At 60.4% G+C, this 48,302-nt stretch carries 47 protein-coding genes; 32 read left to right on the plus strand and 15 right to left on the minus strand.

The window, feature by feature from the left end; genetic code table 11:
• The 4 genes from DC522_RS36150 to DC522_RS34975 form a co-directional block, all read right to left on the minus strand.
• A partial coding sequence (locus tag DC522_RS36150; RefSeq protein ID WP_371680222.1) for a flavodoxin domain-containing protein occupies positions 1-110 on the minus strand: 110 nt, incomplete at its 3' end.
• Positions 111-122: 12 nt separating this feature from the next.
• The gene (locus DC522_RS21955; protein WP_116530757.1) at positions 123-1,502 is read right to left on the minus strand and encodes an FAD-containing oxidoreductase; all 1,380 of its coding nucleotides are present in this window, start codon (positions 1,500-1,502) and stop codon (positions 123-125) included.
• Positions 1,503-1,612: 110 nt separating this feature from the next.
• A complete protein-coding gene (locus DC522_RS21960) occupies positions 1,613-2,299 on the minus strand; it encodes a VOC family protein (RefSeq protein WP_116530758.1) in 687 nt (228 codons plus the stop codon).
• 39 nt (positions 2,300-2,338) lie between these two features.
• Complete coding sequence (locus DC522_RS34975) at positions 2,339-2,572, minus strand: hypothetical protein (protein ID WP_165820245.1); 234 nt, start codon at positions 2,570-2,572, stop codon at positions 2,339-2,341.
• Between the two features lie 392 nt (positions 2,573-2,964).
• On the opposite strand from DC522_RS34975, the gene DC522_RS21970 reads away from it, so the two are divergent.
• From DC522_RS21970 to DC522_RS21980, 3 genes are all read left to right on the plus strand, one after another.
• Positions 2,965-3,861 carry a helix-turn-helix domain-containing protein gene (locus DC522_RS21970; RefSeq protein WP_116530759.1) on the plus strand — a complete coding sequence of 299 codons (897 nt, stop codon included), beginning with the start codon at positions 2,965-2,967 and terminating at the stop codon, positions 3,859-3,861.
• 281 nt (positions 3,862-4,142) lie between these two features.
• A complete protein-coding gene (locus DC522_RS21975) occupies positions 4,143-5,834 on the plus strand; it encodes an FAD-dependent oxidoreductase (protein WP_116530760.1) in 1,692 nt (563 codons plus the stop codon).
• Between the two features lie 130 nt (positions 5,835-5,964).
• On the plus strand, positions 5,965-7,272 hold the full coding sequence (locus tag DC522_RS21980) for a family 1 glycosylhydrolase (protein WP_116530761.1): 1,308 nt from the start codon (positions 5,965-5,967) through the stop codon (positions 7,270-7,272).
• 57 nt (positions 7,273-7,329) lie between these two features.
• On the opposite strand, the gene DC522_RS21985 is transcribed toward DC522_RS21980, so the two are convergent.
• From DC522_RS21985 to DC522_RS22000, 4 genes are read right to left on the minus strand one after another with little or no spacing between them, the layout of a single operon-like run.
• Complete coding sequence (locus DC522_RS21985) at positions 7,330-8,298, minus strand: CoA transferase subunit A (protein ID WP_116530762.1); 969 nt, start codon at positions 8,296-8,298, stop codon at positions 7,330-7,332.
• Positions 8,273-9,040, minus strand: a complete 768-nt coding sequence (locus tag DC522_RS21990) for a CoA-transferase subunit beta (protein ID WP_116530763.1) — start codon at positions 9,038-9,040, stop codon at positions 8,273-8,275. The genes DC522_RS21985 and DC522_RS21990 overlap by 26 nt, the downstream gene beginning before the upstream one ends.
• A complete protein-coding gene (locus tag DC522_RS21995; RefSeq protein ID WP_116530764.1) occupies positions 9,033-9,965 on the minus strand; it encodes a CoA transferase subunit A in 933 nt (310 codons plus the stop codon). Before DC522_RS21995 ends, DC522_RS21990 begins: the two co-directional genes overlap by 8 nt.
• Positions 9,966-9,992: 27 nt before the next feature.
• Positions 9,993-10,757 (minus strand): ATP-binding cassette domain-containing protein, encoded by a 765-nt coding sequence (locus tag DC522_RS22000; RefSeq protein WP_116530765.1) that lies wholly within the window; start codon positions 10,755-10,757, stop codon positions 9,993-9,995.
• Positions 10,758-10,844: 87 nt separating this feature from the next.
• Between DC522_RS22000 and DC522_RS34980 the strand changes: the two genes are divergently transcribed.
• The 8 genes from DC522_RS34980 (at position 10,845) to DC522_RS22035 (ending at position 19,355) form a co-directional block, all read left to right on the plus strand.
• Positions 10,845-11,018 (plus strand): hypothetical protein, encoded by a 174-nt coding sequence (locus DC522_RS34980; RefSeq protein ID WP_165820247.1) that lies wholly within the window; start codon positions 10,845-10,847, stop codon positions 11,016-11,018.
• A gap of 46 nt (positions 11,019-11,064) precedes the next feature.
• A complete protein-coding gene (locus tag DC522_RS22005) occupies positions 11,065-12,165 on the plus strand; it encodes a LacI family DNA-binding transcriptional regulator (RefSeq protein ID WP_116530766.1) in 1,101 nt (366 codons plus the stop codon).
• Between the two features lie 223 nt (positions 12,166-12,388).
• A complete protein-coding gene (locus DC522_RS22010; protein WP_165820248.1) occupies positions 12,389-13,345 on the plus strand; it encodes a sugar ABC transporter substrate-binding protein in 957 nt (318 codons plus the stop codon).
• An 85-nt stretch (positions 13,346-13,430) separates the two neighbouring features.
• The gene (locus tag DC522_RS22015) at positions 13,431-14,420 is read left to right on the plus strand and encodes an ABC transporter permease (RefSeq protein ID WP_165820249.1); all 990 of its coding nucleotides are present in this window, start codon (positions 13,431-13,433) and stop codon (positions 14,418-14,420) included.
• Positions 14,421-14,581: 161 nt separating this feature from the next.
• Positions 14,582-15,484 (plus strand): CoA transferase subunit A, encoded by a 903-nt coding sequence (locus tag DC522_RS22020; protein WP_116530769.1) that lies wholly within the window; start codon positions 14,582-14,584, stop codon positions 15,482-15,484.
• Positions 15,481-16,305 (plus strand): CoA-transferase, encoded by an 825-nt coding sequence (locus DC522_RS22025; protein WP_116530770.1) that lies wholly within the window; start codon positions 15,481-15,483, stop codon positions 16,303-16,305. The genes DC522_RS22020 and DC522_RS22025 overlap by 4 nt, the downstream gene beginning before the upstream one ends.
• Before the next feature lie 123 nt (positions 16,306-16,428).
• Positions 16,429-17,442: a MaoC family dehydratase gene (locus DC522_RS22030; protein WP_116530771.1), complete on the plus strand. Its 1,014-nt coding sequence runs from the start codon at positions 16,429-16,431 to the stop codon at positions 17,440-17,442.
• Between the two features lie 779 nt (positions 17,443-18,221).
• A complete protein-coding gene (locus DC522_RS22035) occupies positions 18,222-19,355 on the plus strand; it encodes a LacI family DNA-binding transcriptional regulator (RefSeq protein WP_116530772.1) in 1,134 nt (377 codons plus the stop codon).
• Between the two features lie 121 nt (positions 19,356-19,476).
• Here DC522_RS22035 and DC522_RS22040 read toward each other — a convergent pair whose 3' ends face one another.
• From DC522_RS22040 to DC522_RS22050, 3 genes are read right to left on the minus strand one after another with little or no spacing between them, the layout of a single operon-like run.
• Positions 19,477-20,151: an HAD family hydrolase gene (locus tag DC522_RS22040; RefSeq protein WP_116530773.1), complete on the minus strand. Its 675-nt coding sequence runs from the start codon at positions 20,149-20,151 to the stop codon at positions 19,477-19,479.
• A 30-nt stretch (positions 20,152-20,181) separates the two neighbouring features.
• A complete protein-coding gene (locus tag DC522_RS22045) occupies positions 20,182-21,378 on the minus strand; it encodes a CaiB/BaiF CoA-transferase family protein (RefSeq protein WP_116530774.1) in 1,197 nt (398 codons plus the stop codon).
• 33 nt (positions 21,379-21,411) lie between these two features.
• Complete coding sequence (locus DC522_RS22050) at positions 21,412-22,530, minus strand: LacI family DNA-binding transcriptional regulator (protein ID WP_116530775.1); 1,119 nt, start codon at positions 22,528-22,530, stop codon at positions 21,412-21,414.
• Positions 22,531-23,107: 577 nt separating this feature from the next.
• Between DC522_RS22050 and DC522_RS22055 the strand changes: the two genes are divergently transcribed.
• The 6 genes from DC522_RS22055 (at position 23,108) to DC522_RS22080 (ending at position 29,548) form a co-directional block, all read left to right on the plus strand.
• A complete protein-coding gene (locus tag DC522_RS22055) occupies positions 23,108-24,121 on the plus strand; it encodes an ABC transporter permease (RefSeq protein ID WP_165820250.1) in 1,014 nt (337 codons plus the stop codon).
• A 110-nt stretch (positions 24,122-24,231) separates the two neighbouring features.
• A complete protein-coding gene (locus DC522_RS22060) occupies positions 24,232-25,107 on the plus strand; it encodes a substrate-binding domain-containing protein (RefSeq protein WP_165820251.1) in 876 nt (291 codons plus the stop codon).
• 59 nt (positions 25,108-25,166) lie between these two features.
• On the plus strand, positions 25,167-25,916 hold the full coding sequence (locus tag DC522_RS22065; protein WP_116530799.1) for an ATP-binding cassette domain-containing protein: 750 nt from the start codon (positions 25,167-25,169) through the stop codon (positions 25,914-25,916).
• A gap of 113 nt (positions 25,917-26,029) precedes the next feature.
• Positions 26,030-27,793 carry an acetolactate synthase catalytic subunit gene (locus tag DC522_RS22070; protein ID WP_116530778.1) on the plus strand — a complete coding sequence of 588 codons (1,764 nt, stop codon included), beginning with the start codon at positions 26,030-26,032 and terminating at the stop codon, positions 27,791-27,793.
• A gap of 127 nt (positions 27,794-27,920) precedes the next feature.
• Positions 27,921-28,919, plus strand: a complete 999-nt coding sequence (locus DC522_RS22075; RefSeq protein WP_116530779.1) for a dihydroxyacetone kinase subunit DhaK — start codon at positions 27,921-27,923, stop codon at positions 28,917-28,919.
• Complete coding sequence (locus DC522_RS22080; protein ID WP_116530780.1) at positions 28,919-29,548, plus strand: dihydroxyacetone kinase subunit L; 630 nt, start codon at positions 28,919-28,921, stop codon at positions 29,546-29,548. The genes DC522_RS22075 and DC522_RS22080 overlap by 1 nt, the downstream gene beginning before the upstream one ends.
• Before the next feature lie 32 nt (positions 29,549-29,580).
• On the opposite strand, the gene DC522_RS22085 is transcribed toward DC522_RS22080, so the two are convergent.
• Positions 29,581-30,690: a LacI family DNA-binding transcriptional regulator gene (locus DC522_RS22085; RefSeq protein WP_116530781.1), complete on the minus strand. Its 1,110-nt coding sequence runs from the start codon at positions 30,688-30,690 to the stop codon at positions 29,581-29,583.
• A gap of 272 nt (positions 30,691-30,962) precedes the next feature.
• On the opposite strand from DC522_RS22085, the gene DC522_RS22090 reads away from it, so the two are divergent.
• From DC522_RS22090 to DC522_RS22125, 8 genes are all read left to right on the plus strand, one after another.
• Entirely contained in the window at positions 30,963-31,823 is an 861-nt protein-coding gene (locus tag DC522_RS22090; RefSeq protein ID WP_165820252.1) for a CoA transferase subunit A, read from the plus strand.
• The gene (locus DC522_RS22095; protein ID WP_116530783.1) at positions 31,820-32,644 is read left to right on the plus strand and encodes a CoA-transferase subunit beta; all 825 of its coding nucleotides are present in this window, start codon (positions 31,820-31,822) and stop codon (positions 32,642-32,644) included. The genes DC522_RS22090 and DC522_RS22095 overlap by 4 nt, the downstream gene beginning before the upstream one ends.
• 29 nt (positions 32,645-32,673) lie before the next feature.
• Positions 32,674-33,678 carry an ABC transporter permease gene (locus tag DC522_RS22100; protein ID WP_116530784.1) on the plus strand — a complete coding sequence of 335 codons (1,005 nt, stop codon included), beginning with the start codon at positions 32,674-32,676 and terminating at the stop codon, positions 33,676-33,678.
• Positions 33,679-33,720: 42 nt separating this feature from the next.
• On the plus strand, positions 33,721-34,755 hold the full coding sequence (locus DC522_RS22105) for a substrate-binding domain-containing protein (RefSeq protein WP_116530785.1): 1,035 nt from the start codon (positions 33,721-33,723) through the stop codon (positions 34,753-34,755).
• A gap of 65 nt (positions 34,756-34,820) precedes the next feature.
• Complete coding sequence (locus tag DC522_RS22110) at positions 34,821-35,642, plus strand: ATP-binding cassette domain-containing protein (protein ID WP_116530786.1); 822 nt, start codon at positions 34,821-34,823, stop codon at positions 35,640-35,642.
• Positions 35,643-35,678: 36 nt separating this feature from the next.
• Positions 35,679-36,575, plus strand: coding sequence for a CoA transferase subunit A (locus tag DC522_RS22115; protein WP_116530787.1), 897 nt, complete (start codon positions 35,679-35,681; stop codon positions 36,573-36,575).
• The gene (locus tag DC522_RS22120) at positions 36,572-37,390 is read left to right on the plus strand and encodes a CoA-transferase subunit beta (RefSeq protein ID WP_116530788.1); all 819 of its coding nucleotides are present in this window, start codon (positions 36,572-36,574) and stop codon (positions 37,388-37,390) included. Before DC522_RS22115 ends, DC522_RS22120 begins: the two co-directional genes overlap by 4 nt.
• Positions 37,387-38,580, plus strand: coding sequence for a CaiB/BaiF CoA-transferase family protein (locus tag DC522_RS22125; protein WP_116530789.1), 1,194 nt, complete (start codon positions 37,387-37,389; stop codon positions 38,578-38,580). Before DC522_RS22120 ends, DC522_RS22125 begins: the two co-directional genes overlap by 4 nt.
• A 69-nt stretch (positions 38,581-38,649) precedes the next feature.
• Here DC522_RS22125 and DC522_RS22130 read toward each other — a convergent pair whose 3' ends face one another.
• The 3 genes from DC522_RS22130 to DC522_RS22140 form a co-directional block, all read right to left on the minus strand.
• Complete coding sequence (locus DC522_RS22130) at positions 38,650-39,798, minus strand: iron-containing alcohol dehydrogenase (protein ID WP_116530790.1); 1,149 nt, start codon at positions 39,796-39,798, stop codon at positions 38,650-38,652.
• 87 nt (positions 39,799-39,885) lie between these two features.
• Complete coding sequence (locus DC522_RS22135; RefSeq protein WP_116530800.1) at positions 39,886-40,317, minus strand: MaoC family dehydratase; 432 nt, start codon at positions 40,315-40,317, stop codon at positions 39,886-39,888.
• Positions 40,318-40,783: 466 nt separating this feature from the next.
• Positions 40,784-41,962, minus strand: coding sequence for a CaiB/BaiF CoA-transferase family protein (locus DC522_RS22140; protein ID WP_165820253.1), 1,179 nt, complete (start codon positions 41,960-41,962; stop codon positions 40,784-40,786).
• Positions 41,963-42,511: 549 nt separating this feature from the next.
• On the opposite strand from DC522_RS22140, the gene DC522_RS22145 reads away from it, so the two are divergent.
• The 7 genes from DC522_RS22145 to DC522_RS35455 form a co-directional block, all read left to right on the plus strand.
• Positions 42,512-43,558, plus strand: coding sequence for a Gfo/Idh/MocA family protein (locus tag DC522_RS22145; protein ID WP_133239339.1), 1,047 nt, complete (start codon positions 42,512-42,514; stop codon positions 43,556-43,558).
• 12 nt (positions 43,559-43,570) lie between these two features.
• Entirely contained in the window at positions 43,571-44,320 is a 750-nt protein-coding gene (locus tag DC522_RS22150; RefSeq protein ID WP_116530793.1) for an SDR family NAD(P)-dependent oxidoreductase, read from the plus strand.
• 11 nt (positions 44,321-44,331) lie between these two features.
• Positions 44,332-44,844, plus strand: coding sequence for a TRAP transporter small permease (locus DC522_RS22155; RefSeq protein WP_116530794.1), 513 nt, complete (start codon positions 44,332-44,334; stop codon positions 44,842-44,844).
• On the plus strand, positions 44,841-46,115 hold the full coding sequence (locus DC522_RS22160) for a TRAP transporter large permease (RefSeq protein ID WP_116530795.1): 1,275 nt from the start codon (positions 44,841-44,843) through the stop codon (positions 46,113-46,115). The genes DC522_RS22155 and DC522_RS22160 overlap by 4 nt, the downstream gene beginning before the upstream one ends.
• A gap of 52 nt (positions 46,116-46,167) precedes the next feature.
• Positions 46,168-47,160 (plus strand): TRAP transporter substrate-binding protein, encoded by a 993-nt coding sequence (locus DC522_RS22165; RefSeq protein WP_116530796.1) that lies wholly within the window; start codon positions 46,168-46,170, stop codon positions 47,158-47,160.
• A gap of 97 nt (positions 47,161-47,257) precedes the next feature.
• On the plus strand, positions 47,258-48,052 hold the full coding sequence (locus DC522_RS22170; protein ID WP_116530797.1) for a shikimate dehydrogenase: 795 nt from the start codon (positions 47,258-47,260) through the stop codon (positions 48,050-48,052).
• The coding region (locus tag DC522_RS35455) for a hypothetical protein (RefSeq protein ID WP_205769717.1) at positions 48,049-48,302 on the plus strand (254 nt) is incomplete at its 3' end. The genes DC522_RS22170 and DC522_RS35455, both read left to right, overlap by 4 nt.

Raw genomic sequence — 48,302 nt, forward strand, 5'->3', positions numbered from 1 at the left:
TTGAGGGCGACCTCGGTGCCCGGCACCGCGCGCGCGCCTTCCGCAATGGCCTGCGCCATCGTCTCGATGTGACCGTAGGACGAGTAATAGACGACCAAGATCTTGGTCATGGGAAGCTTCCATCATTCGACAGGTTTGAGATCGCCGAGCACGGTCGGGATCAACTCCGAGACGGTGGGGTGGACCGGCACCGCCCATTGCAGCGTCGGATAGGCTGCTCCGGCATTCATCATATTGAGGATGCCGTGGATGACCTCGTCGCCGGTCACGCCGAGAACGGCAGCGCCGAGGATCTGTTTGCTGTCCGCATCGGCGACGATCTTGATGAAGCCCTTGGTCTCGCCTCGCTCGATGGCACGTCCGACCCGCGTCATCGGGCGCTTGGACACAAGCACCTTTCGGCCTGACTTGAGCGCCTCGGCCTCGGTCATGCCGACACGTCCGAGCGGCGGATCGATGTAGAGCGCATAGCCGAGCACACGTTCGCTCACCCGGCGTTCGGCGCCGTCGAGAAGATTGGCGGCCACAATCTCGTAGTCGTTGTAGGCCGTATGGGTAAAGGCTCCGCGGCCGTTGCAGTCGCCCAGGGCCCAGATGCCGGGGACATTGGTGGCCAGCCTGTCATCCACCTCGATGTAGCCCCGGGCATCGACCGCGACCCCAGCATTGTCGAGGCCGAGATCGTCCGTGTTAGGCCGGCGCCCCACTGCCAGCAGCACATGCGAACCGACCACGACCGGCGCCCCGGACGTGCAATCGACGTCGACCGCCACACCGTCCGAATGCGGCTTGAACCCAATGCACATGGCGCTGGTGCGGACTGTGATCCCCTCATCGGCGAGGATCTCCCGGACCGTCTCGGACACGTCCTCGTCCTCGCGGGCGATCAGCCGCGGCGCCATCTCGACGACCGTGACCTCCGCGCCGAAACGGCGATACATCTGAGCGAACTCCAACCCGATATAGCTGCCGCCGATCACAACCAGGTGCCGCGGGACGGTATCGAGCTTGAGGATCGAGGTGTTGGTGAGATAGTCGACCATGCCGACACCCGGCATGTCGGGCACGCTCGCGCGGCCGCCGACATTGATGAAGATGCGGGGTGCCGCCAGCAGGCTCTCGCCCACCCGGACGACATCCGGACCCTCGAATCGGGCGTGCCCTTCGATGACTGTCAGGCCGTCCATGCCGCGCAGCCACTTTTCGACATTCGTGCGGGCATTCGTCGAGACGGTATCGGCCCGGGCTTTGATCCGCTTCATGTCGATCCTGACCGGAGCCTCGATCGCGATCCCGTACTCGGTGCCTCGCCGGGCCAGATGGGCCGCGTAGGCGCTGGCGACCAGCGTCTTGGTCGGCATGCAGCCGGTGTTAACGCAGGTGCCGCCGAACAGGTTGCGCTCGACGAGCGCGACCTTCATTCCGGCGGTGGTCAGACGCCCGGCCAGGGACGGTCCGGCCTGTCCGGCCCCGATGACGATGGCGTCGAAGAACTGGTTCATGATACGCTCCCGCGATGAGTGCCGCGCCGAGGATCGCAGCGGCGTCCTTCAGCAGGCCGGCACGCCGATCCTTTCCGAAAGCCAAAGCGAGTAGACCACCGGGCCACTGTTCATGACGGCAGCGGCTTGCCCGTTTGCTCCCGGACGATGTACTCGGCGTACCAGTCCGGCCAGCCCTCATCATGGTGGCCGATCCGCTTCTCGTGCTCGCCGTGCGCGGCCGCCGCACGGCGGAGCGCAGCCGCGAGCTCGGTCGACGAGGTGAAGGTCGTATCGGTCGCCTCCACGCGTCCGGGCAAGCGCTCGGTGACCTCCTGCAACAGCCAGCCGTTGCCGTCCGGATCGCTGAACGAGGCATACGAGCGGTAGCTGCGGTGCTCCGGATCCGGACCGCTCACCCGCAGCCGCCCGAATAGGTAGGGCTCGTCCGTGCCAGCGTACACGTCGCCGGCGTGGAACACCTCGCCGATCCCGACGCCGCGACGGAGCAGCTCGTCGCGGGCGGCCTCGATGTCGGAGACGATGAGGTACAGTCCCTGGGCGGAGCCGGGGGCCGCCGCCGTCACGTTCTTGCCGAAGATGACCGAGCACCCGGAGCCGGGCGGCGTGAACTGAATCACGCGATAGTCGTCACCGGCGGCGAAGTCGGCGTCGAGCCGCCAACCGAGGTTGCTGTAAAAGTCCTTGGCGCGATCGACGTCCGCAACAGGGATGACGACGACCTCGAACTTCATGTCGACTGCCCGCGCGCTCGTGGTCTGGGTTGCGGTTTCGCTGAGGACCTGAGTACTGTTCATGTCGAGCTCCTTGGAATTCAGCTTGCGCGGGAGACATGTTCACTCCCTGAGCACATGCCCGAGCCAAAACGGGCGATGACCTCGCACCGCAGGTGTCCATCGCGGCAGATGCCTGATCGGGCTCTGTGCCAGAGGCAGCGGCTTGGGGCGCATTTTTCCTGCCGCCGCAGGAGAAAATACCGCCTGTTGCCGACTCGGCGTTAGCGCGCGATTGCCGAAATCGGCCGCCAATTGCGGAATTTTGCGGTTCGCGCCGAGGAGCTGGAACTTCAAGCGACTCCGTTCGTGGACCTAAACTAGAGCATCGCTATGCGCGGAAAACCGGGTCCACTTTTCGCTGACGCGGCCCTTCGGGTCACTGGCGTGGCCCTTCGGGTCGCTGACGCGGACCTCCGGTTCCGCACGATGCGCTAAGAGAAATTTACCATCGCAGCTTGAGCCTCTGCATTAGCCCGCTGGGGCGGCTCGGAAGCTCCCAGGGAGTGTTGGCCCTTGAACGCGGTGCGGAGTGGTGCCGTTTATTTGATTACATCCGTTCGGGAAATCCCGGAGACAAGACCTGCCCAAGGGCGTACGATTGGTCCGTGAATCACCGAAATGCGTGGGTAGCGGGTAAAGCAGCTCGACGAGTATTGCGTGGCTTTCCAGGAAACAGGGAGGCACACATGGGCCCGGATGATGCTGTCGACCTCAGGTTCCACAACCGCCAGCAGTGTGAGAGCTTGCGGCTGGACCACCACTGGGACGCCTTGGCGGCCGAACACATCGTCCTGCTGCGCCCCAAGCCGCACGACTTCAGTCTCCACAGCAGCCGCCACTACCTCGTGCTGCTGAACGCCAGCTGCAGGGACGGGGAAATGATCGTGGATGACCTGCCGCGCTCCACCTTGAGGGACGCCCGGGGCAAGCTGATCTTCGTCCCGGCCGGCTACCGTCTGCGGGGATGGGTGCAACCGGCAGCAGGCTCCATGACCTTCACGGCCGCCTACATCGATCCGTCGGTGTGCACCTGGCCCGATGACGGTATCGATCAGCTGGTCCCGATGCTGTTCTTCGAGCATCCATTTCTGGCGCAGATGATGCTGCAGCTCGACCGGATCCTGGCGCAACCGGAGATGTACTCGCGCATGTATGTGGAGTCGTTCGCGGTGGTTCTGCTGTCGGAGATCATGCACAGTCAGGCGATTGACCTGCCGCGGAGCCGCCGCGCCGAGCGGCGGCCCCGGGTGAGGGGAGGGCTGGCGAGCTGGCAGTGCAAGGCCGTGTGCGACTACATCGAGGCAAACCTCCACCAAGACATTTCCCTGGCCCAGCTGGCGGCGATCGCCCGGCTCAGCCCGTACCACTTCTGCCGGGCGTTCAAGGAAGCCGTCGGCGAGCCGCCGCACCGCTATCAGATGGCCCGCCGCATCGAGCAGGCCAAGACGCTGCTGGCCAAGCCGGCGCTGTCCGTCAGCGATGTTGCCGCCACGGTCGGCTACGGCAGCCTGAGCCGATTCTCGGCGCTGTTCCGGCAGGTCACCGGCCGCTCGCCCCGGGATTACCGGCGGCAGATGAGCTAGCGCATCGTGCTTAAAAAGTGGACTCGGTTTTCCGCTTTCGACGATGCGCTGCTCTATGGAGGGAGCATCGGATCAAGCCCAAAAGTGCAAGTCCACTTTTGGTCCGAGGCTCTAGAGCATCGTGCGGAACAGTGGATCCGGTTTTCGCTGACGCGGACCTCCGGTTCCGCTCGCAACGATGCTCTCATTGAAGGAGAAAGCATCGGATGGATCCCAAAAGTGCAAATCCACTTTTGGGTCCGATGCTGTAGAGCTTGGCTCCCGATTGGACGAGGCCCATCATGGCTGCCGCAGGACCTTCGATCGTCGAAACCCGCCGGGAGCAGGCGTTTCCCATCCTTGAGCAGGCCGAGATCGATCGGTTGCGCCGGTTTGGCGAGGTCCGCCGCTACCGGTCGGGCGAGACCCTGGTTCGAATCGGGGAGGTCGGGCGCGGCCTCGCGGTGATCCTGGCCGGCCGGGTGGAGATCACCCAGCACGCTTGTGATCAGCGCTATTTGATCACGACGTATGAGGCCGGGGCGTTCATGGGCGAGATCGCCCAACTCTCGGGTCGGCCCGCCTTGGTGGAGGCCACGGCTACCGAGCCGGTGGAGGCCCTGATCATCCCGCCCGAGAAGCTGCGGGCCGTGCTGATCGCGGAGGCGGAACTCGGCGAGCGAATCATGCGTGCCTTGATCCTGCGCCGCATGGGACTGCTGGAGCGGGGTGTCGGAGGACCAGTGATCGTCGGGCCGACGGACCACGGCGACGTGCTGCGTCTGAGTGGGTTCCTGTCGCGGAACGCTCACCCGCACCAGAGCCTCGATCCAGATACCGATCCGGAGGCGCGGGCCATCGTCGAGCGGTTCGGCGTCGATCCCGGCGAGTTGCCGATCGTCCTGTGCCCGGACGGGCGGCTGCTTCGCAACCCAAGCGAGGCCGAGTTGGCCCGCTACCTTGGACTGGTGGGGCCGCTCGATCCGGACCGGGTCTATGACGTGGCCGTCGTAGGTGCGGGGCCCGCTGGTCTGGCCACCGCGGTGTATGCGGCCTCGGAGGGGCTCTCGGTCCTGGTGCTCGACTGCCGGACCTTTGGTGGGCAGGCGGGCGCCTCCATGCGGATCGAGAACTATCTTGGCTTTCCGACCGGCATTACCGGCATGGCCCTGATGGCCCGCGCCTACACGCAGGCGCAGAAGTTCGGAGCCGAGATGGCGATGCCGGACGAGGCCGTCGGCATCGAAGGCGAAGATACCTTGGGAGGCGGCTCCTACGTGTTGAGCCTGCTCAATAACGAGCGGGTTCGCGCCCGGTCGGTCGTGATCGCCACGGGAGCCCGCTACCGGCGGCTTGAGGTGCCTGACTTGGAACGGTTCGAGGGCGCGTGCGTGCATTATTGGGCTTCGCCTTTGGAAGGGAAGCTCTGCACCGGACAGGAGGTTGCCCTCGTCGGCGGCGGCAATTCGGCGGGTCAGGCAGCGGTCTACCTTGCCGGCCGGGTGGCGAAGGTGTGGCTGCTCGTTCGGGGGCGGGATCTTGGGGCGAGCATGTCGCGCTATCTCGTCGATCGGATCGAAGGCCTTCCCAATGTGGAAATCATCACCGAGGCCCAGATCACCGGCCTTGAGGGGCAGCCCGGCCGGTTGGAGGCGGTCCGCTGGCGCTTGGCGTCGGGCGAGGAGGTCCGCCGTCCGATCCGCCACCTGTTCCTGTTCATCGGAGCCTCTCCCAACACGCAATGGCTGGACTCGGCGCGTGTGGCGCTGGACCCGAAGGGCTTCGTTCTGACCGGGGGCGATGTGGCTCCCGGCCGGCGCTCTTTGGAGACGAGCCTCGATGGCGTCTTCGCCATTGGGGACGTCCGCTCCGGCTCCGTGAAGCGCGTGGCCGCGGCGGTAGGCGAGGGGGCGCAGGTGGTGGCCCAACTCCACTCGTTTCTGGCAAAGGACTCCGTTCTGGCGAGAGCCCGGCGCGAGCCCCTGTCGCAATAGGCGGTTGCTGTTCAGCGTCGTCGCTACGGTGTCGATCAGCCTGTTCACGGACAAACAGGTTTTGACCGACCAAGCCGTGAAGATCAAATTGTATCGAGTTCGAAATCGAATAGGGCACAGGTGACCGAACATGACCGCTTCAACGTTTCTGTTCGCGACCGGGATCGAAAACAGCTATCCCACCATCAACGGCGGCCGCACCCGCATCGACGAGATGGAAAAGTGCGGCCACTACAAGAACTGGCGGACGGACTTCGACCTGCTCGACGAGGTCGGCATCCGCTATCTCCGCTACGGCCCGCCCATCCACACGACGTGGCTGGGGGAGGGGCGCTATGACTGGAGCTTCTCGGATCTCACCTTTGGCGAACTCCATCGTCGCAATATAGTGCCGATCGTTGACCTGTGCCATTTCGGGGTTCCAGATTGGATCGGCGACTTCCAGAACCCCGACTTTCCAGAGCTCTTCGCCGGGTATGCGCAGGCTTTCGCCGAGCGCTTTCCCTGGGTCCAGTTCTACACGCCGGTGAACGAGATGTTCGTCTGCGCCGTGTTCTCGGCGGCCTATGGCTGGTGGAACGAGCAGCTGTCGAGCGATCAGGCCTTCGTCACCGCCCTGAAACACATCGTCAAGGCGAATGTGCTGGCCATGGGGACGATCCTCGACGTCCGCGCCGACGCCATCTTCATCCAGAGCGAGTCCTCGGAGCACTTCCACCCCGACTGCCCGAATGCGATCCCGTTCGCCGAGTTCTACAACGCCCGCCGCTTTCTCCCGCTCGACCTCAACTACAGCCGGCGGGTGGACTCGGACATGTTCGTCTATCTCATGGACAACGGCATGAGCCGGGCGGAATACGAGTTCTTCATGCGGGCCAACCTCAAGCGCCACTGCGTCATGGGCAACGACTACTACGTGACCAACGAGCACCTCGTCTCGGCCAACGGGCACACCAGCACCTCCGACGAAGTCTTCGGCTATGCCGAGATCACCCGACAGTACCACGACCGCTACATGCTGCCGGTCATGCACACGGAGACGAACGTCAAAGAAGGCCCGCGCGGCGACGAGGCGGTCAAGTGGCTCTGGAAGGAGTGGTCCAACGTCCTGCGGGTGCGCAACTCCGGTGTCCCGATGGTGGGATTCACGTGGTACTCGCTCACCGATCAGGTCGACTGGGACACCGCCCTGCGGGAGGAGAACGGCACCGTCAACCCGCTCGGCCTGTATGACCTGGACCGCAACATCCGGGCGGTCGGGCGGACGTACAAACAGCTGATCCACGACTGGTGCCAGGTCCTGCCGGCCCAGAGCATCTGTCTGCAGCTGCCAATCACGGAGCCACATGACTTCGACGAGCCGTTCGCTCAACGTGCGCGGAAGTCCATGAAGTGGATCTGCGAGAGAACGCCGAGCGAGCCTCTCATGCCCAGCTAGAGCATCGTGCGGAAAACCGGGACCACTTTCTAAGCACGAGGCGCTAGTACGGGTTGTTTATTGGCGAGTGAGCCTTTTTGTGCTGATCTCCATCAGACGTTTCATGCCAATAAACTTGAGATAGTCATAGTGATCAGCGGGCGATCTTACGTAGTCGCCGAGCCATCTCTCGAAGCCTGCCGCTGTTGCGGAAGCAGTGATATAGCGATCGAGATGCTCCTGGTCATGCGTGTATCGGCCGTCGCAGCTGCAAGGGTGTGCCCCATACGGTGTCTCAACGACACACGTAACCTCCAAACTTGATAAAATCGTATTGGCAGGGCGGCTCTTGATAGCTTCGGCGCTGACGATCTGTTCCACGGAAACAATGACCGTCCTGGCTGACTTGGCAATCAGGATGTCCGAGGAGCTGAGATGCAAGCCCTCCTGATCCAACTGAACATTACCCTCCTCATCAGCCGTATGCCCATGGATGATTGCAACATCTGGACGTATAGCCTCGACGGCCATCCACGGCTCGTCGGTGAAGACATCTGTGACGGGCCTCAGATGGGGGTTCTTCGCAAGACGGTCGCGTCCAGGTTCCATTTTCAACGGAAGATAGGGAGCTCCCATCGAGGCTGCATGGAACCGGCCCACCGCAGTCTTCTCAGAATGGTCAATGATCTGAATCGATCCGCTCTTGTTTGCGCGACGGTAGTTTTGCGCGACGCCGAGTTCACCCATTCCGACATCGGCCGTTTCGACGGTCTCGACGCATCCAGCTCCAACAAGCATGTCGACATCGATGCTGTTGTTCACTCCGGCGATGTGAAGCCGCCTTCGACCCTGCCGGATGACTTCGCGCACGAGTGCCATTGGACGACCTCGCGTCGCGTGGCCTCCAATTGCGACAAGATCGCCATCCTTGATCAAGGCAACAGCCTCGGATGGCGTCAGGACTTTACCTCTTCCAGTCGACATTTTGATCTTCCGCTCGCTCTGCTTCGGCGCGTGTGTCCTAAGGATGCTTGACGTAGACCCCATCCGGATCGATCTGCGTTCGAAGCAAGTGAAGCTGCTCGCAGCTGGGAGGGGGCGCTTCTTTGATGGACGGCGCCTCGGAAATCTCGAAGCTGATGTTCTCCTTGATCCTGTCTGGCGTTATGCTCGGGAAGCACTGCTCGATCTGCATCTTCTTCGTCACGGGGTCAAATCCCAGAATGCCGAGGTCCGTAATGACACGCACAGGTCCGGCACCTGGAAGTCCCGCGGCCTCACGGGCTCCTGGACCGGTGAGAAAGCCAGGTGTCGTGAGATAATTCAGCTTCTCCACGAAGCGCTTGCGATCCACGCGGCAAATAACAACGAACCGCTTGGCCATGCTTGCGATATCGTTGGCGCCACCGCTGCCCGGCAGGCGCACCTTGGGCCGCCGATAGGGTCCAATGGCGGTCGAGTTGAGGTTCCCGTACCGGTCGATCTCGGCGGTCCCAAGAAACCCGATATCGACCTTTCCCTGTTGCAGAAGGCTCAATGCGTAGAAGGTGCCTGCGATCTTGGTCGAACCGTAGGCAAGACGGTAATCGCCGACGCCGCTCGCCAATTCGATGGGAGCCGGATCGATGATGCCCGACTCGAAGACGAGATTGACACGCGGAGCATGCGTGGCCTTCGCCAGATAAGCCGCCACCATGGGAAGTCCGGTGCCGATGAAGGCGGTCTCTCCGTCCCCGATTTCCTGCGACGCGGCTACAGCCATGTATTCGTCAGGGCTGATCTCAGGCATCGGTCTTTTCCTTGCTAAGATAGCCAAGATGCGGGTCCACCCGAAGGCTCAGGAGCTTTCGCGCTCCGACCGTATCCAGATAGCTCCAGTGGTCCGACATCCTGAAAACCCAGCGGTCGAGCCATTTCGCAGTGTCCTCCGGCGAACGGGAGGCATGGTAATATTCCGCCAGATGCTCGCTGTCGTGCTCATAATATCCGTAGACGCCGGTGGGATGAGCGCCATACGGAACGTGCACGATCATGTCGACCATCAAACCGGGGATGATCGTGAGCGATGGCTGCTCCCGGATCACATCCGTGTCGACAATCTCTTCAACCGTTACAATGACGGTCCTCGCGGCCCTGGCCTGCTCTTCCACGACAGAGGTCGTGCCAAAGAGCTGCACGTTTCCGTGTTTGTCCGCACGCGCCGCATGAATGATGGCGAAGTCAGGCTGAAGAGGGGATACGACGGTGACATTGCCGTTCCCGAACGGCGAGGGGAGAAACCGGGCCTTCTCCCCAGGTTCCTCGAATCCTGGCTGGTTGAGAATATCGGTACCGGCCATTGCCTTCAGCGGCATGAAGGGGAGGCCGAGCCCGCTTGCCATCAGGCGCATCACCATGCCGAAATGGCTGTGATCCTCAACCTCGATCGTTCCATTCTCGACGCCTTCGGAGAAGCGCCGGCAGCGGCCATATCCCTCAAACATGAAGTTCGAGAAGTAGGCGCGTTTCAGAACGCCCGCCGCGGCCAGAAATTCCGCGACCCAGCATTCGGCAACGCCCATGAGCGTGAGGTCCTTACGCCCGGCCTTGATGAGCCCGCGGAAAAAGGCGAGGGGCTGATGTGAGTGCGCGAACCCTCCTCCGGTGAGGGAAGCTCCGTCAGGAACAGTGCTGATCGCCTCTTCGAGAGAGACGATTTTGGAATGTGTCGCCATTGTCGAGATACCTGACCCCTTGTGAGCTTAGGCGGCTTCGATCCATTGCTGCCGCGCGCCCGTGATCAGCGAGACGATATCGTCGCCGGAGGCTGCGGATGTAGGAACGTCGCCTACCTTCGTGCCTTGCCTGAGAACCACGACACGCTGGCTCATCTCCTTGACCATGGGCATGTTGTGGGTGATCAGGACGATGGAGACACCCTCCGCCTGAAGCTGACGAACCGCATCCATCGCACGCTTCGTCTCCTGTACACCCAGTGCAGCGGTGGGTTCGTCAAGCAGGACGAGGCCGCTGCGCCACAGCTTGGTGCGGGCAATGGCCACGGCCTGACGCTGACCGCCGCTCAGGCCTGCAACATTCGCGTTGGGATGGGGGGTGTTGATTGAAAGGCCGCTCAGCGCGACCGCTGCCTTGTCTCTCATAACCCTCTTGTTGAGAAAGGAAAACGGTCCGAGTTTGCGGATCTCCTCGCGGCCGAGAAAGATATTCTCTGCAACATTCAGGTTATTGCAGAGCCCGAGGTCCTGGTACACGGTCTCGATGCCCAGGGAGCGAGCAACGTCAGTCGATGAGATCGAAACATCTTTTCCATTGAATTTGATCGTTCCTGAAGACGGACGGATCGCTCCCGAGAGAATCTTGACGAGGGTGCTTTTGCCGGCGCCGTTATCGCCGACGAGGGCAATCGTCTCGCCCGCTCGGATGGTCAGATCGACGCCGCGGAGCGCCTGGACGGCCCCATAGTTCTTCTTGATGTCGGAAGCTTCGAGCAGAACCGGTCGTGTCATCGTGCCGCCTCCATGCCAAAATCTTTCCGACAGCAAGAAACGTGACTGTGTACCGTTCGCATTCGGCAACCCTCCCAATACGATTTCTTGCCTGAGCCCGTCGTCGGCGGGCAGGCCTTGTTCGCGATGCCGCTCGAAAACGGCCGTGTCGAGCCCACAACAGGGCTTGAGACGCTGGCAATTGAAAAACGTTTTTCAAAAAACGTTTCATTTTTTACATATACAATCGGTGGCGACCCCGTCAATATGGAGTCTCGTTGATCATCGGGTTCTTTGTGGTCGTGAATGACCAACGGGAAATGACGAAATGAGAGACAAGAAGCGTGTCACGATCAAAGATGTGGCGCAGGAGACAGGTCTCGCTCTGTCTACAGTGTCCAACGCTTTGGCGGGCAAGACCAATGTGAGCGACGAGACGCGAGCTCTCGTGCGGGCGGCTGCTGAAAAGCTCGGCTACAGAGCCTCCGTTGTCGCACGCGCGCTGCGAATGCAGAGAAGCTTTACTATTGGCGTTCTCATTGCAGACGTTTCAAACCCGTCTTCCGCAGATTTCGTGCGGGGCGTAGAGGATGTGGTCCTCCGCGAGAAATGCACACTCCTGCTTTGCAATACGGATGGAGATGAGGAGAAGCAGCTTTCGCATATGCATACGCTGATCGACCGGCAGGTCGACGGAATGGTCCTCATTTCCCAGCATTGCACATCGGCTAAGGTGCGCGAGCTTCTGGACGCCTCTGTTCCGTTCGTGTTGGTTCAGCGGCGCAGCGCAAGACACAAGGACAATTACGTCGGATCCGACAACTGCAAGGGTCTGAGCCAAGCCATTCATTATGCTTATTCGCTCGGTCACCGGCGGATTGCCTTCGTACAGGGGCCAGACGACTCGAGTGCTGCGAGGGAGCGTCTCGAGACCTTCCTCACGACGGCGGACAGACTGAAGCTGAAGGTCGAACAGGACCTGATTTATCGTGGCGATTACACCTTCGACGGCGGTGTCGCGGCGGGGCGATACTTCTGTGCGATGCGCCGGCGCCCGACCTGCGTTCTGGCCAGCAGCGACATCAATGCTCTCGGGATCATCCAATCTGCCCTGGACGCGGACCTAACCGTGCCGAGCGACCTCTCGGTCATTGGTCTAGATGATATATCATTGGCGTCATTCCGGCGAATCGATTTGACAACGATCCAGCTGCAAAAGCGGGACATAGGCGTTGCAGCCGCGGAACTGTTGATGAGACAGATCCGGCAGCCTTCGTCACGCCCGCAGCAGATCGTCCTTCCGACAAAGCTGATCATACGAGGGTCGGTTGTGGCGCCAGCCGGGAAGCCCATCGGCAAGGCGAGGAAACCAGCCGCACAAGCTTTGGCACTTGTGAGGACGGCCTCGCCCGCCGCCTCCGCCGAATAATCTCACCAGCGCCTTCTAACAGAATGCCGCATGAGCGGTGTTGACGAAGCCGGGTTGCTGTGCTTTTTTATCGAAACGTTTTTTAAAAAACGTTTTTAAAAGAGCCCCCGCCAGCCAGCATCAGCAGGGGGCCGCTGCGGCCTCAGGGCTACCACTGAGTCCGGTGCGGTCAGGGCACAGAATGCGGGATCACGACGTCTCGTCGCATAGAAGGGAGGACACCATGAAGAAAATGATTGTGGCGCTCGCTGCGTCGATCATGACAATAGCTTTGGCGCCCGCCGGTGAGGCGCAGGAGCGTCTCAAGGTCGGCGGCATCATCTATGCTCGCGACTCCCAGTACTGGCAGCAGGTCGAGCGTGGCATGAACGATGCCGCCAAGAAGCTCGGGGTCGACTTGCAGATTGGCCTGAACCGCAGGCAGCTGGCGACCGAGGGGCAACTCATCGAAGACTTCGCGACCCGCGGTGTCAACATCATCGTCATGCCGCCGTTGGACACGCAGGCCTCGGCCGCTGCTGCGCAGCGGGCGAAGAGCCGCAACATCATGATCGTGGACTACGATACCCGCCTTGTGGACGAATCCATCTCGAGCCACACCGTCGGTGTCGATAGCCGGCAGCTTGCGGGCGAGGTCGGCAAGCAAATGCGCAAGCTGATCGATGCCAAGTCGGGCGCGGCAACCACAGTCGGACTGATCACTCTTCCCCCGACGAACCCGAACATGCAGGCCCGCCGGAGTGGTGTCGTCTCTGCCCTGGAAGGCGGAAACGTGACATACGTGGCCGAAGTGGCTGCGGCAACGCCGGAACAGGGGGCCAACGCCTTTGAGAACATCCTGCAGCGCAATCCGGCAACCGAGATGATCTGGGTCTCCAACTCCGGTGCTCTGTCCGGCGCTGCTGCCGCAGCTCGCCGCTCGAATGCCAAGGCAAAGCTCTATGGGATCGACATGAGCCAAGAATTGGCGCAGATGCTGCTGGATCCCTCGAGCACCCTGCAGGCCGTTTCCGATCAGCAGCCCTACTTGATCGGCTACACTGCCGTGGAGACGGCCGCGAAGTCCTTCCGTGGCGAGAAGCTGCCGCGTCATATCAATGTGCCGGCGCGCCTGTACACCCGCGATGATCCGAAGGCGGTCAACGAGTACCTGGACTTCGTGAAGTCGCTCTCGAACTGAAGATGCTTCGGTACTCTCACCGGATGCAGAACCTGCATCCGGTGCTGTCCCAGAAGACGATGCGTGGGTTGATAGAATGAGCAATATGGCAACAGACGTCTCAGTGACGACACAGCAGGCCAATCGTCATAAACTTGACTTGAGCTCATGGCGGGCGGAGATCGGCGTTGCGATTGCTCTCGCTTTCCTGGTCGCGGTCTTCAGCTTCACGGCGCCGAACTTCTTTAGCGCCGAAAATTTCGTCACGCTGATGCAGCAGACCTCGGTGATCGCCATCATTGCTGTCGGCATGACGATGGTCATTATTGCAGGCGAGATCGACTTGTCTGTCGGCGCCATGGTTGGTCTGTCGGGAACGCTGTTCGCGCTGCTGGTCGTGCAGGCCGGCCTACCCATGTCCGTCGCCTGTTTGGCGGTTCTTGCACTGGCGGCCCTCGTCGGCTGCTTCACCGGAATGCTGCGCGTCGTCTGGGCCATTCCAACGTTCATCACGACGCTCGGACTATTGTCCGCGCTGCGGGGAACCGCATTCTATATCAGCGAGGGTCTTACCATCGGTCCCTTGCCATCCTCACTCGCATTCGTTTGGTACGGACATGTGCTTGGGCTTCCCGTGCCGGTTTGGGCAATGCTCATCGTTATCGCGACCGGCTGGATCGTCCTGACCCAGACCCGCTTCGGCAGGCATATTTACGCTGTTGGCGGAAATGCCGTCACCGCGTCCCGGTATGGCGTCCGCGTGGGGAGCCTGAGGATCGCCGTGCTGGTCATCGTCCAGCTTCTCGCCGCTCTGGCCGGAATGATGCTCGTGGGTCGGTTGAATGCCGGCAGTGCGACAGTCGGTGAATTGATGGAGCTCGACGTCATTGCGGCGGTCATCGTCGGCGGCACAAGCCTGAACGGCGGAGCGGGCCGCATCATCGGAACGATCCTCGGTGTGTTCTTCGTCGCTGTCCTGCGAAACGGGATGGTTCTCAATGGCCTTGATCCGATCATCTTCCTCATCGCCCAGGGGCTGGTGATCATCCTCGCCGTATGGTGGAGCATGCTGCGGCGCCAGCAGGCAGCAGGGTAGCGGAAGGCGGGTTACGTGCAGCGCAGTGCAAGAGCTGTGTCGCAGATGACCATGGCGCCCATACATCGAGGCATCGACGCGATCCAAGCCAGGATGGCCAGCGTCTGGGCGTCTCCGGGAAACAACAGTGCTGATATCCAGATGAGACAGAAGATAGCCGAATGAGCACACCGAGTTCAAAACTGATATCGATGGCCGAGGCCGCGAGCATGGTGCACGATGGATCTCGCATCGCGCTGGGTGGCTTCGCCGTGTACCAGAAACCCATGGCTTTCGTCCGGGAGCTCATCCGCCAAGCCCGTCGCGACCTGACCATCGTTGGAACCGCCAATTCCTATGACGTCGATATGCTTGCCGCAGCGGGATGCATCAAGCAGGTCGAAACGTCGTATGTGGGGCTCGAGAAGTTCGGCCTCGCGCGGAACTTCCGCCGCTCCGCGGAGCGGGGAGATCTCAAGGTGGTCGACTATCCTGAAATGGTCAGCTGGGACCGCTTCCGCGCCAGCCAAGAAGGCCTCAAGTTCTGGCCCATCCCTTTTCTCGGCGGTAACGATGTCGTTACCCATAACAAAGACATCAGGAAGTTTCCTTGCCCGATGACAGGGCGTCCGCTCTTCGCGGTGCCTGCTGCCGAACCCGATATCGTCGTCATCCACGCCATCGCGGCGGACGAGCGCGGAAATGTCGTCATTCCGGCACGGCGCCTGCTGCCGCAGAGCGGCGATGTCTTGATGGCGCGCTCATGCGACAAGGTCATCGTCACGGCGGAAAAGATCGTCTCGAATTCGTTCATTCGCCGGCATGCGAGGCTTGTGGAAATACCGTCCTACCGAACAAAGGCCGTCGTGCATGCCCCTTACGGCGCTCACCCGACGCCTGTTCTCGGACGTTACCTGGCGGATGAGGTGCACCTCGCCAAATACGCGGAAGCATCAGGTTCAGAGGAAGCATTCCGCCAATACCTTGATGACTATGTCTACCGGCTCCCCGACCAGGGCGCTTACGCAGAAGCAATCGGTCCGGGACGTTTGGCCGACCTACAAGATATGGATTCGCTCCTATGACCGACACACCGGCAACACTCTACGAGGTACTGGCGGCGGCTCTCGCGCGGGACTTCGCCGATGGAGAAGTCGGCTTCACAGGCTTGCTGACCGGACAGGCCGCAGCGACCTTCGGAACGGCAGTCCCCATCGTCGCCATGGAGCTTGCGCGCCTGACTCACGCTCCGAACCTCACTCTTCTTCTGGCCGGCTGCTATCACAATCCTGATTTCAGTCAGCTCGATGCGATGCCGGATTCCGAGCACGACGCTTTGCTGCGGGACCTTCCGGCCGAGGCACAGACCTATGATTACCCGGGGCAATGGGTTCTGAAGCGCGGCGACATCAGCTTCGGATTCAGCAGTGCCGTTCAGGTCGACGTCGCAGGAAACATCAACAGCGTCTGCATCGGAGAGCATGATCGCCCGAAGGTCCGCCTTGTCGGCCCCATTCTTCAGCCCGAGCACATGACTCTGTTCCGGCGGGAATACATCATGATGCCGCATCATGACCGGCGGAACTTCGTCGAGAAGGTCGATTATGTGTCCGGCGTCGGATACCCCGGCGGTCTTGAGGGCCGCCGCGAGCTGGGGCTCGACTGGGGTGGACCCGAGCTGGTCGTGACTCCGAAGTGCATATTCGACTTCGACAAGGTCCGCGGCCGGATCAAGGTACGTTCCATCCATCCTGGCGTGACGCATGAGGAGGTGAGGGACTCGACAGGCTTCGACGTGGGCGATCTGACATCGGTGCCTGAGACCCAGCTTCCCACAGCGGAAGAGCTTCGCCTGATCCGGGAGCGCATCGATCCGAGGCAGCTGCTCCTGCCACGGTCTCATTGAAGGGGACGGAGTGCATGAGCCTTGGGATCATGCGCCCATGCTGCAGGTCCCCGATAAGCAGCAACGGATGACTATCGGGTTTGCGAACTTCCACCACAGTGGAACTGAAAAAGGAACCAGAACATGACGAGTTCAACTGATGCATCTCTGCCCTGGCGTGATCTCACCGATCCTCGCCGCGCCGCCGAGGTCGACGACCTCGAAGCCGGATTGAAAGAGCCGGTTTTCGAGAATCTGGAGATCCCAGAGGCTCTGGGACCGGTGACCATCACCGTGGACGATCACAAGATCAAGCGGTTCTCCTTCACGCAGGACGATTACTCGCCATGGTATCTGGAGGCGAGCCCCTTCGGAGGGGCGCGGATCGGCCAACCCGCCCTGCTGGGAAATGATCTTGTCCAGCTGTTCACGACGAGATACCGCGCCAGCAAGACTGTCGGCTTCCACACCGAGGAGCAGATGTGGTTCGACAGCCCCGTCAAGCTCGGTGAAAAGGTGACGATGTCGGGCACCTACACGGAAGCCTATGAGCGCCGTGGACAGGGGTACGTGGTGATGGAGGCGCAGGCGGTTGGCGAGGATGGCCGCAGCATCGTGCGGCATCGTGGAGTCGAGATCCTGCGCACTGTTCCTGGACGCATCGCCGGTCGCGGTAGCGACACACCTCAGCGTAAGGTGACGGGCGAGATCCCGGACAATCCGCGCTTTATCGAAAAGGTCGATGCCGAGACACGTCCAGGTGATGTTCTGAAGCCTCTGCCCAAGACAGTGACCTTCGAACAGACCGCTGTATTCTCGCGCATCGGCGAGTATGTCCGCAACACGCATAACGATCTGGATATCGCGCGGGCCGCAGAGCTTCGTGTGCCGATCGTGCAGGGCCAGCAGCAGTTTGGACTCATGGCGGAGTTGATGGCCAAGGTTTTCGGAGCGGCGTGGTTCACCGGCGGCTGGATGCAGGTCAAGTTCATCTCTCCTCTGGAGGTCTTCGATCCCATCGAGATCTCCGGCATCGTGACCAATGTGACGCCCGAGGCCAATGGCCGGCAGAAGGTCGAGCTGGAAATTTGGGTGCGTCGCGCCTCGGATTCGAAGCTCACGGCAGTGGGCTGGGCGTCCTGCGTGCATCCCAAGTAAGGAGCCCATCGGCGGTCGAAACAGGGCCGGCGATCCGGCGAGCAGCAAGACGAGGCTGTCGGCGAGCTTAAGAGGCATGCCGGCGGCCTCTGTGGACATCTGTGATGGGCCTATGGACGGCCCCGATGCAGAATCTGGGCGGTAGGGCAGCCCGGAATTGAACAGGCTGCCGAGAACCAGCAGATCAGGACCATCGGCTTGGCCGTCGCCGGCGCGATGGCGATCCCCGGCGGGATACAGCCTCGGACGTGAAAAGTGGATTTGCACTTTTGGGACCCATCCGATGCTTTCTCCTTCAATGAGAGCATCGTTTGCGCGGAAAACCGGATCCACTTTTCGCTGACGCGGCCCTTCGGGTCGCTGACGCGGACCTGCGGTTCCGCACGATGCTCTAATGGCCCATAAGTTCAAGACTTCGATACAGCCAGCCGGGGCATCAGTTCGCCTCCTCATGCCCAGGAACCTGGGATCGCGGTTATCCACCAGGGAAGCGCCGGTCGATACCAGTCGGTCACCGAATGCATTCTCCGGAAGGATGTCTGTCGCGTTGGGGCTCGGCCCGGAGAGGGTAGGCTCGGCCAGCCTCCACCTCTACACCGGAAGGGTAGATTTTAGTAAAATTTTTTATAGAATACCTCAATCGGATGAGGAACATTCGAAAAACGTTCTAACCGACACGTGAGAAATCTTATATCGTTCGAGGTGGTTAGCCCCGCCGATACATTTGGATCGCGATTCTGATTTGCTCATCGGGTGGTTCCAAATGTCTAAGAACGAAAATGTCCAAGGGTAGACGGGATATGGATCTCAATGACGAGGTGGATGGTTCCGAGAGAAAGCGCGCCACCATTCACGACGTCGCGCGTGAATGCGGTGTATCCGTCTCGACCGTTTCCAATGCTCTTGCGGGAAAGACCAACGTCAGCGAGGAGACCAAGCAGCGCGTTCTCGCGGCGGCCGCCAAGCTCGGCTACCGGGCATCGAAGTTCGCCCGCTCCTTGCGGATGCAGCGCAGTTTCACGATCGGCGTTCTTATCGCGGATGTCGCCAACCCCGCCTCGCCCGATTTCGTGCGCGGGATCGAGGATGTCGCCTTCCGCGAGCACTGCACGCTCCTTCTGTGCAACACGGATGGCGACGAGGGAAGGCAGATTGCTCATATGCGCTCGCTCCTCGACCAGCAAGTTGACGGCATGGTCCTGATCTCACAGCATTGCGAGGGGGAGGCGGTGCGCCAGCTTCTGTCCGCCGGGACGCCCTTCGTCCTGCTGCAACGGCGGTCGCACCGCTACGCGGATGACTATGTGGGCGCGGACAATCTGACGAGCGTGATCGATGCCGTGAGGCATCTGACGGATCTCGGGCATCGGCGCATCGCTTTCATCCGCGGGCCTCATGAATCGTCGACGGCGCAGGAACGGTTCGACGCTTACCTGCATGCGGTGCGCGTCTTCGGGCTCGACAATGATCCCAACTTGATCTTCTCCGGCAATTACAGCATCGAGGGCGGATATGCTGCCGCGATGCGCTTTCTGGAGCTTGATAAGCCGCCCACGGCGATCCTGGCGAGCAACGACATGAGCGCCATGGGCGTTCTCAACGCCGCTTCCGAGCGCCAAATAGAGGTGCCGGGTAATGTCTCGCTGATCGGCTTCGATGACATCGCTCTGGCCTCTTTCTCCCGGATCAACCTGACGACCATTCACCTCCCAAAGCGCGACATGGGCGCTGCGGCGGCACAGTTGCTGATGAAGCGCATCCAGAGCAAGGAGCCGCTTGAGCCGCAAACCCTCATCTTCCCAACCCGCCTTGTGGTTCGCGGCACCACGGGAATTGCGGCGAACGGAAAGCCGAAGGTCCGGGTTGCGGCCTTGTCGCGGCGCAGCGGAGAGGCAGCGCCGCTCGGCACCTGATCTTTTGCTAGCGCATCGTGCGGAAAAGTGGACCCGGTTTTACGCTTCAACGATGCGCTCTCTAGAGAAGGGAGCATCGGATTGTTCCCAAAAGTGCAAGTCCACTTTTGGGTCCGATGCTCTAGACGGTCGGGGTGGCGAGCCTCGGCCACTCGGCATGGAGGCTCGCGAGGTCTGGGTAGATGGTCGTTCCTGGAGGAAACAGGTTCTCATCCCTCGGAGCAACGATCCCGATGAATTGAGTGCCGGCAGACTCTGCTGCCTCGAGCTCCGTTATGGCATCGCCAATCGCCAGGATAGTCGCGGGATCATAACCTTCATTTTCAACGATGCTCCGAAAAGCATCGATTTTGCGCATTGGAGAACCGATCACGGATCTGAAGAAGCGGGTCAGGTCCCGCTGTTCGAGAATCCTGACAAGATCCTCGTGCAGGGTGCCGGAGACGAGGTGGAGCGGGATCTTGCCATGAAGGGTCGTCAGGAAGGGCAGGGCGCCCGGCAGGTAGCCGCAAGCCTCGATCTCAGCCGCCAGAAATTCACCATATAGCCGGGACAACCGGGCAACGCTCTCCGGGGTGGGCTCCCGGTCGAAGAGAGTACGTTCGAAATAGGTGAACTTTTCTCCGCGTCCGACACCTCCATGAAGCGCCTGATACTCGCGAATGTGAGCCTTCTGCTCTTCGCTGGGTTGATCGCCGTAGCATCGCACGAACAGCTCTGTCTTGAGCGAGACGGAGTCGAGAATGACTCCGTCAAAATCGAATATAATGCCACGGATATCGGCAGGCTTGCGCATACCGCTTTCCTTTCTGCGGGATTGCAGGCCTCAGATCGCGCCCGCCGCTTCCAATTGTGCGATTCGCCGCTCGTCATAGCCCGCCCACTCGGCAAGAACCTCGTGCGTGTGCTCGCCGACGGATGGTGGCGGGCGACGGATGGCACCGGGCGTTTCGGACAGATTGACGGTAACACCATGCATGGGCAGCTTGCCAATCGTCGGGTGGTCGATCTCGATGATCTGCTTGCGATGGTGAAGCTGAGGGTTATTCACGACATCGCTGATCCGGGCCACCTTCGCACAGGGCACGCCCGCCTCGTCCATCATCCGGACCACATCTTCCGACGTATGGGCAGCCACGAAGGCTGCGACCTCCGCCTCGATAGCATCGACATTCTGCATGCGGGCTGCTGCCGACGAGAAACGCGGGTCGCCCAGGAGGTGTTCGAGGCCAGCCTTCTTGGCAAAGCGGGGGAAGAGCGTGTCGTTACCGGTCGAAATATGGACCCACTCGCCGTCGGCAGCCTGGAAGTTGTTGGCAGGAGCAGTGTAACGGTCCCGGCTGCCGTTGCGGGTCGCTTCACGGCCGAGGAGCAGATATTCGGGAATCGCGGTCATCAGGAACGACACGGCGCTGTCCATCAGCGAGACGTCGACGACCTGCCCCAGACCCGTTGTCTCGCGTGCCCTCAAAGCATTCAGGGCACCGATCGTGGCGTAAAGGCCCGTGGTGAAATCAACCAAGAACGTGCCCGCCATCGTTGGGCGTCCGTCGGCCGGCCCCGTCATGGACATGAGACCACTCGATGCCTGCGCAATGACATCGAAGCAAGGCCTGCGCGCATGGGGGCCATCCTGACCGAAGCCGGAAATGCGGACCACGATCAGGCGTGGATTGAGGGTATGGAGGGTCTCCCAGTCGAGGCCCATGGCCTCCAGCGTTCCCGGGCGGAAATTTTCGACGAGAATATCGGCCTTGGCCGCCAGATCCTTCAGAATCGCGATGGAGTCGGGGTGTCTGTAATCAAGTGCGAGGCCGCGTTTGTTGCGGTTGTACATCATCACGTACAGGCTTTCGCCTGCGACCTTTGGCTCGATCGTGCGCGTATCTTCGCCAAGACCCTTTCGCTCGACCTTGATGACGTCGGCCCCCATATCGCCGAGCTGCATGGCGCAGAAAGGGCCCGCAATGAAGCGGGAGAGATCCAAAACGCGTATATCCTTGAGGGGTGCCTGATTTGTCATTGTTGGTTTCTCGATGAAAGTAAGCCAGGTCGGTTACGGATGAACTTGCGAGGTCGGCTTCCAGCGGTTCCGAAGGTAGGCGTTGAGATCCTGCTCCGAGAAGCGGCCGAGGGTTCTCTTTCGCCGCGCCGGGGGGGCGATGGATGCGCGAGCAACGAGCTGAGTTGGCAGGACGACATGACAGGGAGGGCAGTTGCCGCTGTCGAATCTCCCAATGAGCCTGAGGCCGATCGCTTTGCCGATCTCACTGGCAGGTTGCCGAATGGTCGAGAGTGCGATCTGCGGGAAAGAGGACACGAAGATGTCGTCAAATCCTATGACGGACAGGTCGCCGGGAATGCAGATCCCCATCTGAACCGCAATATCCAGCACAGCGCAGGCCATCAGGTCATTTGCTGCCAGAATGGCTGTTGGGCGCTTCTTGATGGACAACAGGCGATGAGCGGCCTTGAACCCGCTCATCAGAGTATAGTCCCCGGGGCAAACGAGCGCGGGATCGGAGTCCAGGCCGAGCTCCTGCACAGCTTGCCGATATCCATCCAAGCGCTCTTGCGCGGCTGAGGATTGCTCTGGTCCCTCGATGAATCCGATCCGGCGATGGCCGAGCGCAGCCAGATGCCGGAGCGCTGCCATACTGCCTCCGTGGTTGTCCATCCCGATGTAATCGAGATCCAGTCCCGCAGCCTTTCTGTGAGTCAGGACAATGGGGGGGCAGAGCTCGACCAGACGTTCGAACTCCTCCCCGCCAACGGGCTGGGATATCATGACAAGAGCATCGACATCGCGCTTGGCAAAAGTCTGGGCGGCGATCAGAAAACGCTCCCTGCTTCCTTCCGTGCTGGCCAGAAGCGTTGCGAATCCGGACGCGGCCATGACGCTATCCAGGCCTTTGACGATGTCGCCGAAAATCGGATTGGCGATGTCCGGCAGCAGCACTCCGATGGTGAACGTCCGGCGCTCCCGCAACGCTCGTGCAACCGGAGAGGCAACGTAATTCATAGCTTTGCATTGAGCGAGGATGCGCTTGCGGGTTTCTTCGGCGACAACCGGCTTCCCGCGCAAAGCATTGGACACCGTGGAGGGGGCAAGCTTGAGCTCACGGGCGACGTCAATGATCGTGACCTGCGGCTTTCTGGAATTCCTCACCTTCATCCTCTCGTCCTTCAAGGAAGGCGCGGTTCGAACCGCCCCGCACAAATTTTCATTAGCACGAAATAAAAACGTTTGCCAAAAACGTTTTTATAGATAATTTGAATTCAAGGGCGCCGAGGCAGAGCCATGAGAGCGCCCATTCATGGAATCGAGACGCTCAAGACTCTGCGGGTTGCCGGACCGCGGCCCGGATAGGTGCGCCCTGTCGGGAGGGAGTGCCGGAGAACGGAGATCCTGCTCGTCTTACAAGGTGTCGGCGCGCCGCGGGGCGCCAGGATGTGTGCTCTGCCGTAAGGCCGAGGTGTTGGAGCGGGAGAAGATATGCTGCGCGGGCAAGTCTATGGAAGGCAGGCTTCTGGCTGCGTCGGATACGGCCAGCGCTCCGAGCTTGGCCGGTTCTTCGCCGATGCCGTCGGGTCCGGCTGTCCTCAGTCCGTTCTTAGGGCTGATGGACCCGCCTCATGCGCGGCCGCTGCCGGGTTCCCGCAATCGGGAATCCGGTCCCTCGGCCTCCGGGCGCCAAAGATACCAGCAGGCCGGTTCCCGGCTGTCGTTCGCTGATTTAGGGAGAATATCAATGTCCAAGAATCCGCCTGCAACCAGCTTTACGCCAGGGCTGCCCCCGAGTGATCTCTCTCTCATGGGCCGCGCTCGCGCGCTTCTCCTGCAGAATGTTGCAGTGACCGGCCTCATCGTCCTCGTCATCATTTCCGCTCTTCTGTCTCCGCATTTTCTGACTGCCGACAATATCTTCAATGTCTTCCGGCAATGGACGATGGTGGGGCTGATCGCGGTGGGTCTGACTTTCGTGATCATCTCTGGCGGCATCGATCTTTCCGGCGGATCGATCCTTGCGCTCTCCGCTGTCGTTGGTGCCGTCGTCGCTCCACATATCGGTACATTCGGCATGGTCGGCGTCGTGCTGCTGGTCGGTGCGGTCTGCGGATATGTCAACGGTGCCGTGATCACGTGGGGCAAGGTACCGCCCTTTGTGGCAACGCTCGGCATGATGACCGTAGCCCGCGGTCTCGCCTTGATCATCAGCGAGGGACGAACCATTCCGACGCAGCTTGCCCCCGACTTCGTCTATTGGTTCGGGCGCGGCTATATCGGCGTGGTGCCAGCACCCGTCATCCTGACCGGCCTAGTCTTCATCTTCGCGGCTGTCGCACTGAAGTATACGACTTTCGGGCGTTTCGTCTGCCTCGTCGGTGACAATCCTGTCGGCGCACACCGGTCGGGCATCAATGTCGATGGCATGAAACGCAGCGTCTATACCCTGCATGGCGTTCTGGCTGCGCTGGCTGGTCTTCTGTTCCTCGGTCGCCTCGGCGTTGGCGAGCCGACCGCAGGCATGCTGTTCGAACTTTCAGGCATCGCAGCCGTGGTGATCGGTGGCACTCCCTTCACCGGAGGTATCGGCAGCATCGGCCTCAGCTTCGTTGGACTGATGGTGATCGGCCTCACCTACAACATTCTGAACCTGCTCTCCGTTTCGCCATACGCACAGGACGTCGCGCGAGGCGTGATCATCGTCATTGCCGTCATGTTCAGCATTCGCCGAATGGGAACAGGCAAAGCCCGGCGCTGAAGCGTCGCACAAAAGAGCCGGGCGATCCAACGCCCGGACTTTCTCAAAGGAAGGAACCAACCATGAAGCTTAAAACGCTAATCTGCTCTTTCACTGCCGGATGCGCTGCCATGGCACTGATGGCATCGTCTCCCTCCGCGCAGGAGAAGCTCAAGATCGGCCTCTCTCAGCCTAACGTCGAGCATCCCTACCGTGTGAGTGGCGTTGAGAAGGCCAAGGCTTGGGCGGCACAACATCCCGAGGTCGAGCTCACCATCGCCGATGGCCGCCGCGACAGCGCTGTTCAGCTCTCGTCGCTCGAAGATCTGATCACGCGCCGTGTCAATGTCATCGTCATGTCTCCAAATGACTCGGCCGCCTTGGCGCCGATTGCCGATTCTGCGAAGCGCGCAAAGATTCCGCTTGTCGTGTTCGATCGCAAGCTCGCCGTCGACCCGGACAGCTACGCCGCCTATATCGGCTCCGACAACGTGGAAATGGGACGGGTTTCCGCTCGCTTCATTGCCGAGAAGCTGGGCGGCAAAGGCAAAGTCATTCAGATCGAGGGCACGCCCGGCGCTTCGGCGACTATCGACCGCAAGCGCGGCTTCGAGGAAGAAATCGCCAAGTATCCTGGCATGAAGGTTGTTTCCTATGTCGGCCATTACCGCCTGCACGACTCCGTTGCGGTGATGGAAGACGCCATTACGGCCCATCGCGATCTTGCTGCTGTTTATGCGCACAACGACTCCATGGCCCTGGGCGCAGCCCAGGTTCTGAGCGAGCGCAACATCAAGAACATCGTGACGGTCGGCATGGATGGTGCGAAGGAGGGTTGCGATGGCGTTGCTTCCGGCGCGCTCACCGGATCCGTCTATTATCCGACCATGTTCCCCGAGGCTCTCGATCTCGCCGTGAAGGTCTCCAAGGGCGAGGCGGTTCCGAAAAATACGGTTCTGCCGACGCCGATGATCACGGCCGAGAATCGAGCAAACTTCTGCAAGTGATCCAAGTCCCCGGCGGCGGGCGGCGCCTGCCGCTCGCCGACCATTCCAGGGAGGGAACGATGTCCCCGCTACTGAAACTGAGCAATGTATCGAAATCCTTCGGCCCGGTGCGGGCGCTCTCTGACATCAGCTTTGAGCTGAACCCATCCGAGGTGGTAGCGCTTGTCGGTGACAATGGCGCCGGAAAATCGACGCTGGTCAAGATCATCTCCGGGGCGCTGAGCCCCGATGCGGGACGCTTCTGGTTCGAGGGTTCTGAGGTTCAGATCCGCAAACCCGAGGATGCGCGTCGCCTGGGAATTGAGACGGTCTACCAAGATCTCGCGCTTTTCGATAATTCCAATGTAGCGGAGAACATCTTCGCCGGCCGCGAGATCGTCAAGCGCGTGATCGGCATTCCCTTTCTTCGCTCATCGGAGATGCATGCGCGATCCAAGGAACTGCTGAAGACGCTGAAGATCCATATCCAGTCGACCCACTACCCGGTGAAAGGCATGTCGGGCGGGCAGCGCCAGAGCGTCGCCATCGCCAGAGCCGTAGCCTTCGGACGCAAGGTCGTCATTCTCGATGAGCCCACTGCGGCTCTCGGTGTGCCGGAGCAGCAGAAGGTCCTCTCCTTGGTGCGGGATCTCAAGGAGCGCGGCTTCTCGATCATCATGATCAGCCACAATCTGCATCATATTTTCGAGATCTCCGACCGCATCCATGTCTTGCGCCAGGGCCGCACGGCAGGCGTTCGGGCAACGAAGGAAACGAGCCCGGACGATGTGGTGAAGCTGATCACGGGCGGGGATCTCGTCCACCACTAGCTGCCTGAAGCCAAAGCCATTTCAGCCCGGTTTCCTGAAGGGGACACCTCCTTGAAGAAGCCAATTCTAACCAACCTGGCAAGAATGCCAGATCTACACCCTGGAGAAATCCGATGACTTCCCTCGCAACGAAAGCGGCCGATCCTGTGTCGCATACGATTTCGAACACATCTGGCGCTCATGTTTTCGCTGCGGCTCTGCGTCGCCACGGCGTGGAAGTGATTTTCGGCCAGAGCATTCCCGCTGCTCTCTTTATCGTGGCTCCCGAATTTGGCATCCGCCAGATCGGCTACCGCACGGAGAACGCAGGTACGGTGATGGCTGACGCCTATGCGCGCGTGAGCGGAAAGGTGCCTGTGGTCACGGCGCAGAACGGTCCGGCTGCGACCCTGCTCGTTCCCGGTCTTGCCGAGGCGCTCAAGGCTTCGATTCCGATCGTCGCCATCGTACAGGACGTTCATCGTCAGCAGACCGACAAGAATGCGTTCCAGGAACTCGACCATCTTGAGCTGTTCCGCGGTTGCGCCAAGTGGATCAAGCGGGTTGCGGATGTGGATCGCATCGACGATTACGTCGATATGGCGTTCACCGCAGCGGCTTCCGGCCGCCCCGGACCGGCCGTGCTGATCGCCCCCATCGATCTTTTCGTTGATACCCCGAAGGCTGATCGCACTGATCGCACGCAACGCGTCGCCTCTCTGGGAACCTTCCCGCTCGACCGGTCGGTCGCCGATCCGTCGGCCATCGAAGCCGCGGCCGATCTCCTTGCCGCGGCAGAGGCTCCTCTCGTCATCGCCGGCGGTGGCGTTCACGTCTCCGGGGCCGCCGATGCCGTTGCCGCCCTGCAGGAAGCCGCATCATTGCCGATCGCCACAACGGTCATGGGCAAGGGATCGACCGACGAACGTCATCCACTCTCCGTCGGTATTGTCGGCTACTTCATGGGAACGCGCGGCCGCACCCGTCACCTGCGCTCTCTCGTGACGGACGCTGACGTTATTCTGCTGATCGGTAACCGAACCAACCAAAACGGCACCGACAGCTGGAACCTGTATCCGAAGAACGCCAAGTACATCCACATCGACGTGGACAGCCAGGAAATCGGTCGAAACTACGAAGCCGAGGTACGGCTCGTAGGCGACGCCCGCCTGACGATCGAGGCTCTCACTGCGGCTCTGAAGAAGCGGGATCTTTCCGCACGCCGCGCCGCGCGCCCGGCGCTTGAAGCTCGCATCGCCGAGGGCCTCCGCGGCTGGGAGGCCGACATGGCCGAGAGCGTCGACATGGACAGGCAGCCAGTGCGTCCCGAGCGTCTGATGCGCGATCTGGACAGCGTCCTCACCCCGGACATGATCGTCGTGTCCGATGCGAGCTACTCGTCCATCTGGGTTGCGAACTTCCTGACCTCGCGTAAGCCCGGCATGCGCTTCGTGACCCCGCGCGGCTTGGCGGGTCTTGGCTGGGGCTTGCCCTACGCGATCGGCGCCAAGGCAGCTCGTCCGGATGCTCCGATCTTCTGCCTCGCCGGCGACGGCGGCTTTGCCCACGTCTGGTCGGAACTCGAAACGGCACGCCGCATGAATCTGCCGGTCGTGGTGACGGTGCTGAACAACCAGATCCTGGGCTATGAGAAGCATGCCGAGAAGGTACTCTTCAACGACTACTCGGATGCGTGCGATTTCGAAGCCGTCGACCATGCCGCCATCGCGAGGGCCTGCGGCTGCGAAGGCATCCGCATCGAGAATCCGGCGGACTTCAAGCCGGCTCTCGAAGCTGCGCTGCGCTCGGGCAAGACGACGGTTCTCGATGTCATCACCGACGAGCATGCCTATCCGCCCGTCAGCATGTTTGAGGCCAATCAGCGGCTCAACTACTAAGACTTACAACCGGGCAGGTCTCGTGCGATCTGCCCGGATCTCGATGGATCATGTTGATATCTGAGAGGTGGCCCGAGAGCGGTAAGCTCTTCACGGTCCTAGCCCTCGGGAGGAGGGGAGTAGCACAATGAAGAAACTGATCAATGCACCGACAGCTTATGTGGACGAGGTGCTCGACGGCTTGACGGCAGCGCATCCGTCGCTGGTGCGCGATGGCTCCGGCGGGCGTGTGATCCGTCGTGCCGATGCGCCGCTCAAGGGGAAGGTCGGCATCGCATCGGGCGGTGGATCCGGCCATCTGCCGCTGTTCACCGGTTATGTGGGGCAGGGCCTGCTTGACACTTGCTCGATCGGCAACGTGTTCGAAGGCCCCAACGTCGATTCCTGCATTGATGCCATTCGTCTTGCTGATGGTGGGAAAGGCGTGCTGTGCCTCTATGGCAACTACGGCGGAGACCGGATGAACTTCGACATGGCCGGCGAGGTGCTGGCCGATGAAGGCATCACCACCACGACGGTTCTCGGCACGGACGATGTGGCCAGCGCCGATCCCGACGAGCGTCACAAGCGCCGGGGTGTGGCAGGTATCATCTATGCTTACAAGACCGCAGGCGCCAAGGCGCAGGAAGGCGCGGATCTGGACGAGGTGACGCGCGTGGCCCGCAAGGCAGTGGATGCGACGCGCACGATCGGCGTCGCGTTGGCGCCATGCCAGGTGCCAACGGCCAGTAAGCCGACCTTCGCACTCGCCGAGGACGAGATCGAGATGGGCATGGGCATTCATGGCGAGCCCGGCATCTGGCGCGACAAGCTGAAGCCCGCTGACGCGATCGTGGACGAGATGATCGAGCGCCTGCTGGCGGACCGGCCCGCACTGGCGACCGACCGTGTGTCGATCCTGGTCAACAGCCTCGGGGCGACGCCTTTGGAGGAACTCTTCATTCTCTACCGCCGGGCGGCGCAACGCCTTGCGGAGCAGAAGCTGCGGGTCGTGCAGCCGCTCGTCGGGCCGTATGTCACCTCCATGGAGATGGCTGGCGCTTCGATCAGCCTGTGCTTTGTCGATGACGAGTTGGAAAGCCTGCTCGCTGCTCCGGCAGCGTGCCCGTTCTGGAGGGTCGGCTGATGGGTTGGACGATTGACGATGTCACCCGCGCTGTAGCGCGGGCCCAGGAGCGGATGGGCAGCCTTGAGCAGGAACTGAACGAGGCTGACTCGCGCCTTGGCGACGGCGACACGGGCAGCATGCTGGCTCGCGTCGTCGAGCGCATGAGCGCGACCGATCTAGCGCAGGCCGCAGATGTGGGCGCTGCTCTGGGCCTGCTCGCTCGCTCGACCCTTTCGGCGACGGGATCGAGCCTCGGTACGCTCATTGCCACGGCGCTGATGACCATGTCCCGCCAGACCAAGGGGCAGGCGGAGGTCGCATGGGCCGATCTGTCGGGCCTGTTGAGCGCTGCGCGGGATGCGATGATCGCCCGAGGCGGAGCGCAGCTTGGAGACAAGACGGTGCTGGACGCACTCGATGCCGTGGCCTCTGCCATATCTGGGCAGGACGACGGAAGCGCCGTTGCCACAAAGGCGCGGGCCGCGGCTCATGAGGCGCTGGACCGCTTCCGGGCTCAGCCTTGCCGCATCGGCCGGGCGCGGATGTTTCCGGAGAAGAGCGTGGGTTCGGACGATCCCGGCATGCTTGCCTTCGTGCGGATGACGGATGCGATTGCGGTCGCGCCTAATGCGGCAACGGCGTCGTAGCTGGTCTTAGAAACGCTTAACAGGCTGTGGCCCTACTGCATGGCGAGCTTGCATCGCGTGCGACGGGGCTTCGCCCGATCCGATCGCAATGGCGCGGTCGTATCTCTCACCTTCAGGCTGACCGGCAGAACGACCGACTGGAGATTGGCTTCGCGTCCTTCCGCCAGACGCCGGAGGAGCATTTCTGCCGCAGCCACTCCGATTTCCCACTTGGGCTGACAGATCGTCGTCAGTCCCCGCATTGACAGGGAATGTGGAAGCAGATCGCTGAAACCCAGTACGTCGTCAAACCCTGTGACGGAGAGATCTTCCGGCACGGAGAGACCGCGGTTTTGCGCCTCGTCGATGATGCCGAGTGCGGATATGTCGTTGGCCGCCATGATTGCCGTCGGTCTGTCGGACAAGGTCATCATCCTGCGGACTGCCTCACGTCCACACTCGATGGTGTAGTTGCCTGGAAAGATCCACTCCGGCTTGGAAGAGAGGCCGTATCGTTCCAGCGCGACGGAAAATTGCAGCAGGCGCTCGCGGGATGTGGACGAGCTTTCGGGGCCTGCAATGTAGCCGACCTTCTTATGTCCAAGACCCACAAGATGGTCCACGAGGAGATTGATGGCCTGAATGTTGTCCGGTCCGACATAATCCGCTGCCTCATAGGGGCGTCGATTGACAAAGACGCAAGGGGGGCCACCCTCAAGAAGATCCCTGATTGCCTGCGTTTCGAGCGATTGAGACACCAGGATCAAACCATCCACATGCCGATCGACCAGCGAACTGGCCAGAGCCAGCTGCTTCTGAGGGTTTTCATCCGTATTGCACAGAAGAATTGTGTGTCCCCTGGCGCTGAGAACGTCGTCGATTCCCTTCACGATCTGGGGGAAGATCGGATTCGTGATATCCGCAATCAGGACGCCGACCGAGGCCGAACGCTGGGTGCGAAGGGCTCTGGCAAGAGCCGAGGTGCGATAACCGATCTTCTTGGCTGTCTGCTGGATGAGCAGCCGCTTTTCACCGTCGACATAGCCTTTTCCCGATAGGGCGCGGGCGACTGTCGCGCGGGAAAGGCCACAGGCTTGCGCAACGTCCGCGATGGTGGGCCTTTTGCGGGATGAGGTGCGAATCTCGGAACTCCCCTTGGACATGACACGCTCTGAAAGCTTCCTGATTGGTAATCACCTTTGGGCGAGACGTCCATAAGGCGAATTCGACCATCGAAGTAAAACGATTGACAAGGCCAGCAACATATGAGATCGATTTCATGTGGAATCGATCTCATATGGATGGGAAGAGGTTTCATGGGCTTTCCGAAATGAGCCGCAACAGGCCGAAGGCGGACCGTCAGAGTCGCCGGGCCTCAACGGGAGGAGGACCCGCTTTGGTCCGAACGTCCAAATTATGTTCCCTGTCCGATGCCGTGTCTGCGGTTGCAGACGGTGATCGCATCGCGTTTGGCGGCTTTGCCATTTATCAGCGTCCCATCGCGTTCGTGCATGAGTTGATCCGCCAGAAGCGACGCGATCTGACCATCGTTGGCGTCGTCAATGCCAACGAGACGGATCTCCTCGTCGGTGCGGGTTGCGTCCGGCGGATCGAGACGTCCTATGTCGGCCTTGAGAGTTTCGGCTTGGCGCGCAATTTCCGGCGTGCGGCCGAGGCCGGCGAGATAGAAGTTGTCGACTACCCGGAACTCATCGCCTGGGATCGATTTCGTGCCAGCCAGGAGAACCTGCCATTCTGGCCTTGCACTTTTCTCGGCGGCAGCGACGTTGCTCAGCTCAATCCGGACATCATCCCATTCACGTGCCCTGTCACGGGCAAGCAGATGTGGGCCGTTCCACCCGCCAAGCCGAATGTGGTTGTGGTTCACGCCATCATGGGCGACGAATATGGTAACGTCGCCTTTCCCGCTCGGCGCCTCCTGCCGCAAAGCGTCGATGTCACTCATACACGCTCTTGCGACAAGGTCATCGTCACGGTCGAGCGCATCGTCAGCACGGAAGAGATTAAGAAGCATCCTGAGCTGACCGAAATTCCTTCGTTCCGGACGACTCATATTGTCGAAGTGCCCTATGGCGCGCATCCCACGGCAGTGCTTGGGATCTACAAGTCCGACGACGATCACTTTCGCGCCTACGCCGAGGCCAGCGCGACGCAGCAAGGCTTCGACGCCTATCTGGAAGAATACGTGCATGGCACCAGGGACCACCACGAATATCTGGAGCGGATCGGTCTTCGCCGCCTGATCGCGTTGCGCAACGTGGAGCTGCCACAATGAGTTCGCTTCGCTATACGATCGAGGAACTCCTCGCCATCCACCTTGCAAAAAGCTTCAGGGACGGAGAGGTCGGCTTCACAGGACTTGCGACAGGAGGCGCGGCTGCCCTTTATGCGACGGCCATTCCCTTGGCGGCCATGCAGTTCGCCCGGTGTACGCACGCTCCCAACCTCACCATTCTTCTCGCCGGGTGGTCGATCAACCCGAACATCGCCACTCTCAAGGAACTGCCGGCCGCCGAATTCGAATCCGGACTTCAGGGGCTGGAATGCGAAGCGCAGATGATGAGCTATCCGGGCCATTACGCCGTGCGGCGCGGCGACGTGGATTTCGGCTTCGGCTCGGGCGTCCAGGTCGACCGGCAGGGCAACATCAACAGCGTCTGCGTCGGCGATTATAAAAGGCCGAAGGTCCGCCTCGTCGGCTCCATCCTCCTGCCCGAGCATCTGGCTCTGTTCGGCCGCGAATACATCATGATGCCGCACCACGAGGTGAGGAACTTCGTCCAGCGTGTCGATTACGTATCCGGAGTCGGCTACCCGGGCGGCGCGGCAGGGCGTCAGAGCCTTGGTCTCGAAATGGGCGGGCCTGAATGGATCGTCACTCCCAAATGCATCTTCGATTTCGACAAGGCCGAAGGCCGGGCGAGACTCAAGAGCCTACATCCCGGAGTGAGCCTTGAAGACGTGAGGCGGAGCACAGGCTTCGAAGTTTTCGAAACGAACCCCGAGCGTACGCCTGAGCCAACCGACGAGGAACTCGAACTCCTTCGGCGCGTGGTCGATCCAAGAGGCATTCTTATCCCGCATCCCGATCAATAACCCGGTCCGAAAGGGGAGGAACAATCATAATGTCACATGTAGAAATCAGCAGCAGCTCTTCGGTCGGAACGATCCAGGCGACCGAGCAGGGCAAAAGCGCTCGCCACTATCTGATGCTTGCGCTGAAATACAGCCACGCAATCACATTCGTCATTCTGCTGATCGCAGCCACGATTGCCTCTCCGCATTTCTTGAACTCCACGAATATTCTGAACGTGATACGGGGCGCCAGTATGGTTGGCGTGGTCAGCATCGGCATGACGATCGTCATTCTGGCCAGGGGCATCGATCTGTCCGCCGGTTCACTCGTCGGCGTCGCGGCGATCACGGCTGCCGCGCTGGCGTCGAACGGCTCTCCGGCCGCGTGGGCAGTCGCTCTTGTGGCGACGACCGCGTTCGGGGCCATCAACGGGCTCCTTATCACACGTCTCAATCTTCAGCCCTTCATCGCGACGCTTGCGATGATGATTTTCGCACGCGGACTGATCTATCTCTATTCGGATGGCGGCGATGTTGCGGCGGAAGGAGCCGACAGCCTGTTCAGGTTGATCGGGTCCGGCTATGTCGGCCCGGTGCCTGTTCCCGTCGTCATCTTCATTTCGATCTGGCTGCTCTTCGCCTATGTCATGAAGCACACCAAGTGGGGCCGTCACGTCTATGCCGTTGGGGCCAACGAGGAGGCCGCACGCGTCTACGGAATTCCGGTCAACCGTATCAAAGTTCAGGTCTATGCCCTGTCCGGCTTCCTTGCAGGACTGGCCGGCCTGATCCTCGTCAGCCGCATCAGCGTCGCCGAGCCGAACGCCGGTAACCTCTTCGAGCTCGATGCGATTGCCGCAACACTCATCGGCGGGACGTCATTCGATGGTGGCGTCGGCGGCGTTGTCGGCACGATTCTCGGCGTCCTTATCCTCGCCATCATCACAAACCTTCTCAATCTCATGAGCGTATCGCCCTTCGTTCAAATGCTGGCAATGGGCGTCATCATCATCGTGGCCGTGGTGATCAGCGATCTCCGCAACCGGCAGCGATAACACGGGACGGACAAAGATCCGAGGAACCAGGAGGAATCGAGAATGACCACCAAGACAACAGATACCCGCTCCGGCCTGAGCCGACGTGGCCTGATCAAGGGCGGCCTGAGCGCTTCGGCGCTTGCCGTGACAGGTTTTCCATTCGTAATTGGCAGCGCCCGCGCGAAAAGCCCGGTTGCAGGCAAGACGATCGGCTTCTCCCAATCCTATGCGACGGACGAATGGTTGAAAGCCCAGCGTCAGGACGTGCTGGGGACGGCCGAGAAACTGGGCCTCAAGACCATCGTGACCGACGCTCGCGAGAGCCCGGCTCAGGAAATCCGTAATCTTGAGGATCTTGCCGTACGCGGCGTCGATCTCGTCGTCATGATTACCTATTACGCTGACGCGGTGCAGCCGGGCATCAAGGCTCTCAATGACGCGGGCATTCCGATCGTCGTCATGAGCTCGAGTCTCAAGGGCAATGTCAACTTCGATTGTCACCTCGCCGCCGACACTCTCGGCACGGCTCGCCGGGCTGGTCAATACTATGTCGAGCAGCTGAAGGGGCAGGGCAATGTCGTGCAGATCGAAGGCAAACCCGGCTCTGTCGTGAACCAGGAACGCGGCAGGGGCTGGCGAGAGGTCATTGACGCCAATCCTGGTATCAAGGTCGTCTCCAAGGGCATCGCCAACTACAGCCGTGCGGAAGCGTTGCAGGTCATGCAGGACTTCCTGCAGGCCCAGAAGGATATCGACGCGGTATACTGCCACAACGACAACATGGCGAAAGGCGCGCTCCAGGCGATCACCGAAGCAGGCCGCAAGGGCGAGATGTTCATTACTGGCTTTGACGGAATTTCACCTGAGACGCTGGAAATGATCGCCAACGGAGACCTGCGGGGTACATTCGTCTACCCGACGTTCGGTGGCGAAGCCGTGGAGGTCGCCTCGCGGATCCTGCAGGGACAGAAGGTTCCAAAAGAGCTGGTCTTCCCGTCGCCCATGATCACCAAGGAAAACATCGCCGAGTTCTACGACGCGGGCACCAAAACGCGACGTGTTCCGGCTGTCGATCTCAAGTCGCTGGGTCTTTGACGAACAGGGGAGCGCACTCTTCCGTGCGCTCCCAGGCCCAATCTCTCTTGTTGACGGAGTAACCGATGCAATATGCTTTCCAGGCACAGGAAGCCGCGTCTCAGAGTGCCTCGGCCGTTGTCCGAGATCCGATGATCTCGATCCGAGGCCTCTCGAAGTCCTATGGTGGGCACAAGGCGAATGATAACATCAGCCTTGATATTTTCCCCAATGAAGTGATTGCGCTGGTCGGCGACAACGGAGCCGGCAAGTCGACCTTCATCAAGATGATTTCGGGTGTGATTCGTCCGACATCAGGCTCGATTTCCATCGGAGGGAGAAAAGTCGACATGACCAGTCCCAACGATGCCCGCGCCAATGGAATAGAGACGTTGCATCAGAATCTGTCTCTGGTCGATGTCTTCAACGTTCAAGAAAACATCTTCATGGGCCGCGAGCTCCAGCGCAAGATTCTTGGCATGGTGCCTTCACTGGACCATGCAGAGATGCGCCGCCGCACGGTGGATCTCTTCAAGCAGCTCGGGCTCAAGACACCCGATCTCAACAAGGCCGTCCGCGCCCTCTCGGGCGGACAACGTCAGGCAGTGGGCATTGCAAGACTTCTCCTGGAGAACGACCTGAAGCTCATCATCATGGATGAGCCCATGGCGGCCCTCGGGGTGGAAGAGTCACGGCTTGTGGTGGAGCTCATCATGCGTCTGCGCGAGCGGGGCTACAGCGTCCTGATCATCAGCCACAATCTCGATCACGTCTTCCAGGTGGCCGATCGAATCGCGGTCATGAAGAATGGGCGCATGATTGGTGCCGTCGAGCGCAACAAAGTCGAACATGACGATGTGGTCTCGATGATCGTCGGCGGAAGGATTCCGGAAAGGCTCGCCAGCTAAGGCGAAGGCCAAGGGCAGGCGCAAGGAATATACGAGATGAAATCAAAGTTAACCAGTTTGAAGGATGCGGTCTCACGCATCGAGTCGGGGTCGACTATCGCTGTCGGGGGATCGCTCCTGCGCCGTCAGCCGATGGCGATCATCCACGAAATGATCCGTCAGGAAATTCGTGACCTGACGCTACTGACCTGGGCAACCACGATGGCGACCGACATGCTGGCGGGTGCCGGCGCCGTCCGTCGCTGGGAAGGTATCTATGCCGGCTTCTTCAGGCATGGTCTGGCACCCAATTTCCGCCGCCAGGTAGAGGCGGGCGCCATCGAGACGCATGATTATTCCGAGTCGGCCACCGTCGCACGTTTCCGTGCCGCAGGGATGGGCATCAGCTTCCTGCCGATCAAATCCATGCTGGGTACCGGCATGGTGCACAAGAGCCCTGATCAGATCAAGGAAATCCGCTGCCCATTCACGGGCGACACATATCACGCATTGGCGGCAGCGCAGGCCGACTTCACAATCCTGCATGGCTATGTGGCCGACGAATACGGCAACGTTCAGTGGCCGGTGGTCCGAGACAGCGACGATATCGACCAGATGATGGCGTCAGCTTCCAAGCGGCTGATCGTTACCGTCGAGAAGATCGTGCCGCACTCCGAGATCCAGCGCCGCCCCAGCTTGACATATATCCCACATAGCCTCGTCGAGGCTGTCGTCGAAGTCCCCTACGGCGCACACCCCTGCGCCTGCGACGGTTTCTACGATGAGGACGAGGCTGCGCTAAAGAGCTATCTGGCGGCAGCGAAAACGCCGGAGGGCACGGCCCAGTACTTGGCCGAGCATGTTTTCCGCCACCGCGACCACGCGGCTTATCTCGAGGCATTTGGCGGACGTGAGTCCTTGCGCGCCTTGGACGTGACAGGAGGGGCAGAATGACGGCCGCAAAGGATTTCACGACCGAAGAATTGATGATTGCCGCGATCAGCCGCGAGCTGCGTGACGATGAGCTGGGCTTCGTCGGCCTTGGCACCGCGGCACGGGCATTCACGCTCGCGGTGGGCATCCCCATTGCCGCAGCGAGGCTCGCGCAGCTCAAGCATGCTCCGGGTTTCAGCATCTATTGGGGCAATCTTCTCACGCCCAGCCTTGAGAAGATTCCTGACGCACTCCTGCAGGATGCTTATACCCGCTGGCCAGCCGCTGCGTCGCCCGCCGATGTCGGCTACAAGATCGACATGGTGACACGGGGCCGCTTCGACGTGTCGTTCGAGTCTGCTCCCCAGGTCGACAGGTTCGGCAATCTCAACATCACCGAGATTGGAGGAGAGGGCGAGCCGAAGAAGCGTCTTGTGGGTTGCCTGGCACAGACGGAGCATTTGGCTTTCATCAAGCGTCCGATCATCGTCACCGATCTCAAGAAGCGCACTTTCGTGGAGAAGGTCGATTTCATCACGAGCCTCGGCCATCTCGAGGGCGGAGACTCCCGCGCAAGCCTCGGCCTTCCAGGACCAGGCCCGTACATGGTCGTCACCGACAAGGCGCTCTTCGATTTTCATCCCGAGACCAAGCACATGCGCCTCAAGTCGGTTCACCCCGGCGTCACGCTCGACGAGGTGCTGGCCAATATGAGTTTCGAGCCGATCATCGAGGGAACGCCGTCGACAACCGAAGCCCCAACCGAGGAAGATGTCAGGCTGATCCGCGAGGTCATCGATCCTGAGGGCACACTCTTTTCGCCGAGGTCAGTATGACGACATCTCCATTGCAAGGCCTCAAGGTGCTCGATCTGTCCCGTTTCATTGCGGGCCCCCATTGCGCCATGCTGCTTGGCGACATGGGGGCCGACGTGATCAAGATCGAGAAGAAGGGAGCTGGCGACGACAGCCGCCATTTCCCGCCTTTTCAGAACGGGGAGAGCCTTTACAGCATGGCTCTCAACCGCAACAAACGATCGATCACCCTGAACTTCCGCGACAAGCGGGCTCAGGAACTCCTGCGTGAAATGGTGAAGACCGCCGATGTGCTCGTAGAGAACTTCCGTCCGGGCACCATGGAGAACATGGGATGCGGCTGGGAGGATCTCCGAAAGATCAATCCCCGTCTCATCATGACCCGCCTCTCGGGCTTCGGCCAGAATGGCCCCTATAGCCAGCGGCCCGGCTTCGACGGAATTGCGCAGGCTATGAGCGGCCTGATGGAGCTGACCGGGAACCCGGACGGCCCGCCCATGCTCGCCGGAACGTTCTATATCGATTACATGAGCGGCATGTACGCGACCACGGCGACCCTGGCGGCTCTCCATGCCCGCGAGAAGACCGGGAAGGGGCAGATGATCGATGTCGCTCTCCTCGACAGCGCCGTGTCCATGTTGACGACCGCGGTTTCCACTCAGGTCAACCAAGGCATCACCCTGACCCGGACCGGCAACCGGGACCGGTATTCCTCTCCTGCCAACGTGTTCAAGACAGGTAGCGGAGACTTCATCCTCATTCTTTCGGGAACCAATCCGCTCTTCAAGCGTCTGGCCGGAGCCATGGGGCAGCCGGAACTAACCACGGATCCGCGATTCGCGGATGTCGGCAGCCGTCTCAAGAACGCTTCTGCGATTGAATCCATCATACAGGAATGGCTCGGTACGCTGTCGACCGAGCAGGCTCTTGAGACGATCAGCGGTGCAGGTGTGCCATGCGCGAAGGTCGCAAGCCCGGCCGAGGTCGTCAGGAACCCGCAATTGCTTCACCGCAAGCAGATCGTAGAGGTGGAGCATCCCACCGCCGGGCGTGTCGCCATGTCAGGCGTGACCATGCAACTCTCCGAGAATCCGCTATCGATCCGCAGGCCCCCTCCAAGCCTTGGTGAACACACGGGCGAGGTGCTGCGCGAATGGCTAGCGCTTTCAAAGGAGCAGATCGAATCCCTCGATAAGGAGGGCGTGCTGTAAGTCTCCTGAAAGGACGGAAACCGAAAAAGGGGCAGCTCCGGGAGGGCTGCCCCTTTTCGTTGATAGGCCTTACGCTGCCATGCTCAGGATCTGCCGGACGCTCGGAGCGTCGATATCGCGATTTTCGCCAAGCGCGGTCTGTCCTGCCCGCTCGAGGTGCTCGAGAATGTCTGTCGGACTGAAATCGAGTCCGAGCTCCGATATGCGAACCGGGCACCCCATGGTCTTGAAGAACTGTTCGGTCTGCTCGATCGCCTTCTCTGCGGCGACAGCGTCGTCGGTTTCAGTGATGCTCCAGACCGTTCTCCCATAGCGTGCCAGCATCGCCTGCTTTTGCGCCGCTTTGTAGCGCATGAGGGACGGCATGATCACCGAGAGCGTGCGTGCGTGATCCACGTTGTAGACCGCCGTTATGGCATGCCCGATCATGTGGGTTGACCAGTCCTGAGGAACACCAGCACCAATGAGGCCGTTCAGGGCTTGATTGGCGGCCCACATCACATTCTCGCGAGCTTCGTCGCCCCCGGTTTCGACCAGCTTCGGACCCCACTCGGCCAGGACCCGCAGCAGAGTCTCGCTGTAGCCGTAATGAATCGGCGCGTTGACCGGGGAGGTGAGATATTGCTCCAGCACATGAGTGAAGGCGTCGACGACGCCATTCTCGAGCTGCTGCCTGCTGAGGCTCTGCATGGTGGATGGATCGAGAATGGCGAAAGCCGGGCGGGCCGCCTCATTCCGGAAAGGCAGCTTCAGCTTGCGCTCGCGGCTTGAGATCACGGACACCGCATTGCTCTCCGACCCGGTGGCTGGCAGCGTCAGAACCGCGCCAACCGGCAGTGTGGTGGCCGGGAGCTTGCCGGCTGCAAGGTCGGGCCAGGGATCGTCGGAGCCTAGCGAAACCATGGTCGCCAGGAATTTGGCGGCATCGATGACGGAGCCGCCACCCACACCCAGAATGAGATCGACATTGTTCTCACGGGCTACAGCCGCGGCCTTCTGCAGAGTCTCGTAGACTGGGTTGGGCTCGACGCCTCCGAACTCGACCACCTTGCTGTCCTTAAGACCGGCCATGACCTGATCATAGATGCCATTGCTCTTGATGCTGCCGCCGCCATAGAGCAGCAGCACGCGGGAATTTGGGGGCACCAATTCACGCAGGGCTTCTATCTGGCCATTTCCGAAGCGTATGTCGGTCGGATTGCATATGCGAAATTTCATCGTCTTTCCTCCTGTTACCCTTGAGCGTTCCAGATTGATCTCGGCCGGCACGCGCTATCCTGCGGGAAGCGGCTAGGGCTTCCTTGATCAGTCGTACATCTGAATGACGGTTTCTGCGACGATGGCGGGGCGTTCATGATTGCTGTCGGTTTCAAGCACATTGTGCAGAATCAGCCTTACGCCACCTTCGATATCGACAACCTGCCTGATGGTCTGCCGAAGGCGGATGCGCGAGCCGGGATGAACCGGTGCAGTGAAGCGCACCTTATTGCAGCCATAGTTCAAGCCGCGGCGATAGCGGCGCACCGTGAGAAGAGTATCGGCGAGGCGCGGCATCAGCGAGAGGGTCAGAAGGCCATGCGCAACCGTCTTGCCCTGTGGCAATTCGGATCTGGCGCGGTCCTGGTCGATATGAATCCAGTGCCGATCCTGCGTCAATTCTGCGAAGACGTCGATCTGATGCTGCGTGACGAGAAGCCAGTCGCTCGGCCCGAGCTCTCGCCCTACATGCTGTTTCAATTGGAAAACATCGTCGACAACTAGCATCGGGTCCCTCGCGGTTGTTCTGCCCTGCAGGACGATTGACACGCAAAAGGCGTCACCTTGGCAGCATCCTTAGATAAAACGATTTAATAGATATTCTGCAAGCTGTCGACAGAAGGCGCCTCCTCCATCGGCCCCATTCTCGAAACAGGGCGGAGGAGCAGTCACGCCACTCGTCGCGGATTTGTCGTCGCGTGCCGCTGTTGTAGCCGGCGGCTCGGGGTTCGGATATGCGGTGGATGCATTGCAATCGGCTGGAGCGCAGGTCGTGATCGCGGGACGCCGAGACGACGTTCCCTGTGAATGCCACGTTACCTGAGCAGCGAGATGATCCGTCTCGCCGGTGGGGCGCTGGAATGGCGAGAGTAGGGTCCTGAATTGGCCACATCTGGACAAGGCCAAGCAAGAAAAGCTCCCTGTCAGGGAGCTTTTCTTGTAGAGGTCAGATGATCTCTGCCGCCTTGGCTTGGGAGATCTCCTCGGGGCTCATTTTCAGCCATTCGGAGAGCACCTCGCTGGTATGCTGCCCAAGAACAGGAGGGGCTTCCTCGATCGAAGTCGGGCTTTCGCTCATCCTGATTGGCAAGCCTTGCATGGGAAGGTTGCCCGCTTTTGGATGGGTGATATCGACGATATGACCGGCCTCCCGCATATAGGCGCTGCTCGCGATATCAGCGACGGTCTGCACTTTCGCCGATGGAAGCTCAGCACGGCTTAAGGCAGCAAGCGCCTCATCTGAGGAGTGGGATGCAAACCATTCGGCCGCGATCGCCTCGATGGCCTCGACGTTCTTCATCCTCGCCTCCAGTGTCGAGAAGCGTGGGTCCTGCAGCAGTTCCGGCCGCCCGACCATCCGGACGAAGCGCGGGAAATGAGCATCATTGCCCCCGACCATATGGATCCAGACACCATCCTTTGCCCGGAACGTGTTGCCTGGTGCTGCGTAACGGTCCCGGTTGCCCATCCGGCTGACCTTGCGCCCGTTGACGAGATATTCCGGGATCGCCGTCATCAGAAGAGAGGTGGCGCTGCCGACCAGGCTGACATCGACCATCTGTCCCTTGCCGGTGTGATGTCGCCGCTCCAGTGCGGCAAGAATGCCGACGCAGGCATAGAGTGCGCTCGCATAATCGGCCACGAACGTTCCGGCCATGGATGGGGGACCGTCAGGCTGGCCCGTCAGGTCCATCAGGCCGGAGGTCGCCTGGGCAATGCCGTCGAAGCAGGGCTCGTTGGAAAGGCTGTTATTCTGACCATAACCTGAGATGCGCGCCATGATCAGGCGCGGGTTGAGCTGATGCAGAACGTCCCAGCCGCACCCCATCTTTTCCATGGTGCCCGGGCGGAAGTTCTCGATCAGAACATCCGCCTCTGCCACGAGGCGGCGGAGCAGGTCCTGGGCCGCAGGATTGCGAAAGTTCAGGGAGAGACTGCGCTTATTGCGATTGAACATCATGAAGTAGATGCTCTCGCCCTCGATATAGGGGCCAAGGGAGCGGGTGTCGTCGCCGCCCCTGGTTCTCTCCACCTTGACAATTTCCGCGCCAAGATCGCCAAGAACCATGGCACAGTGGGGGCCGGCGATAAACCGGGATAGGTCGAGGACTTTCAGTCCCTTCAAAGCACCTGACATCATGCACCTGAGATTGCAGAGATGAATTCACGACACTGTCCAAGTGAGAGACATCGCTTCACGCGGCTGCTCTTGCAGTGTTGCGCTCTATCCTGAGGGGGCAACGCCTCTCCCAAGCCAAGCTCGTCCGTCAAACGGGCCCAAGGCCGGGAAAGCGGATCGAGTTTCTCAATGGACGCAGCTCGAAAGCCCGACATATCGTGCCCCTTTGGACATCTGCTGCCATGCTCCATCAAGGCCGAAGCCGGCGGGCGAGGCAGCCTATGTCCTCACTAACTGGAACCTATATAAAAACGTTTCTCCAGGATTTAGCAACCTATAAAACCGTTTTATCAGGATCCGTTGTGTTCCTAGCCCGGTTCCTTCCAGACAAAAAGGAGAGGCTACGGATTCGGGAATTGACTTGTCCGGAAAGCCATACTTTATTGTCTATCGAAACGTTTTTAAGAAATCGTTTCGAACGGGTCGGAAGAGCTCTGCTGTTCAGGATCCATAACGATATGGCGCGGCTGAATAGCCACGCCCGGGGAGGTGGAGTTGACTAAAGAGCGTGGCACCCGTTTGCGCGCAGGTTTGGTCGGATGTGGCGGCTTTGCTCAAGCTGCGCTGATCCCGGCCATGCGAATGGCCCCGATCGACTTGGTGGCCGTCTGCGACCGTGACCAAGAGCGGGCCGAGGCCTGCGGGCGGCTATTGCGGATTCCGGCGATCTATACGTCTCTCGATGATCTTCTGGCTCGGGAACAACTCGACGTCGTAATCATGGCCATTGGGCCCGACGTTTACCCCGAACTCGCCGAGAAGGCGATGCGGGCCGGGGTGGATGTCTATGTGGAGAAGCCGCCCGCGGTGACAGTCGACAAGGCGCTTCGCATGCGTGAAGTGAGCCGTGAGACGGGCCGAAATCTCGCCGTCGGCTTCATGAAGCGCTTTGCCACGGGATACCGCATGGCCAGGGAGTTGGCGAGCGCGCCTGATTTCGGACGCATCATGCATCTCACTGCGCGCATATGCTCCGGCGTTTGGACGCCGGTCTGGTCGAGTGAGCTTACGCCTTTCGCCTTCGTACTCGACCACAGTGTGCACTATCTCGATCTGATCCAGTTCTATGCCGGGCCCGTTGCGTCGGTGACTGCCGAGCTGTCTCAGGCAAGCAATGAGCGGTTTGGCTATGCCGTCCTGCTGCGCTTCCAAAGCGGTGCAACCGGCCTTCTGGAGATCTCGAATTACGAATCCCGAGGGGTTCCCAATGAGCGTATCCAGCTGATGGGCAGCGAAGGGAACTCGGTAACGGTGGAGAATGTCAGTCGCGTCACCTATTCCCGGAATGCGCCTCCCATGAGCCTGGGGCGGCACTTCGATCCGGCGGCGGATCGAGTTGTTTGGGAGCCGAACATGACGAACATCTCTCCCGAGAATTCGTCTTTGGTGCATCAGGGCTACGTCGGAGAGATGCGCCACCTTGCGGATATGTTGCTAAGTAACAGGCCGGCGAAGCCTGACATCGACGACGGAATTGCGGCCGTTCAACTCGCTCATGCAATCGTGGCCAGCAACGGTCAGCGGATCGAACTCTCCCGGTAAGGTTGGAGAACAATGGCGTACAACAAAACTGAACTCTCCTCTCGGGTTGCTCTGGTCACAGGTGGCGGAACAGGGCTTGGCAAGGCGGCAGCGGAAGGCTTGCGCGCTGCCGGCGCCCGCGTGTTCATCATGGGGCGCCGCGAAGATGTCCTTCACAGGGCGGCTGAAGATATCGGCGCAGAGCCGGTTGTGGGCGATGTTTCCGACAGGGCCAGTGTCGAGAGCGTAGTCGCTCGGGTCCTCGAGAAAGGCGGCCGTCTCGACATTCTGGTCAACGCGGCCGGAATCAACCTTCGTGGAGAGTCTCTCGACTATCCGGAGGATCAGTGGGACCAAGTCCACGCAGTCAATACCAGAGGTACATTCCTGTGCTGCCAAGCCGCAGGGCGGATCATGCGGTCCGCCGGATACGGTAAGATCATCAATATCGCATCCTTGGCGAGCGAGATCGGATTCCCGCGCATCGTTGCCTATGCGTCCAGCAAGGGCGGCGTTCGGCAGTTGACGAAAGCCCTTGCCGTCGAATGGGCTCCGTTCGGGATTCGTGTCAATGGAATTGAGCCGGGCTGGTTCAGGACCGAGCTGACTGAACCTTTGTTTCATGATGCGGAATGGGTCAAGAAGATCACCTCTCGCATTCCGATGGGGTATGCTGGCAAGCCCGAGGATCTGCAGGGAGCTGTCGTGTTCCTGGCATCAGGAATGTCCGATTACATCACCGGTGAACTCATCCGTGTTGATGGCGGTGCTCTCGCGGCGTGAAGGAGACATACATGGATGAACCCGATCATATCGAGCGCGCCGGCCAATCGCCGTTCGAAAAAGCATTGGAGTGGATTGTCGTCCCGCTCATGCTGGGCCTGATCACGATCGGTTTCGTGGCTGTGTGTCTGCGCTTCTTCGCGGGGGGGTATTATGCGCTCTTCTGGTCCGAAGAGGTGATCCGCTACGGCTTCATATGGATCTTCTGGCTGTGCGCACCCGTGCTGATCTGGCAGGGCGCCATGTTCACCGTAGACATGTTTGTCGGAGCGCTGCCGAACAGGGCACAGAGAGTGCTTCGTCTGCTCGTTAACCTTCTCATCATGTTCATCGCAGGCGTATATGCCTATCAGGGTTGGTTGATGACAAAGGTGAACATGGAACAGCAGTCCAGCGCCTTGGAAGTTCCGCTTGCCCTCGTCTATGTTTCCATCCCCTTCGGATGCGTACTGATCCTCCTGGTCACGGCTTATCAGAGCCTGAAGCTTATGGGTGTCATTAAGTCCCCAATGGTAGAGCCATGATCCTGACGCTGTTCATTGCATTTATCATTCTTCTTCTCATTGGCGTTCCTGTTGCATTTTCGACAGGGATCGCGGCTCTGATTGTCGTTATTCTGGATCCGACGCTGTCTGCCCGCCTTCTGGTTACGAGGGCGTTCGCCGGCATGGATTCCTTTCCTCTGATGGCGATTCCGTTCTTCATTCTCGCCGGCGAGATCATGGCGCACAGCGGCTTGACGCAAAGGATCGTCAACGTGGCCATGGCACTCGTCGGTCATGTTCGCGGTGGTCTCGCGCATGTGACCGTCATGGCGAACGCGCTGATGTCGGGCGTATCCGGGTCTGCCTCCGCAGACTGCGCAGCGACCGGCTCAATCCTGATTCCATCGATGATCAAGCAGGGTTACAAGCCGGCATTCGCCGCACTTATCACGGCATTCTCAGCCATGATGGGGCCCATCATTCCACCAAGCATCTTCATGATCATCTATGGCTCGATGGCGGGTGTCTCCATCGGGAAGCTGTTCATTGGCGGCGTGGTTCCCGGTCTTCTAATCGGCCTGTCCCTGATGCTGCTGGTCGCGATCCTGGTCCGGAGAAGGTCCTTCGCCGTTCCGACGACGACGTTCTCATTTAAGAAGCTCTTCCAATCCTTGGTCAGCGCGGCTTGGGCGCTGGTCATGCCCATCGTAATCGTCGGCGGCATCCTCGGCGGCATCATGACGCCGACCGAGGCAGGCATCGTCGCCGTCGTCTACAGTCTGTTCGTCGGCTTCTTCGTTCATCGTACGCTCACGCTCAAGCAGCTTCGCCTGTTGACGATGTCCGCGGCACTTTCGTCCGCGAATATTATGATGGTTGTGGGATTTGCATCCGTATTTGGAACGATTCTTGCCCTCGGCCGGTTCGAAACCGTGGTCATGAACGTCCTGTTCGGCATTACGGACCAACCTTGGCTTCTCGTTGCAATCCTCATCATCTCGCTTGCCATCATCGGCAGCCTCATGGATGAGGTTTCGACTGCAGTGCTCTTCGTTCCCACTCTCGCGAAGATTGGCGCAGCCCTGCATTACGATCCCGTGCATTTTGGCGTTGTGATGGTTCTGGCGATCATGCTGGGCGCTGTCGTGCCGCCGGTGGCAACGCTTCTGTTCATCGGATGCACGCTGGCGAAGATCCCTCTGTCAGCCATCATGAGGCTGGTCTGGGTGTTCCTGATCCCGCTGGTGCTCACAAACCTGCTGATCGCCTATGTGCCGGCGCTCGTTACGTTCTTGCCATCTCTGTTCTGACAAGGGTGGTTAAAAATCTTGCCAGGAAGGCAAGTTACTTTGGGAGGTCGTTATGCCTGGAATTCTAAAGCGTCTCATGACAATCGCGGCCATTGGCACAGCAGCCATGGTGACGTTGACATCGGCCAGTTCGGCACAAACTGTTCTAAAGCTTGGCGATATCTACGCCCAGACCCACAGCAACAGCCTGGCCGACAAGCGCTTTGCCGAACTTGTAGAGAAGAAAACCAATGGCGCCGTAAAGGTCGAGGTTTACCTCGATTCCACTCTCGGCAACGAGCGGGAGCTCGCGGAAAGCGTGATTGCCGGGACGATCGATATCGCTCCGAGCGGGTTGTCCGGGATTGGCCGCTTCGTGCCTGATGCGCAGGTGCTGGAACTTCCATATCTCTATCGCGACCTCAAGCACATGCAGCGGGTTGCAATGGCTATTGCTCCCGACGTGGACAAAATGTTCCAGGCGAAGAAAATCAAGAACCTCGGCTACCTCTTCCTTGGTCCGCGTTCACTTGCGAGCCGCAAAGAAATCAACACTCTGAGCGATATGCGCGGCTTGCGCCTGCGTGTGCCGGAATCCCCGCTCTATGTCGGCTTCGCTCGCGCTTTGGGTGCGGTTCCGACCCCGATCCCGTTCCCTGAGGTCTATACCAGCCTTGAGACCGGTGTTGCGGACGCCGCCGAGGGCGAGCCTGCTACGCTCGCGACTACGAAATGGTATGAGCCAACGAAGAGCGTCAGCCTGACGAAGCACATCTGGCATTATCGCTTCTTCGCGATGAACGGGGACAAGTTCAACAGTCTTCCTCAGGAACAGCAGAAGGCAGTGCTCGAGTCTGCTCAGGAGGCGATGGAATACCAGGTCGGCCTCGTCGAAGAGTTCAACAACAAAGCGCTCGACGAAATCAAGGGCGCAGGAGTGAAGATCGTCGAAACCAAGGATCTCGACGCCTTCGCGAAAGCGCTCGTGGAATTCAACACGGAATTCGCGAAGAAACTCGGCCCGACGGCTGAGGCACTGCTTCAGAAGGTCCGGACCATTCAGTAGGCCCGCATAACACTCGGCGCCTGAGGGCCTTCGCGTCCTCAGGTGTTCAAGAAGCGTCGGGGGCGGACGGCAAATTCCGGGTGCTGGAAAATCCCATATGGCTATCACAGGAAAGACGGCTCTCTATGGACTGATCGGACATCCAATCGAGCACGTTGGATCGCCCATTCTGATCAATGCCTATATGGCCGAGACTGGATGGGATGGCGTTCTGGTTCCGCTCCATGTCAAGCCTTCTGACCTCGGCAAGGTCGTCGACGGGCTTCGCCGTCTGGAGAACCTGCGCGGTTTTCTTGTCACCATTCCGCATAAGCAGACAATCGTTCCGCTCTTGGACCGCCTGACCGAGTCCGCCGAACTTTCCGGGGCGGTCAACGTCGTACGAAGAGATAGTGACGGCACTCTGACCGGAGACCAACTGGACGGACAGGGATGTGCCGGCGCTCTGCGCAAGAGTGGAGTGAGCCTTGCAGGAGCACGCATCTACATGTCTGGTGCAGGAGGTGTTGCCGCGGGGATCGGCTTTGCGCTTGCCCAGCAGGGTGCAGGCGCCATCACGATTTTCAACCGCACAATCTCCCGGGCCGAGGAACTTGCACATCGCATCAAAAGCGCCTTCCCGAGTTGTGAAACCCGTGTCGGAAACAGCAATCCAAGAGGACACGACATTGTTGTCAATGCCACCAGCCTGGGGCTGAAGGCGAATGATCCCTACCCCATGGACGTCGATGGGCTGGACCCCTCGATGATGGCCGTCGACGTAGTGATCAATCCTCAAGAAACGGCCTTTCTCACGGCCGCGGCGGCTCGTGGTTGCCGGGTCCAGCATGGGTTTCGCATGGTCGAGGAACAGCTGCCGCTCATAATGCGAGCCATGGATCCAAATTCATGATCAGGCACCATTTCCTGGAACGCCTGTCGAGAGCGCTTGCTCTCACTGCAGAGGCCGAGAGCTTTCCGTATCGCCCCCTATGGCGTGGCAATTCGCCACTCATGGAACTTGTCGTTGATGCTAACGCGGTCTATGGGCCGCCTCCAGAATCTCATGTCTCAAGGAGCCTTGTTATGACAGCACACAATCGCCCGGACCGTCGCGTGCCCGAGCTGCGGGACGCGTCCCTGCTGGTGTCCCAGGCCTATGT

The sequence above is a fragment of the Microvirga sp. KLBC 81 genome (assembly GCF_003075415.1).
Taxonomy (GTDB): domain Bacteria; phylum Pseudomonadota; class Alphaproteobacteria; order Rhizobiales; family Beijerinckiaceae; genus Microvirga.

Excerpts from the sequence above, each read along its gene's own strand:
- DC522_RS22060 (WP_165820251.1), top strand. The coding sequence starts at position 24,232 with ATGGCACTGATGGCATCGTCTCCCTCCGCGCAGGAGAAGCTCAAGATC.
- DC522_RS22030 (WP_116530771.1), top strand. The coding sequence starts at position 16,429 with ATGACGAGTTCAACTGATGCATCTCTGCCCTGGCGTGATCTCACCGAT.
- DC522_RS22015 (WP_165820249.1), top strand. The coding sequence starts at position 13,431 with ATGGCAACAGACGTCTCAGTGACGACACAGCAGGCCAATCGTCATAAA.
- DC522_RS21995 (WP_116530764.1), bottom strand. The coding sequence starts at position 9,965 with ATGGCGACACATTCCAAAATCGTCTCTCTCGAAGAGGCGATCAGCACT.
- DC522_RS22065 (WP_116530799.1), top strand. The coding sequence starts at position 25,167 with ATGTCCCCGCTACTGAAACTGAGCAATGTATCGAAATCCTTCGGCCCG.
- DC522_RS22125 (WP_116530789.1), top strand. The coding sequence starts at position 37,387 with ATGACGACATCTCCATTGCAAGGCCTCAAGGTGCTCGATCTGTCCCGT.
- DC522_RS22115 (WP_116530787.1), top strand. The coding sequence starts at position 35,679 with ATGAAATCAAAGTTAACCAGTTTGAAGGATGCGGTCTCACGCATCGAG.
- DC522_RS21970 (WP_116530759.1), top strand. The coding sequence starts at position 2,965 with ATGGGCCCGGATGATGCTGTCGACCTCAGGTTCCACAACCGCCAGCAG.
- DC522_RS21985 (WP_116530762.1), bottom strand. The coding sequence starts at position 8,298 with ATGGGGTCTACGTCAAGCATCCTTAGGACACACGCGCCGAAGCAGAGC.
- DC522_RS22130 (WP_116530790.1), bottom strand. The coding sequence starts at position 39,798 with ATGAAATTTCGCATATGCAATCCGACCGACATACGCTTCGGAAATGGC.
- DC522_RS22085 (WP_116530781.1), bottom strand. The coding sequence starts at position 30,690 with ATGTCCAAGGGGAGTTCCGAGATTCGCACCTCATCCCGCAAAAGGCCC.
- DC522_RS22120 (WP_116530788.1), top strand. The coding sequence starts at position 36,572 with ATGACGGCCGCAAAGGATTTCACGACCGAAGAATTGATGATTGCCGCG.
- DC522_RS22055 (WP_165820250.1), top strand. The coding sequence starts at position 23,108 with ATGTCCAAGAATCCGCCTGCAACCAGCTTTACGCCAGGGCTGCCCCCG.
- DC522_RS22070 (WP_116530778.1), top strand. The coding sequence starts at position 26,030 with ATGACTTCCCTCGCAACGAAAGCGGCCGATCCTGTGTCGCATACGATT.
- DC522_RS22045 (WP_116530774.1), bottom strand. The coding sequence starts at position 21,378 with ATGACAAATCAGGCACCCCTCAAGGATATACGCGTTTTGGATCTCTCC.
- DC522_RS22095 (WP_116530783.1), top strand. The coding sequence starts at position 31,820 with ATGAGTTCGCTTCGCTATACGATCGAGGAACTCCTCGCCATCCACCTT.
- DC522_RS21975 (WP_116530760.1), top strand. The coding sequence starts at position 4,143 with ATGGCTGCCGCAGGACCTTCGATCGTCGAAACCCGCCGGGAGCAGGCG.
- DC522_RS22155 (WP_116530794.1), top strand. The coding sequence starts at position 44,332 with ATGGATGAACCCGATCATATCGAGCGCGCCGGCCAATCGCCGTTCGAA.
- DC522_RS22110 (WP_116530786.1), top strand. The coding sequence starts at position 34,821 with ATGCAATATGCTTTCCAGGCACAGGAAGCCGCGTCTCAGAGTGCCTCG.
- DC522_RS22105 (WP_116530785.1), top strand. The coding sequence starts at position 33,721 with ATGACCACCAAGACAACAGATACCCGCTCCGGCCTGAGCCGACGTGGC.
- DC522_RS22000 (WP_116530765.1), bottom strand. The coding sequence starts at position 10,757 with ATGACACGACCGGTTCTGCTCGAAGCTTCCGACATCAAGAAGAACTAT.
- DC522_RS22150 (WP_116530793.1), top strand. The coding sequence starts at position 43,571 with ATGGCGTACAACAAAACTGAACTCTCCTCTCGGGTTGCTCTGGTCACA.
- DC522_RS22080 (WP_116530780.1), top strand. The coding sequence starts at position 28,919 with ATGGGTTGGACGATTGACGATGTCACCCGCGCTGTAGCGCGGGCCCAG.
- DC522_RS22160 (WP_116530795.1), top strand. The coding sequence starts at position 44,841 with ATGATCCTGACGCTGTTCATTGCATTTATCATTCTTCTTCTCATTGGC.
- DC522_RS22170 (WP_116530797.1), top strand. The coding sequence starts at position 47,258 with ATGGCTATCACAGGAAAGACGGCTCTCTATGGACTGATCGGACATCCA.
- DC522_RS21960 (WP_116530758.1), bottom strand. The coding sequence starts at position 2,299 with ATGAACAGTACTCAGGTCCTCAGCGAAACCGCAACCCAGACCACGAGC.
- DC522_RS21980 (WP_116530761.1), top strand. The coding sequence starts at position 5,965 with ATGACCGCTTCAACGTTTCTGTTCGCGACCGGGATCGAAAACAGCTAT.
- DC522_RS22010 (WP_165820248.1), top strand. The coding sequence starts at position 12,389 with ATGAAGAAAATGATTGTGGCGCTCGCTGCGTCGATCATGACAATAGCT.
- DC522_RS22020 (WP_116530769.1), top strand. The coding sequence starts at position 14,582 with ATGAGCACACCGAGTTCAAAACTGATATCGATGGCCGAGGCCGCGAGC.
- DC522_RS22040 (WP_116530773.1), bottom strand. The coding sequence starts at position 20,151 with ATGCGCAAGCCTGCCGATATCCGTGGCATTATATTCGATTTTGACGGA.
- DC522_RS22075 (WP_116530779.1), top strand. The coding sequence starts at position 27,921 with ATGAAGAAACTGATCAATGCACCGACAGCTTATGTGGACGAGGTGCTC.
- DC522_RS22025 (WP_116530770.1), top strand. The coding sequence starts at position 15,481 with ATGACCGACACACCGGCAACACTCTACGAGGTACTGGCGGCGGCTCTC.
- DC522_RS22050 (WP_116530775.1), bottom strand. The coding sequence starts at position 22,530 with ATGAAGGTGAGGAATTCCAGAAAGCCGCAGGTCACGATCATTGACGTC.
- DC522_RS21990 (WP_116530763.1), bottom strand. The coding sequence starts at position 9,040 with ATGCCTGAGATCAGCCCTGACGAATACATGGCTGTAGCCGCGTCGCAG.
- DC522_RS22165 (WP_116530796.1), top strand. The coding sequence starts at position 46,168 with ATGCCTGGAATTCTAAAGCGTCTCATGACAATCGCGGCCATTGGCACA.
- DC522_RS21955 (WP_116530757.1), bottom strand. The coding sequence starts at position 1,502 with ATGAACCAGTTCTTCGACGCCATCGTCATCGGGGCCGGACAGGCCGGA.
- DC522_RS22100 (WP_116530784.1), top strand. The coding sequence starts at position 32,674 with ATGTCACATGTAGAAATCAGCAGCAGCTCTTCGGTCGGAACGATCCAG.
- DC522_RS22035 (WP_116530772.1), top strand. The coding sequence starts at position 18,222 with ATGTCCAAGGGTAGACGGGATATGGATCTCAATGACGAGGTGGATGGT.
- DC522_RS22005 (WP_116530766.1), top strand. The coding sequence starts at position 11,065 with ATGAGAGACAAGAAGCGTGTCACGATCAAAGATGTGGCGCAGGAGACA.